The organism is Aeromonas sp. QDB63 (assembly GCF_027707425.1).
In the GTDB taxonomy this organism is placed as follows: domain Bacteria; phylum Pseudomonadota; class Gammaproteobacteria; order Enterobacterales; family Aeromonadaceae; genus Aeromonas; species Aeromonas caviae.
On the sequence record NZ_JAPCIS010000007.1, the window covers coordinates 57,672 to 112,206 of the forward strand.

Sequence of the window (54,535 nt, forward strand, 5' to 3'; positions counted from 1 at the left end):
GCACCACGTGATCGGCAACGCAGTGCTCGAGATAGGCCCAGGTGAGGTCGAAGAAATCCTGTTCGTGGATGAGCACGCTGGCACCGAGGTAGTAGAGATCGAGGAAGGATTGCAGGCCGTCGAACTCATAGGCGGCGCGCAGGCTGTCGACATCGGGCCAGGGCAGCGCCACCCCGTTGCGCTGACCGAGGGCGAACATCAGCTCGGGTTCGAGGGTCCCCTCGATATGCAGGTGCAGTTCCAGCTTGGGCAAGCCGGCAATAAAGTGCTCCATGATGACGGCTCCATCGTCAGACTCCGTGCGGGCACCACCGGGGCGGCGCCCTCCCTTCGCCTTCATTGTGCACCCATCTGGCCCACCGGAGGAGACTTGTCATCAAAGGGCCTTATAATGGCGGCACAAAAACCATAACCGATTGAAGAGACGAACAGAGGGATGCCCTGTCCCCGCTCTTGCGCCCTACAAGGAGAATTCATGAAGAAAAACGTCATCTGTGACATTGACGGCGTCATCCTGCACAACAACGATCTCATTCCCGGCGCCGACCGCTTCGTCCACCGCCTGCTGGAGCAGGGCAGCAAGCTCCTGTTCCTCACCAACTACCCGGCCCAGACCCAGAAAGATCTGCAAAACCGCTTCCGCTCCGCCGGAATAGAGGTGCCCGAGGAGTGCTTCTACACCTCCGCCATGGGCACCGCCGACTTTCTCAAGCGCCAGGATGGCAAGAAGGCCTATGTGATTGGCGAAGGGGCCCTGACCCACGAGCTCTATAAAGCCGGCTTCACCATCACCGACATCGACCCGGACTTCGTGGTGGTGGGAGAGACCCGCAACTACAACTGGACCATGATGCAGCAGGGCGCCAAGTTCGTGGATCAGGGGGCCCGCTTCATCGCCACCAACCCCGACACCCACGGCCCCCTGATGTACCCGGCCTGCGGCGCCCTGTGCGCTCCCATCGAGCGGATGACCGGCAAGAAGCCCTTCTATGTCGGCAAGCCGAGCGCCTGGATCATTCGCGCGGCCCTCAACCGGATGGAGGCCCACTCCGACGACACCATCATCATCGGCGACAACCTGCGCACCGACATCCTGGCTGGCTTCCAGGCCGGTCTCGAGACGGTGCTGGTGCTCTCCGGGGTGAGCAAGGTGGCGGACATCGACCGCATGCCGTTTCGACCGAACCACATCTTCGACTCCGTGGTGGACATCGACATCGTCTGATCCCGGGTGCCGCCCTTCCGGTAGCCTTCAGCCTGCACGGGCCCCCTTGGCAAAGGGGGCCCGTTTCGTTTAACGTAAGCGCAACATCGTTAAACAAACTAAACGGGAGCAGGATGCTCCTTCGCCACTCAAGGACGCACCATGAAGAGCCTGAACGACTGGATCCTGCTGGACAAGCACACTGTCTCCCCCACCCCGATGATGCCCGCCCCCGAGCGCATCAGGGCCGGAACGCCGAGCCAGACGGCATGGAACCACTACTCCGACCCGAGCCAGCAGTTTCACGTGGGCTTCTGGGCTTGCGAGCCGGGCTGCTGGGCCGTTCACTATACCGAACACGAATACTGCCAGATGCTGGAAGGGGAGGCGGTGATCCACGACGAGCAGGGCGGCCGGCTGCACCTCAAACCGGGGGATCAGTTCGTCATTCCCGCCGGTTTTGTCGGGCAGTGGGAGACCCTCACCCCTTGCCGCAAGCTCTATGTGATCTTCGAACCCGCCGCGACTTGACGCGCACGTCAACCCTGACCCTCTCTCTTCAGGCGGCCGAACGGCCGCCATCCCCTGCGCAACTTGACGCTTACGGCATGATTTTCTGCGGTTTTCCCGCTTGCAAAAGGGTTTTCCGCTAGGCATTGTGATTGGCGAGGAATGTAAATGGAATTTCGAGCCCAAACGTGGGGGGCTCATATAAAAATCAAGAGGATTACCGCCAATGTGTTCTATTTTCGGCATTCTGGACATCAAGACCGACGCCACTGCCCTGCGCAAATCGGCCCTGGAGATGTCCAAGCGACTGCGTCACCGCGGGCCTGACTGGTCCGGCGTCTACAGCTCCGACAAGGCCATCCTGGTGCACGAGCGCCTGGCCATCGTCGATCCGGGCAATGGCGCACAGCCTCTCTACAACCCCGAGCGCACGCACGTATTGGCCGTCAACGGCGAGATCTACAACCACAAGGAGCTGGAGAAGAACCTCAAGGTCGACTTCCAGTTCCAGACCCACTCCGACTGTGAAGTGCTGCTGGCCCTCTACAAGGAGAAAGGCCCGGCGTTCCTGGACGATCTGAACGGCATCTTCGCCTTCATCCTCTATGACGCCGAGCAGGATGCCTACCTGATTGGTCGCGACCACATGGGGATCATCCCCCTCTATACCGGCCGCGACGAACACGGCAACTTCTACGTCGCCTCCGAGATGAAGGCCCTGGTGCCGGTGTGCAAGAGCGTCGAGACCTTCCCGCCGGGACACTACCTGTGGAGCAAGGATGGCGAGCTTAAAACTTGGTACAAACGGGACTGGATGGAATACGCGCCGGTCGAGCACAACGTCAGCGACAAGGCCGAGCTCAAAGCGGCCCTGGAAGCGGCGGTCAAGCGCCAGCTGATGTGCGACGTGCCCTATGGCGTGCTGCTCTCCGGTGGTCTGGATTCGTCCGTCATCTCCGCCATCACCAAGCTCTATGCCGCCCGCCGGGTGGAAGACGATGGCAAGAGCGAAGCCTGGTGGCCCCAGCTGCACTCCTTCGCCGTCGGCCTGGAAGGGTCGCCGGATCTCGCCGCCGCCCGCAAGGTGGCCGATCACCTGGGCACCATCCACCACCAGATCCACTTCACCGTGCAGGAAGGGCTGGATGCCCTTCGGGACGTCATCTATCACCTCGAAACCTATGACGTCACCACCATCCGCGCCTCCACGCCCATGTATCTGATGGCCCGCTACATCAAGGCGATGGGGATCAAGATGGTGCTGTCGGGAGAGGGCTCCGACGAGCTGTTCGGCGGCTACCTCTACTTCCACAAGGCCCCCAACGCCCGTGAGTTCCACGAGGAGAACGTGCGCAAGCTCGCCTCCCTGCACCTCTATGACTGCCTGCGGGCCAACAAGTCCATGGCCGCCTGGGGCGTGGAAGGCCGCGTGCCCTTCCTCGACAAGGAGTTCATGGACGTGGCGATGCGCCTCAATCCCGCCGACAAGATGTGCGGCAAGGGCAAGATCGAGAAACACATCCTGCGGGAAGCCTTCGAGGATCTGCTGCCCCACGAAGTGGCGTGGCGCCAGAAGGAGCAGTTCTCAGACGGCGTAGGCTACTCCTGGATTGACAGCCTGAAAGCCATGGTCGAGGAAGAGGTGACGGATCAGATGTTCGAGGCCGCGGCCTTCCGCTTCCCCGTCAACACCCCGCTCACCAAGGAGGCGTACTACTACCGCGCCATCTTCGACGAGCACTTCCCGCTGGAGTCCGCCGCCCGCACCGTGCCCTACGGCAAGTCGGTCGCCTGCTCCACTCCCACCGCGCTCGAATGGGATGCCAAGTTCAAGGAGATGGCCGACCCGTCCGGTCGCGCCGTGATGGACGTCCACCAGCAGGGTTACTGATCGCCCCTGACCTGAATACAAAGCCCCTCTCGAGGGGCTTTGTTGTTTTCTGCCATTCCATTGCCGCTTTTTGCCTTCCCCTTCCCTGTTTGCGGCTTGGCGCAGGAAACGCCCCGTGTCACATTGTCTGCGCCTGGAAGCAAAGATAACGACACAAGGAAGAGACCATGAAACGACTGTTACTGCCCCTGATGCTGGGCACCCTCCTTTTCAATGGCGCCGCCTGCGCGGGCGACCACCTCTGGAGTCAGAGCCTGCCCGATTACAGCCAGGGTTATGACGAGACGCGGGATCCGGCCCGCGATCTCGCCGCCGCTACCGCCAAGGCCAGTGCCGAGGGCAAGAAAGTCCTGCTGCTGGTGGGGGGCGAATGGTGCAGCTGGTGCCAGGAGATGAACCGCTTTCTGGACCGGGAACCCGATCTCGCCGGCCAGCTCAACCGCACCTTCGTGGTGGTCAAGGTGAACGTCAGCGAGCAGAACAAGAATGAATCCTTCCTGAAAGACTATCCCGAGTATCTGGGGGTCCCCCACTTCTACGTGCTGGATGCCAAGGGCAGGCTGCTTGAGTCCTTCAACACCGGGCTGCTGGAGAAGGGGAAGAGTTACGACGGGGAGAAACTCGGCAAATTTATCGCCTATTTCCAGCCCAGAACCACCCACGGCTGACTCGCCAGTCAATAAAACAGGGCCCCGCACGGTCAGTGACAGTGCAGGGCACTGATGGCTACGCAAACAGGGAAGTGGCATGTCTGCGACAAACAGGCCATCCATCACCCCGGACAAGGACGAAAAAGATGTTGCGAATACTGGGCAAGGCGTCGTCAATCAATGTGCGCAAGGTACTGTGGACCTGCGCCGAACTGGCCCTCCCCTTCGAGCTGGAGGAGTGGGGATCCGGCTTCAAACCCACGGACACCCCGGCGTTTCTGGCGCTCAACCCCAATGCCATGGTGCCCGTCATTCAGGATGAGGATTTTACGCTGTGGGAGTCGAACACCATCATCCGCTACCTGGCGACGCGCCATGGTGCCAATGCACTCTATCCCGCCGAGGCGAGAGCCAGGGCCAGGGTCGATCAATGGATTGACTGGCAGGCATCGGACTTGAACACCGCCTGGCGCTACGCCTTCCTGTCGTTGGTGAGGCGCTCCCCCCAGCATCAAGACCATCAGGCCCTTCACGCAGCTTGCCTGCAGTGGTCTCACTGCATGAAGATCCTGGAGAGACAGCTTCAAACAACCGGAGGATATGTGGCCGGTCCGCACTTCTCGCTGGCAGACATTCCCATCGGGCTGTCAGTCAACCGCTGGCTGGAGACGCCCTATGATCGCCCGTCGCTACCCGCCGTGGACGACTACTACCAGCGACTGAAAGAGCGGCCGGGGTTTCGACGCTATGGGGCCAATGGCACGCCTTGAGGCGAGCAAGATAACCCGGGCAAGGAAAGAGACGGCAGACCGGGCCAACGCGCTGGCCCGGTCTGCACAGCTTCAGGGCTGGGCATCTGGCTGATTGGCGGGGGCAGCCTTGATAAAGGCCTGCAACTGCTCGCAGTTGGCGACGATGCGCGCAATGGTGGGGTAGTCATCCAGAGTCATGTCGAAGCGACGGGCGTTGTAGACCTGGGGCACCAGCATGCAGTCCGCCAGGGTGACCTCGTTGCCCACGCAATAGATGCCGGCGGTGGTCATGAGAAGCTGTTCCAGCGCGGTGAAGGTCTCGTCAATCCAGTGGCGATACCATGCATCCCGCGCCATCTTGCTCTGCCCCAACTCCTGCTCCAGGTAGTGCAGCACGCGCAGGTTGTTGAGGGGGTGGGTGTCACAGGCGATCATGTTGACTATCTGGCGCACCCGGGCACGTTCGATGGGGGCGGAGGGCATCAGGGGGTAGGCGGGATAGGTCTCGTCGAGGTACTCCATGATGGCCACCGACTGACCCAGATGCACGTCATCGTCCACGAGAAACGGCACCAGCCCCTGGGGATTGACCCGGCGGTAGGCCTTCTCCTTCTGCTCACCCTGCCGCAAGTTGACCGGGTGCTGCTCATAATCGAGCCCCTTGAGTTGCAGTACCAAACGCACGCGAAAGCTGGCCGATGAGCGCCAATATCCAAACAACTGCAGCATAGTGTGTCCCTGTGGTGGCAGGTGTCTGCCACCTGCCGTGTCGCCCGCCCCTCCCGGGGTCGGGCTCTCCTAGCTCGCCCGCTCGGCCGTTGCTTGCGTGACCCGCTGCAAAATGGTGCCAAACAGACTCATCCCGTTGCGATCCTGCATCGCGATGGACACTGTATCACCAAAGCGCAGAAAGGGTGTAGTGGCTTGACCTGACTCGATAATTTCCAGCATCCGCCGCTCGGCAAGGCAGGAGGATCCCCGGCTTCTGTCGTAGTTGGAGACGGTGCCCGAGCCGATGATGCAGCCCGCCCCAAGCGGCCTTGTCTTGGCGGCATGGGCAATCAGCTCATCAAAGTTGAAGGTCATGTCCACCCCGGCGTCGGGCTGCCCGAACAGGGCACCGTTGAGGTGGGTCACCAGGGGCAGGTGGACCTTGCCATCGCGCCAGTCATCCCCCAGCTCGTCCGGGGTGATGGCCACCGGCGAGAAGCTGCTGGAGGGCTTGGACTGGAAGAAGCCGAAGCCCTTGGCAAGCTCCCCGGGGATGAGGTTGCGCAGGCTCACGTCGTTGACCAGCATCAAGAGCTTGATGTGGCTCGCCGCCCCCTGCAAACAGGTGCCCATGGGCACGTCGTCGGTGATGACGGCGACTTCCGACTCAAAATCTATGCCCCACTCCTCGGAGCCCATCACGATGGGGCCACGGGGCGGCAGGAAGCTGTCAGAGCCTCCCTGATACATCAGGGGATCGTGCCAGAAGCTTTCTGGCATGTCGGCGCCGCGCGCCTTGCGCACCAGCTCCACGTGATTGACGTAGGCACTGCCGTCAATCCACTGGTAGGCGCGAGGCAGCGGGGAGAGGCACGCCTCCTCATCGAAGGGGAAGGCGTCGGGGCAGGCGCCCTCGTTGAGTCGCTGATAAACCTTCGCCAATTGCGGCGCCACTTCGCCCCACTGGTCGAGGGCCGACTGCAGGGTCGGGGCAATGGTCGTCACATGGACGGCGCGCGCCAGATCGCGGCTCACCACCACCAGGGCGCCGTCGCGCTTGCCATTGTTCAGGGTTGCCAATTTCATATCGAATTCCTTATTTGCCGAGCGTCTCTGGACGCTGCCAGCTGGTAACATAACCGGGGTGTTCGACCCCTTCGCAGATCGGGCCGACGACCAGGGCATCACGGGTGTCGAGCATCACCGCCACCTCGTCGGTGAAGGTCTTGGCATGGGCCAGCCCCGCCGCAAAGGCCTTGGGATGGGGACCATGGGTGAAGCCGGCAGGGTGGAAGGTGACCATGCCCCGCTTGATGTTGTCCCGGCTGAAGAAGTCCCCGGCGTGGTAGAAGAGCACCTCGTCGAAGTCGTCGTTGCTGTGGTAGAAGGGCACCCGCAGGGCACCTGGGTCGCTCTCGATGGGACGCGGCACGAAGGTGCAGATGACAAAACGGCTCGCCACGAAGGTGGTGTGGGCCGAGGGAGGCAGGTGGTAGCGGTGGCTCATCAGCGGGCGGATATCCCGCCAGTTGAGGCGCACCACGCACAAGTCCCCGTGCCACCCTTGTGCATCCAGCGGGTTGAACGGCCAGGTGACGACCGAGACCTGATCGTGGCGCTTGATCTGCAGCGACCAGGGGTTTTCATCCTGCTGGGCCAAGAAGCGCTCATTGATGGCGGGCACGTCCAGGGCCGCCGGATCGAAGATGGCGTGATTGCCCACCAGTCCCTTGTCCGGCAGCTGATAACTGTCTTCCGTCGCCTCGATCATCAGGATGAAGAGGGGCGCGGTGGGCTCGATGCGCCACATGGTGCCACGGGGGATCACCACATAGTCGCCATCTCTCAAGATGAGGTGCCCGTAGTCGCAGTAGAACTCGCCGCTCCCCTCGTGAATGAACAGGAGCTCGTCGCCATCGGCGTTTCGCACCAGAAACGGCATGGGCTCATGCAGGCGCCAGATGCGGTAGCGGCAGTGGGGGTTGCTGAGAATATCCGGCATCACCCAGGGGGAGAGGGAGCTCACCTCCTCCTGCAGATCGTTCAAGTCAAACGCCCGTGGCCGAAGCGGCCCCTCCCAGTGGCTCCAGTCGGTGGGAGCATGCTTGTGGTGCATGTGGGTGGCCGGACCGAAGAAGCCCAAGCGCCCCAGCTCGCGCTCATAGATGGCCTGCTCCGGCAGATCGGCATGGGCCTGGCGGGAGTGGGTTCCCTCCCGATGGGGGAAGCTTATCCAGTTACGCATCACTCGGTTCTCCGTTTTTCTGGCCCTGCGCGGCACTGTTCACCTCCCCTTGCGTGGATCCGTCCAGCACGCCACGGCGGATCTGATCCAGCTCGATGGATTCGAACAATGCCTGGAAGTTGCCCTCACCAAAGCCCTCGTTGCCCTTGCGCTGGATGATCTCGAAGAACACGGGACCGATGACGGTGTCCGTGAAGATCTGCAGCAGGATGCCGTCCTTCGTCGGCGAGCCGTCGATGAGGATGCGCAGCGCCTTCAGCGCCGCCAGATCCTCCTGATGACCAGCGACCCGGCTGTCCACCTTCTCGTAGTAGGTGTCCGGCGTCGGCATGAAGCCGGTTCCCCGCTCTCTGAGCATGCGGATGGTGTGATAGATGTCCGCAGAGGCGAGCGCGATGTGCTGGATCCCCTCCCCCTTGTACTGGCGCAGGTACTCCTCTATCTGGGACTTGTCATCCGCCGACTCGTTGATGGGAATGCGAATTTTGCCGCAAGGGGCCGTCATGGCGCGCGAGTGCAGTCCGGTCAGCTTGCCCTCGATGTCGAAGTAGCGGATTTCCCGGAAGTTGCCGATCCGCTCGTAGAAATTCGACCAGAGGTTCATGTTGCCGCGATGGACGTTGTGGGTCAGGTGGTCGATCTCATAGAGCCCCGCATCCACCTCGGCCATGCGGGCCTGCCAGTCGGGGTAGAAGATAAAGTCCACGTCATAGATGGAGCCCCGCTCACCATAGCGATCGACAAAGGAGAGGGTACTCTCGCCGATGCCGTAGATGGCGGGGATGTTGAGCTCCATGGGACCGATTTTGCCCACAAACGGCTTGGCCCCCTGGCCGATGGCGTACTGCTGGGCGCGGCCGGCATCGCTCACCCGAAACGCCATGCCGCACACGCTCGGACCATGGGCCCGGGCAAACTCCTCCGCCTGGGAGTGGGGCTCGGCATTGACCACGAAGTTGATGTCCCCCTGGCAATAGAGCCAGCACTGCTTGTGCCTGTGCTTGGCCACTTCGGCAAAGCCCAGTGAGACGAACAGCGCCTTGAGGGCCGCAATGCCCTTGAGATCCGGCGCCGTGTACTCGACAAACTCAAACCCGTCGGTGCCAAGGGGGTTGATGGTGTGAGTACGGGAAGAAGGGGTGGTCATGATGCGCTCCTTGCGATGAACTGATAACGAAACGGTTCACGCCGCAAGGGCTCGACAGGCAGCCCGCACGGCATTGTTAACAACTTGTTTCATTAGAGTGGCGAGCGCAGGGAATGAGAAGGGGCGGCGTTCAGATAGTTTGGCGGGGATCCGCGCCAAAAAATGTAAATGAAATGTGACACCACAGCCCCAACCTTGCACTGCGCTCGTTAGCGTCCCGCAAGGCTGTCAGCTTTGCCTTACAGCGACCAATAACGGGGTTCGATATGGGGCAGCACCGCCCTCGCCTTTAGCAATCGAGTCCTTTGCGGGTTGATGAGCCAGGCCTGCTCCCCCAACGCCAGCAGGGGCAGATCGTGCAGGCTGTCACTCAGGGTGAGTGCGGCCTCCAGGGTCAGGAGCTCGGGCAGCAGCTTGTGCCTGCCATGGCAATAGAAGCGCGGCACCAGGCCGCCGAAACGGTAACCCATCCGCGAGCCGATGATGCGGTGAGGGAGCCTTGGCAGTTGACGATGGAGCTGGGCACGGACCAGGGCGCGGGGACTGGCGGAGATGACCCAGCAGCGGTGCCCCTCCCCCGTCAGGAGGGCTCGCGCCTCCCGATACAGACCGGGCCGGGTCAGGCTGTACTGCCGTACCAGGGCGCGCCAGGCCAGGGGGGATAGCCCGAGGGTGATGGCCCACCAGATGAGTGCAATGCCGCGACTGCGCTGACCTGGCAGCAGATAGATCACGGCACCGAACGCCATCAGTGGCCACAGCAGCAGCGGCCAGATACGGCGGCGCAAGATGAAACGCAGCAACCCCGCATGGCTGTCATCCGGCGCCAGGGTGTCATCGAAGTCGGCCAGGATCCAGCCACGGGCTGGGACTCTCGCGGTTGCAGCGCTCATTCGGTGATCTCTGCGATGGCGGCATGCAACTCGGGCAGGAGGAACAGTGTCCCCTCATCGGGCGGACAAACGAGATCGAAGCTCTCACCTGCCAGGGTGAAGGCGAGGCGCCAGGCGTGCAGATAACCGCGATCCGTCGCCGTGCCGCCGTAACGCTCATCTCCGAGGATGGGGGCTCCCACGCTCTTCAAGGCCACCCGGATCTGGTGGGTCTTGCCGGTCCGGGGCTTGATGCGATAAAGGCGCAGCCCCTCGCGCACCGAAACGGAGTCGAACCAGCTGATGGCCGGGTTATCCTGGGTGCGGCTCAGCATCCAGCTGCCGCCTCGCCCTTTCTCCATGTCACCCTTCACCCAGCCCTGCTTCTTCTTCGGCTTGCGATCGGAGAGGGCCAGATACTGCTTGCTCACTTCCCGCGCCGCGAAAGCCATGCTGAGGGCGCGATTCGCTTCGGCGGTGCGGGCCAGCAGCACCAGCCCAGAGGTCATCTTGTCCAGTCGATGGACCGGATAGAGGTCAAGACCGGTATCCATTCTGACCCGATTGACGAGACCCGGCTCGCCGGCATCATTGTGCATGCCAATGCCCGGACGCTTGTTGATCACCATGAAATCTTTGTGCTGCAATTGTATCCGGTACATGTATAACCCTTTAGAATGTTACTTGTTAAGAACTTGAATGCAGGCCTGCAGGCCATCTTCATGGACCCTCAGCACAAGAATCGCGCGAATGAAAAAATGCCTGTTTTGGCTGTTGTTGCTTGGCATCACTTGCTTCTCACCCCTCCAGGCCAGTGAACGGACACGTGATCTGCCGGAGAAGGTGGTATTGCAGTTGCGCTGGCTGCATCAGCCCCAGTTTGTGGGCTATCACATGGCCAAGGCCAAGGGGTATTACGCCGACGCCGGTCTGGATGTCGAGATAAGGCCAGGTGGCAAGGGAATAAGTCCGGTTCAGGAGGTGCTGGCCGGACGCGCCGACTTTGGCGTCGGCAACACCGAGGTGCTGACCCACTACGCCCAGGGCAAGCCGCTGCTGGCGCTGGCCAGCGTCTACCAGCACTCTCCCTCCATCTTCCTGGCACGCCGCGACAGCAGCATTCTCACCGTTGCGGACATGCGTGGCAAACGGATCATGATGTTTCCGGGTCATCAGGATGCCGAACTGCTGGCCACCCTCTACTATCAGGGGCTTCACGAGCGCCAGCTCATCCCGGTACCCACTTCGGTCAACATCGACGATCTGATCGCTGGCCGGATAGACATCTTCAACGCCTATCTGAGCAATGAGCCCTTCTATCTGGAAGAGCGCGGCATCTCGGTGTCCGTCATCAACCCTCGCAACTACGGCATCGATTTCTACAGCGACATTCTCTTCACCACCCAGGCACAGGAGCGGCTCAATCCGGAGCGGGTGGCACGTTTTCGTGCAGCCAGCCTCAAGGGATGGCGCTATGCCCTCACCCACCCCGAGGAAGCCATCGCCCTGCTGCGCACGGAGTATGGCGTCAACCGCAGCCAGGCCCACATGGAATACGAGTTGCAGATGAGCAAGGAGATGATCCAGCCGCTCTATGTGGAGATCGGGTATATGAATCCGGATCGCTTCGCTCACATCATGCAGCAGCTGGTGGAGATAGGCCTCCTTGCCAAACCGGTCTCCCTGACCCGTTTTCTCTATCAGGTTCCCTCAGAACAGTGGATCTTCTGGCGTCCCTGGTTCCTGCTGAGCCTGGGTGTTGGTGGTCTCATCCTGCTGCTCTCCCTCTATCTTCTGATGAGCAACAAGCGGCTCAACCAGGAAGTGGCCCTGCGCAAGCAGCGAGAGCAGGAGATACTGCAACTGGCCCGCCTCGATCCCCTTACCGGGCTGCCCAATCGACTGAGCCTGATGGAGCAGTTGAAACACCAGGTACAAAGCGACAATCCGGGCTGCCTGCTGTTTTGCGATCTCAATGACTTCAAGCGCATCAACGACAACTTCGGCCACAGCCAGGGGGATGCCATCCTCTGCCAGCTGGCCAGACGGATCCACGACGCCATCGGCCACCAGTGCTATTTTGCCCGCTTGGCGGGGGACGAGTTCATCCTGCTGCTACCGGGCTACGATATCCGTCAGGCAGAGGAGGTCACCGCCGTGATCCGCCAGGCCATGCAGGCCCCCTTCGTGGTCAATGACCAGCCGATGCAGGTGGGCATCAGCATCGGCGTCAGCCACTACCAGCATGACTGGAGCCCGGAGCAGTGGCTCATCCAGGCCGACAGGGCCATGTATTGTGACAAGGGTGGCCGCGTCATCACGCTGGCGGAGCAGTCCGGCTGACTGGCTCATCTCCCGGTACACAGAGCCGATATCCCCGTGAAACCGATAAACAGGAAGGCCACCCCAGGGGTGGCCTTCCTGTATTGCATGAGTCTGACCGCTCTTACCCGAAGGTCTGCCCCAGGGATTTGAGCTGGCGAGCCTTGGTGAGCAGGATGTCGCTCGAGGCGTCCATGTCCTGCATCTTGTTGCTGTTGGTGTGGGAGTGCTGGGAGATGGCGTTGACGTTGCGGCTGATGTCCTCCACCACCGCCTGCTGCTCCTCTGCCGCCGTCGAGATCTGGGCCGAGAGGTCCACCACCCGTTCTATTTCCGCCAGCACCTGATGCAGGCTCTCTGATCCCTGGCGGGTCAGGGTCACGCAGGATTGGGTCTGTTGCAGGTTCTGCTGCATCATGCCCTTCCAGCCGTTCAGGGTACGCTGGATCTGGCCTATGCTGCTCTGGATCTGTTCGGTCGCCTTGTGGGTGCGCGTGGAGAGGGTTCGCACCTCGTCCGCCACCACCGCAAAGCCTCGCCCCTGCTCCCCTGCCCGCGCAGCCTCGATGGCGGCGTTGAGCGCCAGCAGATTGGTCTGATCCGCAATGCCCTGGATCTCGCTCATCAGCACACCGATGCGGTCCGACTCCTCCGCCAGTGCCACGGCGGCCGTGAAGGCATGCTCTGCCTGGGTGGCCAGCTCCGTCACCCTGTGCTGGGTATCTTCCAGCTGCTGATCGGTGTGTTGGCAGTGCGCCTTGGCCTGGGCTATCTGGTTGTCCGTCTCCAGGATATTGCGGGCAATCTCGTGGGCTGTCGCCGCCATTTCGGTGATGGCCGTCGCCACCTGCTGGGTCTGGACATCCTGTTCGGCGATGTCGGCGCTCGCCTCGCTGGAGGCTGTTTTCAGATGCACCGCGAGATCCTGCAGGGAGAGGGTCGCATCGTCCACTCGTCCAAGGACGGTGCGGATCCTGGCCTGCAACAGCTTGATGTGGAAGTCTGCAATGGCACTGGCATCCTCCCCCGAATAGATGAGCCGGGTCAGGCTGTCATATTCGTCCGCGAGCTGTCGCAGATAACGGGGGGTAGTGATGAGGGTGTCACGATAGATCAGGGCCAGCCACAAGAGAGGCAACAGGGTGAACAATGGCCCCCAGGGCCCCATCAGATAGGCCCCCCCTGCCAGCATCAGCAAGACACCGACGATGGCCAGCCCGTGGCGCATCGGGCGCAGGCTCAATCCGCCCTTTCGCTCCCCCCGCTCCACGCTCTTCAATCTGGCATAGGTGCGCCCGGCCACGGCTTTCATCTCCGGCGCGGCGCGACTGCGGACCGACTGGTAGCCATTGATCCGCCCCTGCTCGAAGATAGGGGTGACATAGGCATCCACCCAATAGTAACGCCCATCCTTGCAGCGGTTTTTCACCATGCCGCGCCAGGGTTTGCCCTGCTTGAGCTTGCCCCAGAGGTCAGCAAAGGCAGCCTTGGGCATGTCCGGGTGGCGAACCATGTTGTGGTGCTGGCCGATGAGCTCGGCCCGGCTGTACCCCGCTACCCGGCAGAAGTGATCATTGGCGTAGGTGATCACACCCTGCAGGTCCGTAGTGGAGACCAGCTGTTCATTGGCAGGAAAATCCACCTCTTCGTCGATGAGATGAACCTGGCTTTTCTTCATGGCGCACACCCCTTGTTTGATCACCCACTGAGCGTAGCCAAACGCCTACGGGCAAGCAACGCAGAGACCCAGTCGGGGAGGATGGCTGAGACACAATTTGCATCCTGTTTGACGCCGCGCAAGATTTTGACCCCAAAAGCCCCGATTTGGCCAAAAAACACTCGGCATTTTCCCAGGTTCACCGCTCTCCCACACGATGCATCACACCAAAAAATGGTTCCAACGAGTCTGTGGTGCTGGCGTTGCCAGGGGTCCGTCAGGGGAGAGCACACTTGATACGACCTTGGACCTAAGCATAATTGACGTTAACGTAAACGTAGTGTGAGATAATACCGTTCACCCTACACATCCAGCAGACACGCCCCCCATGAAAGGAGTCACCATGTCCAACCTCTCCCCCTCGGCCGGCAAGCGTTTTCGCACGGCCCTGGCCAACGAAAAGCCCCTGCAGATTGTCGGCACCATCAATGCCTACATGGCGCTGATGGCAGAGCGCAGCGGCTTCCAGGCCCTCTATCTCTCCGGCGCCGGGGTAGCGAACGCCTCCTATGGCCTGCCGGACCTCGGCATGACTTCCATGAATGACGTGCTCATCGATGCCGAACGCATCACGGCTGTCACCCAGGTGCCACTCCTGGTGGACATCGACACCGGCTGGGGGGGCGCCTTCAACATCGCCCGCACCATTCGCGCCTTCGAGCGTGGCGGTGTGGCCGCCGTCCACATGGAAGATCAGGTGGCCCAGAAGCGCTGCGGCCACAGGCCGAACAAGGCGGTGGTCACGGTCTCGGAGATGGTGGACAGGATCAAGGCCGCAGTGGATGCCCGCCAGGACGAGCACTTCGTCATCATGGCCCGCACCGACGCCCTGGCGGTGGAAGGACTGGGCTCGGCCCTGGAGCGGGCCGCCGCCTATGTGGAGGCCGGTGCCGACATGATCTTCGCCGAGGCGGTCACCGAGCTGGAACAGTACGATCGCTTCAAGCAGGCGGCCGGAGTGCCCATCCTCGCCAACATGACCGAGTTCGGCAAGACCGAGCTGTTTGACAAGGAGGCGCTCGCCTTGCATGGCGTCGACATGGTGCTCTACCCCCTGAGCGCCGCCCGCGCCGCCAACCAGGCCGCCCTCAACGTCTATCAGACGCTTCGCCGTGACGGCCACCAGCGCGCCGTGGTCGACACCATGCAGACCCGGGAGTCCCTCTACGATTTTCTCGGTTACCACCACTACGAGCAGACCCTGGACAGGCTGTTCACCCAGGATCTGTCGACCAAGGAATAAGACGGCGACCGGCCGCCTTATGCTGGCGGCTGGCGCATCAACGGACTGAATGAGGAAACATGTGATGAGCGCCCTGCCCGAAACCACCGGCTTCAAGCCCAAGAAATCCGTCGCCCTCTCCGGCAGCGCCGCCGGCAACACCGCCCTGTGCACCGTCGGCCTCTCCGGCAACGACCTGCACTACCGTGGCTACGACATCCTGGACGTGGCCACCAGCTGCGAGTTTGAAGAGATAGCCCATCTGCTGGTGCACGGCCATCTGCCCAATGTGGCGGAGCTTGGCGCCTACAAGGCCAAACTCAAGGCCCTGCGCGGCCTGCCCACCGGAGTGAGGACCGCCCTGGAACAGTTGCCTCCCTCCGCCCACCCCATGGACGTGATGCGCACCGCCGTCTCCGTGCTGGGGTGCCTGTCACCGGAGAAGGACGATCACAACCACCCGGGCGCCCGGGACATCGCCGACAAGCTGATGGCCTGTCTCGGCTCCGTGTTGCTCTACTGGTACCACTTCAGCCACAACGGCAAACGCATCCATGTGGAGACCGACGACGACTCCATCGGCGGCCACTTCCTGCACCTGCTGCACGGGCACAAGCCACGCGACTCCTGGGTTCGCGCCATGCACACCTCTCTCATCCTCTACGCCGAGCACGAGTTCAACGCCTCCACCTTCACCGGCCGCGTCATCGCCGGTACCGGCTCGGACATGTTCTCCTGCATCACGGGGGCCATCGGTGCCCTGCGCGGGCCCAAGCACGGAGGCGCCAACGAGGTGGCCTTCGAGATCCAGAAGCGCTACGAGAACCCGGACGAGGCGGAGGCCGACATTCGCGCTCGGGTCGAGAAAAAAGAAGTGGTCATCGGCTTCGGCCACCCGGTCTACACCGTCTCCGATCCCCGCAACAAGGTGATCAAGGAGGTGGCGCGCGAACTCAGCCAGGAGCAGCACAACACCAAGATGTTCGATATCGCCGAGCGGCTGGAATCCACCATGTGGGAGGTCAAGAAGATGTTCCCGAACCTCGACTGGTTCAGCGCCGTCAGCTACCACATGATGGGGGTGCCCACCGCCATGTTCACCCCGCTGTTCGTCATCGCCCGCACCTCAGGCTGGTCGGCCCACGTCATCGAGCAACGCATCGACGGCAAGATCATCCGCCCGAGCGCCAACTACGTCGGCCCGGAGGATCTCAGGTTCGTGCCGCTCAAGGAGCGCAAGTGATGATCAACACGCAATATCGCAAGCCCCTGCCCGGCACGGCGCTCGACTACTTCGACGCCAGGGAGGCGGTCGACGCCATCGCCCCGGGCGCCTGGGACAGGCTCTACTACACCGCCCGCGTGCACGCCGAGAAGAATCAGGAGCGCAAGTGATGATCAACACGCAATATCGCAAGCCCCTGCCCGGCACGGCGCTCGACTACTTCGATGCCAGGGAGGCGGTCAACGCCATCGCCCCCGGCGCCTGGGACAGGCTCTCCTACACCGCCCGCGTCCACGCCGAGAACCTGGTGCGTCGGTGCGATCCGACCATCCTCGGCGAGTGCCTCGGCCAGATAGTCCATGGCAAGCGCGATCGCGACTTTCCCTGGTTCCCGGCGCGGGTGGTGTGTCACGACATCCTGGGGCAGACCGCCCTGGTGGACCTCGCGGGCCTTCGCGACGCCATCGCCGAGCAGGGTGGCGATCCCGCCCAGGTGAACCCTGTGGTGCCGGTGCAGCTCATCGTCGACCATTCCCTCGCCGTTGAGTGCGGCGGCTTTGACCCCCAGGCGTTCGAGAAGAACCGCGCCATCGAGGATCGCCGCAACGAGGATCGTTTCCACTTCATCGACTGGACCAAGCAGGCGTTCAAGAACATCGAGGTGATCCCGCCGGGCAACGGCATCATGCACCAGATCAACCTGGAGAAGATGTCCCCTGTCATCCACGCCGATCGCGGCCTCGCCTACCCGGATACCTGCGTCGGCACCGACAGCCACACCCCCCACGTTGACGCTCTGGGCGTCATCGCGGTGGGGGTGGGTGGGTTAGAGGCCGAGAACGTCATGCTGGGGCGCGCCTCCTGGATGCGGCTGCCTTCGATCGTCGGCGTGGAGCTCTCCGGCAAGCCGCAACCCGGCATCACCGCCACGGACCTGGTGCTGTCGCTCACCGAATTCCTGCGCCAGCAGAAGGTAGTCGGGGCCTATCTGGAGTTTCGTGGCGAGGGCGCCGCCGCCCTCACCCTCGGCGATCGGGCCACCATCTCCAACATGGCACCGGAATACGGCGCTACCGCGGCCATGTTCTTCATCGACCAGCAGACCCTCGACTACCTCAAGCTCACCGGCCGTGACGACGAGCAGGTCAGGCTGGTGGAAACCTATGCCAGGGAGGCCGGCCTCTGGGCCGATGCCCTGGCGAGCGCCCAGTACGAGCGGGTGCTGCACTTTGACTTGTCGAGCGTGGTGCGCACCCTGGCGGGCCCCTCCAACCCCCATCGCCGCCTGCCGGTCTCCGCCCTGGCGGAGCGCGGTATCGCGGTGAATCTGGACAAGGCTCGCGCCCAGGAGGCGGACGGCCTCTTGCCCGATGGCGCCGTCATCATCGCCGCCATCACCAGTTGCACCAACACCAGCAACCCGCGCAACGTGATTGCCGCGGGCCTGTTGGCCCGCAACGCCAACCGGCTCGGTCTGGTGCGCAAGCCCTGGGTCAAGTCGTCCCTGGCCCCCGGATCCAAGACAGTCGCCCTCTACTTGAAAGAGGCGGGACTGGACGAGGAACTTGAGCGGCTCGGCTTCGGCGTCGTGGCCTTTGCCTGCACCACCTGCAACGGCATGTCCGGTGCCCTGGATCCCACCATTCAGCAGGAGATCATCGAGCGGGACCTCTATGCCACGGCGGTGCTGTCCGGCAACCGCAACTTCGACGGCCGCATCCATCCCTATGCCAAGCAGGCGTTTCTCGCCTCCCCGCCCCTGGTGGTGGCCTACGCCATCGCCGGCACCATCCGCTTCGACATTGAAAAAGATGTGCTGGGGGTGATGGACGGCAAGGAAATTCGCCTCAAAGACATCTGGCCGTCTGATGAAGAGATCGACGCCGTGGTCAAGGCGTCGGTCAAGCCGTCCCAGTTCCGCCAGGTCTATATCCCCATGTTCACCCAGGAAGAGGATCAGGGTCCCAAGGTGACGCCCCTGTACGACTGGCGTACGCAAAGCACCTATATCCGTCGCCCGCCTTACTGGGAGGGGGCACTGGCGGGCGAGCGCACCCTGCGCGGCATGCGGCCCCTGGCGCTGTTGCCGGACAACATCACCACAGACCACCTCTCCCCTTCCAACGCCATCCTGCCCGGCAGCGCGGCGGGGGAATACCTGGCGAAGATGGGCCTGCCGGAGGAGGACTTCAACTCCTACGCCACCCACCGCGGCGATCACCTGACCGCCCAGCGCGCCACCTTCGCCAACCCCCAGCTGGTCAACGAGATGGCGGTGGTGAACGGCGTGGTGCAGAAGGGGTCCCTCGCCCGCGTCGAGCCGGATGGCAAAGTGATGCGGATGTGGGAAGCCATCGAGACCTACATGGCACGCAAGCAGCCCCTCATCATCGTGGCCGGTGCCGACTACGGTCAGGGCTCGTCCCGGGACTGGGCGGCCAAGGGGGTGCGCCTTGCCGGGGTGGAGGTGATCGCGGCGGAAGGCTTCGAGCGTATTCACCGCACCAACCTCATCGGTATGGGGGTGCTGCCGCTCGAGTTCAAACCGGGCACCACCCGCCTCACGCTGGGCCTCGATGGCACCGAGACCTATGACGTGGTGGGGGAGCGCCAGCCGCGCACCGATCTCACTCTGGTGATCCGCCGTCGCAGCGGCGAAGTGATCCAGGTGCCCATGACCTGCCGCCTCGACACCGCCGAGGAGGTCTCGGTCTATGAGGCAGGTGGCGTGCTGCAACGCTTCGCCCAGGATTTCCTGGCGTCAGCTGCGCAAAAGGCCGCAAGCTAAATCGCAACCCCGCTCCGCCCCTTTGAAAAAGGGGAAGGCATAAAGCACCCTCTCCCTTTGAGAGAGGGTTGGGGTGAGGGGACATCCCCCTCATTCGCCCTTCGGGCACCTTCTCCCAGAGGGAGCAGGATCTATGACTCTTTTCAGGACACTCTCTATGGCCCACATACCACAAGTAAAAATCCCGGCCACCTACCTTCGTGGCGGCACCAGCAAGGGGGTCTTCTTTCGCTTATCTGACCTGCCCGAGCGCTGCCAGCAGCCGGGCCCGGCACGGGATGCCCTCTTCCTGCGGGTCATCGGCAGCCCCGACCCCTACGGCGCCCACATGGACGGCATGGGGGGGGCCACCTCCTCCACAGCCAAGTGCGTGATCCTCTCCAAAAGCCAGCAACCCGATCACGATGTGGACTACCTCTACGGCCAGGTCGCCATCGACAAGGCATTCGTGGACTGGAGCGGCAACTGCGGCAACCTCTCCACCGGCGCCGGGGCCTTCGCCATCCACGCCGGCCTGGTGGACCCGTCCCGCATCCCGGAGCACGGCACCTGTGAGGTGCGCATCTGGCAGGCCAATATCGGCAAAACCATCCTCGCCCACGTGCCGGTGACAAACGGCCAGGTGCAGGAGACAGGCGATTTCGAGCTGGACGGGGTGACCTTCCCCGCCGCCGAGATCGTGCTGGAGTTTCTCGACCCGTCCGACGAGGGTGAAGACGGCGGCGCCCTCTTCCCCACCGGCAATCTGGTGGACGATCTGGAGGTACCCGCGTCTGTTGTAAAGAGCGGCGTACTGAAAGCCACCCTGATCAGCGCCGGCATCCCCACGGTGTTCGTCAACGCCGAGGACATTGGTTATGAGGGCACCGAGCTGCGCGAGGCGATCAACACAGACCCGCAAGCGCTCGCCCGTTTCGAGGCGATCCGGGTTGCCGGTGCCCTGCGCATGGGGCTCATCAAGCGCCCCGAAGAGGCGGCCACTCGCCAGCACACCCCGAAAATTGCCTTCGTCGCACCCGCCAAGGATTACCGCACCGCCAGCGGCAAGGAGATTATTGCCGGCGAGATCGATCTGCTGGTGCGGGCCCTCTCCATGGGCAAGCTGCACCACGCCATGATGGGCACCTGCGCCGTGGCCATCGGCACGGCGGCGGCCATTCCCGGCACCCTCGTCAATCTGGCCGCCGGGGGCGGCGAGCGCGAAGCGGTGCGCTTCGGCCACCCCTCCGGCACCCTGAGAGTCGGAGCCCAGGCAGAGCAGGTAGCGGGACAGTGGACGGTCACCAAGGCGGTGATGTCCCGCTCCGCCCGCATCCTGATGGAAGGCTGGGTGCGGGTCCCTGGAAATGCCTTCTAGCCCGCTGCGGCATCACACCGACCAGGCCAGCCAGACGAAAAGAGCCCCAAGGCGACTGCCTCAGGGCTCTTTTTTGGATGTTTCAGGCTGTGAAAATCACATCATCATTGCGGTCTTGCCACACACTCAACCTTTCTTGGCACATTGTGCTTCGCGTCCCCGCCGATGAGCCGCTTGACCTGCCCTGGTGGGCAGCGACCGTCATCCACATAGGCGGTCTCCCCAAGGGGCAGCCTGCCTGGGGGTGGATCCTGACTCAGATAGGTGACGGGAATGGGCGCAGGCGCAAACCCACTGCACCCCGACATCAGGAGTGCGCCGCACCACAGAGCCAGCATGCCTCCCCTCTTTCCTGCAACCGCCATCGCTCACTCCCTGCCTCTGTCGGGGCACCGACCCGGCGCCCCTCGTTTCGGCAGTGTACCCAGGGATGGCGCCGGACCGACACCCGTCTCCGGCGCCGTTGTGACGATTCCAGACACAGACAAAAATATCGGCTTTTCACGGCTTCGACCCGTAGTAGTGGGTCAGCAGGGCATCGGCCTCGTCCACGGAGATCGCCATCTGCGGCCAGCGCGCGGCCTTCTCCCTGATGTCCCGCAGGCTCCCCAGCTCCGGGCGCAGTGCGCTGCCGAGGTGGCGGTTCAAGGCATCAAAGCGGGCGATCACCCCCTGTCGGCTGAAGTGCCCGGGCGCCAGATCCATCCGGTAGCCCTGAAACAGCCACTGGAGTCCCTGATAGACGGCGGGGTGGTAGACGCTGTGATGATCCTCCTCCTCGAAGTAGCGGCTGGTGACGTGCAGGTTTGCGCCGGGTGCCCCCACTACCTGCCGCGCAAACTGCTGCAGGCGATCCCGGTGAAACGCCGAGCGCCCGAATCCCGGGGTGAAGGGGTTGTTGGCCACCGCCATAAACAGCGAGGAGGCGTGCTTGAGCGGCCCGGTCAACTCCGACGCGATGCGCTCGTAATTGCGGGGGTAATCGAACCAGAGGCTGGCGTCGATGGCGATCACACCCTGGAACTGGCCGCCGTCTTGCGCCTGTGCATCGAGCGCCAGCAGGCCGCCGAGGGAGTGGCCCACCAGCAGGGCCGGCGCCCGGGTCCGAAACCTCTCCTCGATGAGGGGGCGCAGCTCCTCACTCAGATAGCGCAGGAACCGGGGCCCGCCCCCCGTCACGGCATAGCCGGGCCCCGCCGGTGCCCCATTTGGCAAGGTCATGGTGTGGCTCGGGGTGTAATCCCGCATCCGGTCGGTGTTGTGGACCGCGACGATGATGAGGGGGGGAATAGCCGGATTGAGCCCGGCCCGCAGGGCCCGGGTGATGCCGACAACCTCCAGCAGGCTCTTCTCCCCGTCGAGCAGATAGAGCACGGGGAACCGAGCCCCGGGCTCGCGTTCATATTCCTGGGGCAGGGAGACGCTGTATTGCCGCGTCTCCCCCAGCAGGGCCGAATGGTGGGTGAAGCGCTGTGCGTAGTGGAGCATGTCTGCCTGGGCAGAAGAGAGTGTGATCATGGTGAGCAGCAGGATGATGAGTCTTGTCATGGGATGAACCAGGATTGTGTCGCCAGCCTTGGGGATCCCCCGTAGGGCGGCGCACAGAGACGGTAGCAGGGCCCGCAGGCCCTGCTGTCGTCGGTCGTTACAGCTTGTAGGTGAAGCCTGCCATCAGGTTCGCCGGCTCGCCGTACATGTTGAAGGTGCTGGTGGAGCCGACCCGGTAGAAGTACTCCCGGTCGAGCAGGTTGTAGAGGTTCAGGGTCGCCTGCATTCTGTCGTTGATCTCGTAACGCACCGCCGCATCGAACAGGGCATAGCCCCCCTGGTGGGTCTCGACCCCCTTCTGGTTGAAGCCGTAGTCGCTCACCGCCGTCATCCCGGCCCCGAGGTGCAGCCCCTGCACCCAGTCGGCCAGGTGGTAGTCGGTCCAGAGGGAGAGGGCGTGACGGGGAATGGTGTCGAATTTCGGATTGTGATCCCCGGCCTTCTCCTCGATGTCGGTGAAGGTATAGCCGGCCATCACCATCCAGTTCTGGCTGAGATAGCCGCTCGCCTCCAGCTCCACCCCTTGCGTCTCCACCTTGCCGGTAGCCCAGTAGGTGTTGGTGATGGCGATGCCCTGATCGTCGTAGGCCTGGGCCGCGATGTTGTCGTCCTTCATCAGGAAGAGGGTCGCCCGGGTGTTGAGCAGGCCGTCACGCAGCGAGGACTTGATGCCGGTCTCCCACTGGCTGCCCTCCCGGGGCTTGAGCAGGTTGCCGCTCTCGTCCTGGCTGGTCTGGGGCTTGAACACCTTGGAGTAGCTGGCATACCAGGCGTGTTCGTCGCTCAGGTCATAGACGGCCCCCGCGTAGGGGGTGAGCTTGCCGTTGAACGTACCGGACTCGCCGCTCTGGGCTCCGGAACTCAGGGTCGTGCTGACGGCATCCAGATCGTACCAGGAGACGCGGGCCCCGGTGATCACCGCCAGCGGCTCCAGCAGACGCCAGGTCACCTTGCCATACAGACCGAGCTCCGACTGCTCCTCATGGTCATTCTTGGTGTAGCTGTAGTCCGGCTTGGCGACCCGGGTCGGGTCGAAATCGAACACATTGATCTTGCCGAGGTTGCGGTTGGTGTAGGTCTGAATGTCCGACTCGTAGCGCTTGTAGTCGGAGCCCAACACAAACTCGCTCTTGTGCCCCAACAGATCGAACATCTGACTGTAGTTGGCATCGAAGGCCATGTTCTTCTGCTGGTTTCCCTGGCCGTTGAACATCAGCCCGGTGTTGCCCGCCGCGTCCACGGGGCCGTTGGTGAAGGTCTGCTCCAGCCGCATGTCGTGATCCATGTAGCGGGCCGAGACCTGACCCACCCCGCCGTTGGCAAAGGCGTGTTGCAGCGAGGCCCCCACATCCGTGGTGTCGGCGTCGAAGAAGTCTTCAGCCGACCCCAGGTAGGTGCTGCGGCCGATGTCGAGCAGGGAGCCGTCCTTGTACGCCGGCAGGCCGTTGGTGGGCAGGATGTCCTTGGTCTGGTGCAGGGCGTAGACGGAGAGGCGGGTGCGATCCGAGAGATCGAACTCCAGGGTGCCGTAGTAGGTACCGTTGTTGTTGTTGTAGTCCACCTGGTTCTTGATGTCGGCGTTGGCCACCACGACGCGGCCGCGCAGGGAACCCTCGTCGTTGAGTGCGCCCCCCATGTCCGCCTCCAGGTAATGCCTGTCCCAGCTGCCATAGCGCGCCGTGACCGAGCCCTTGAAGGCGTCGGTCGGACGCTTGAGCACCATGTTGATCACGCCCCCCAGCTCGCTGGTGCTGTTGAAGAGGCCGGAGGGGCCCCGCATGATCTCCACCCGATCCACCGCCGCCAGCGATGGCAGGGTGCCGTACTTGCTCTGCATGGGCGATGGCAGGCCGTTGAGGTTCACTTCGTCGTACTCATAGCCGCGGGAGAAGATGGAGGAGCGGCCGCTGTCGTTGACCAGGGTGCGCAGACCCGGCGTGAACTTGGCCAGATCGTCCACCGCCACGAAGTTGCGCTCCTCGATGTAGTCGTTGGTCAACACGGTGATCGACTGGGGGATGTCTTTGAGGGCCGCCGGCGTCTTGGTGCCAACGGTGGCCGAGTCGACCCCATAGCCTCCCGTCTCCTCCGACGGCGACATCCCGTAGAGTGGATTGCCATAGACAACCAGGGTTTCGTCCGGCTTGATGTCCGGTGTGTGTGCCCCTGCCGGGGCGGCAACGGTGACGGCCAGAGCGGCAGAGATGGCCAGCGCCAGCGGGCTTCGCGCTTTATCCTTCAAGACAACCATAGTAAGAGTGACCCCAAGATAGAGATGATAATCATTTTCATTTAATTTTCCGGGGGCTAATATATCACTCCATCTTCCGCCGCAGTTTTGCGGTGTGGTCATTTCACTCTTCGACATGGTCAAATTGCACATGACTGACACAGTGGCAAGGGATACCAGCGCACGCCAGCGAGGCCGCTTCACCGGCAGGGTGGAGAACCTGGTGATCCAGGAGGGTCTTCGCTTTCACAACAAGGACATCGTTCACAAGGCAGACTTCGCCACCGAGCGGGAGTTGCCGCCGCAGTTGATCATCGCCATTCCTCTCGAGAGCCGTGCCCTGATGACCTATGGCGCCACTCACAGGCTCAAGGGGTGCCGCTTCCATGAGTCCGACCCCATAGTGGCAACCGCCATCCTCTATACCGAGCCCGACATCGTGCAGGGGGCGGCCAAAGCCCAGGTGCGCAGCCGCAGCATCGTCCTCTCCCTGGACCACACCTGGCTCGCCCACAACCTGGCACAGGCGCATCGCAAGGCTTTCGCACAGACCTTCAGCCGCCATCTGAGCCGCGTCGACTGGACCCTGCCCGCGGCGCTTGGACAGATTGCGGAAGCGCTCAATCTCACCAGCAGCCAGAACGCCTCCGAGATGCTGATGCGCAAGGCCTTTGCCCTCAGTGTCTGGGAGAGCCTGATGACCAACCTCCAGCAGGCCGCCTCCCCCTGTTGCCAGCGCCAGAACGAGCAACCGACGCGCCTCAAGATGCTGCTCAGGGATGAAAAAGTGGACGAGATGACCCTGACCGAGATCGCGGCCACCCTCGGCATGAGCGTCTCCACCTTGCAGCGGGCCGCAAAAAAAGAGCTGGGCATGAGCCTGCAGCGCTACCTTCGCCAGCGAAAGCTGCAAGAAGCGCGGGCCAGGCTGGAGGCGCGCAGCCTCTCTCTGCAAGGGGCCGCCGCCCACGCCGGCTATGACCATGTGGCCAATTTCATCACGGCGTTTAGAAAGCAGTTCGGCTTCTCGCCGACGCGGATCGCCAGACAGGGTAAAGAGCAGGAACAGGCGCCCTCTGCAACGCCTTGAGCCTCCTTGTTCATGCGCAATACATCTTTGCTCTGGGATAGTAGGCACCACGCAGGTGGGGTGGCGCTTGAAATCAGCGCTCGTCATCCACACATTCAGTGCATACAATGCGTTAACGAAGCACACTTGGTCGCTTCACCCCGGAAATCAAGAGGACATCAAGATGGATACCCGTTCTATCTACACTGGCACCCAGGGTGCCGTGCGCGACACCAACAAGGTGCTGCGCAACACCTACATGCTGCTCTCCCTCACTCTTGGCTTCTCAGCCGTGGTAGCCGGGGTAGCGACCGTCATGGACATGCCGCCCCTGCACTGGGCCGTGTTCCTCATCGGTGTCTACGGCCTGATGTTCCTGACCGAGAAGAACCGTGACAACGGCATGGGGCTGGTGTTCACCTTCGCCCTGACCGGCCTGCTGGGCTATAGCCTCGGCCCCATCATCAACATGTACATGAACAACGGCGGCGGCGAGATCGTGATGACGGCGCTGGGCGGTACTGCGCTCACCTTCTTCGGCCTGTCTGCCTATGCCCTGACCACCAAGCGGGACCTCTCCTTCCTCGGCGGCATGCTGTTCGTCGGGTTCTGGGTACTGCTGGTAGCCATGGTCGCCAACATCTTCCTGCAGATGAGCGCCCTGAGCCTGGCCCTGTCCGCCATGTTCATGCTCTTCTCCTCCGGCGCCATCCTGCTGACCACCCAGCAGATCGTGCGCGGCGGCGAGACCAACTACATCTCTGCCACCGTCACCCTGTATGTCTCCATCTACAACATCTTCCTGAGCCTGCTGAGCCTGCTTGGCGGCAACCGCAACTGATGGATGCTTAAGATGCACAAGACCCCGCTTCGGCGGGGTTTTTATTGGCGCCCATTTCTGTCAGGATAAGTTGCAAATCAAGGATATGAAGCGAAGTGGCCCTGATCCAAATCAGGGCCGTTTCGTTATCGACGGGTTATGCTGTCGCTTTCGTTTCGCTCAAGGGTTGCCTTCATCCCATGCCCATGGACTTCTCAGGTTTATTGCGCCGTCTGCTGACCGACTGCCACATCGATTTCACCTCGTTCAAGGGTGGTGCCTAGCATGCCGATGGATTTCTCCGGCCTGCTGCGCCGGCTGCTGACAGACAGCCACATCTATTTCGCCCTCAAGGTCCTGCTCGCCATCGCGGGGCTGCTCGCCTTCGCGCTGGCTACCGGTGACATCCAGCTCACCGTGCTGCTCTCCCTCGGGGTGGTGGCCGGCGCCATCGCCGAGACCGACGACAGCCTCTGGGGCCGGGTCAAGAACCTCGCCATGACCCTGCTCTGCTTCCTGTTTGCCTCATTGTGCGTGCAGTATCTCTTCCCCACTCCCTGGCTCTTTGCCATCGGACTCGCGGGCTCCACCTTTATCTTCGTCATGGTGGGCGCCCTCGGCCAACGCTACGCCACCATCAGCTTCGGTTCCCTGCTGATTGCCATCTACACCATGCTGGGGGCCGCCAAGGCGCCGGATCTCTTCTATCAGCCGCTGGCCCTGTGCGCCGGGGCCCTCTGGTACGGCCTGGTGTCCCTGGTCTGGCTCTGGCTGCTGCCCTACAAGACCCTGCACGAGCAACTGGCCCAGAGCTACTTCGCCCTCGCCCGCTACTTGCAGGAGAAATCCCGCTTCTTCCCGGCCGACGAACACGGCGCCCAGGCCATCCGCCACAATCTGGCCCAGCTCAACATCAACCTGGTCAATGCCCTGAACCAGGCCAAGACGGCGCTCAATGCCCGTCTTCATGCCCCCGGCCGCCACGGGGTTGCCCCCGAGCTCGCGGGCCTGCTGCGCCTCTACCTGCTTGCCCTGGAGATCCAGGAGCGGGCCACCTCCAGCCACTACCCCTACAGCAAGCTGGAAGCAGAGCTCAAGCAGGGTATCGTCCTCGACGGCTTCCAGGAGGTGCTGTCACAGCTTGCCGACGCCTGTCAGCAGCTCGGCTACGCCATCCTGGTGCACAAGCCCTACACCCACCACAAACGCATTCACTGGACCCTGGAGGCCCTCGGCGATCAGCTGGAGTTCACCCACCTCAAGCAGCACTACCCCAAGACCCTGCTGACACCGATGAAGTTCCTGCGTCGCAACCTGGCCAGCATCAACCAGTTGCTGCAAAGCGCCGAAGAGCTGCAAAACCCCGCCGCGCCGCCCACCAGCCTGCCTCCCCTGGCACAGCCGGTCGCCCTGCCCCTGCTGGCATTGCTCAGGCAGCACCTGACCCCGAACTCCATGGTGTTTCGCCATGCCCTGCGGCTCTCCCTCGGGCTGGTAGTGGGCTATGGCATTCTGCAGGCGTTTCACCTGGACAAGGGGTACTGGATCCTGCTCACCGTATTGTTCGTCTGCCAGCCGAGCTACAGCGCCACCCGCCGTCGTCTGGTGCAGCGGATGCTCGGCACCTTCGCCGGTATCCTCATCGGCGTGCCCGTACTCTGGTTCTTCCCCGAGCTGCACCTGCAACTGGGGATCATGGGGCTGGCCGCCTTCCTGTTTTTCACCCAGGTGCGCAGCAACTACAGCGCCGCCGTCTGCTTCATCACCCTCTACGTGCTGATGGCGTTCAACCTGCTGGATGGCATCGGCTTCGCCATCCTCGGACCCCGCCTGCTCGATACCCTGCTCGGCTGCCTGCTCTCCTACGCCCTGGTGGCCTGGCTCTGGCCCGACTGGCAATACAAGCGGTTGCCAACCCTTATCGCCAACTCCCTGTCCGCCAATGCGAAGTACCTCTCGGCGGTACTCGCCAGCCTGCATCGCCAACGGGATGAATCCCTGGACTACCGGGTGGCCCGCAAGTGTGCCCACCTCGCCGACAGCGAGCTGGCCATGGCCTGGCAGAGCATGCTGGTGGAGCCGAGCAAGCGCCGCCGCTTCCTGGATCTCTGTTTCACTCTCACCTGGCGCAACCATGCCCTGCTCTCCTATATCTCGGCACTCGGGGCTCATCGCGACAAACTCGAGCCCATCGAGGGGCTGGAGGAGATAAGCCGCCACATCAGCCAGACCCTGGAGCAGGCCGCCGGTCACCTGGCGGGGGAGATGCCGACGCCGCTCGCGGGAGCCTGTCCGGCCATCGCTCCGGAGAGCAGCGAGGAGCAACTGATGCTGAGCCAGCAGCTCACCCTCATCAGCCAGTTGGCAGACGAACTGCTGATGCTCGCCAACGATGGCCAGTTGCTGACAGGTCAGGGCCGGACCTAGCCAGCCATAGCCGCCGGGCCAGTCCCGCCCGAGGCAGGCGCCAAGCGCCGCCCCGGTTGCCGGACGGGACGCAAGGCGCTACCATGCCCGCCCCATTGAGATAGCCTTTTCGAGGAAGCGTCATGTCCGAGCCACACCATTTGCAGTTCAACGGCCAACTCATCGAGACCGATGCCCAGGGCTATCTGCGCCACAGCGAGCAATGGAGCGAGGCGCTGGCCCTGATGCTGGCCGAGAAAGAGGGGATTGTGCTGGAGGATCCGCACTGGGAAGTGGTGCGTTTCGTACGGGCCTTCTATCTGGAGTTCAACACCTCCCCCGCCATCCGCGCCCTGGTCAAGGCGATGGAAAAGCAGTACGGCCCAGAGAAGGGCAACAGCCGCTACCTCTACAAGTTGTTCCCGGAAGGCCCCGCCAAGCAAGCCACCAAGATCGCAGGCCTCCCCAAGCCGGTGAAGTGCATCTAGGCCTTCTCTGCAGCCCGATAGCCACACGGCCTCCCCCGTGTTGGACACAAAAAAAGACCGCGCCCATGTTGCCATGAGGCGCGGTCTTTTCATTTCATCATGCTGTCAGGGGTTGTAGGCCACCACGGAGCCGCTCAAGCCCGTCATCTGGCTGATCCGGCTCTGCATGCCCTGCAACTTGGCCTTGGAGACATCCGGCCCGATGAAGACCCGGTTGATCTGCCCCTGCACCGGAGTTCTCGGCGACGTCTGGGCCGAGTAGCCCGCCGCCCTCAGCTTGCTCACCAGGGCATTGACGCTGTCTGCATTCTTGAAGGCGCCAAGCTGCAGGATCCAGCTCCCCTGAGCCGGGGCTGCTGCCGGTGCCGTAGTCGGCTGGGCCATCTTGCTCGCGATGAGATCATCCATGGTCTTGATCTGGCCCGCCTGTGGCTTGGCCTCCACCGGTTTTTGCACCTCTACCGGCTTGGTTGGCACCGGCTTGGGTTTGGGCTGCTCCACCGGTTTCTTGGCGATCACTTCCGGCTTGGGCTCGGGTTTGGGCTGGGGCTTGGGTTGCGCCACGGCCTGTACCGGCTGCTGCTGGGTGATGGGAGCCTGACTGGCTCCCGCTGGATTGGCTCCCCCCTGATTGGCCAGGGTCACGGTATCGCCAATCTCCTCTACCTGCCACTGGGTCGCGGCAGAGGCCTGCTGCTGACTCGCCAGATGCTCGGCCGGCAGGGTGCTCGCCGCCGAGACCTGAAGCGCAGGTTTGGCGGGCTCGAGCTCCGGACGCAGGGGGATCTTGGCGAAGGCCTCGTCCTTCTGCTCCAGCTTGTTGCCGTCCATCAGGTCCGGCAGAAAGATGACCACCAGGGCGACCAGGATGACGGTCCCCACCAATCTGTTTTGAAACTTCGAAGCCAAGTTAATTTCCACCCATGTTACTTAGGATCCATTGCAATCTTGCACACTTCGCAAAGAACGCCTCCCCTCACGCCGGCTGGCGAAGCCGGGTCCCTCGCCACCCACTTGGCCTGAAAGGGGATTATCCAGTGCAAAACCCGGCCCGTCGTCACGATGACGGAGCCAGGGGAGCGAACGGCTCAGACCGCGCCCAGAGCCAGCACGTCGGCGACAGTGTAAAACGAGCCGAACACAATGACCATATCGTCAGGACTCGATGCGGCCAAGGCGGCGCCGTAGGCATCCCCCACGCAGGCAAAGGTGAGCGCCGCGCCCCGGCCGCTGCCAAGGGCCGTCGCCAACTGGTCGGCCGTGGCCGCGCGCGGGCCGTGGAGGCTTGCCAGGAACCACTTGTCAATCAGACCGTCAAGCTCGGCCAGCGACCCCGCCATGTCCTTGTCCTTGAGCATGCCAACCACGGCGCGGCGCTTGCCCTTGCCGGGGAGCTGGCGCAACTGGCTGGCGAGATAGGCGGCAGAGTGGGGATTGTGGGCCACGTCGACGATGACCAGCGGCGAGGTTTGCAACTGCTGCATCCGGCCAGCCAGGCGGACATTGGCCAGGCCGTCGCGGATGGCGGACTCCGACAATGGCAAACCGAGGGACTCCAGGGCCGCCAGCACGGTGACCGCATTCATCAGCGGCAGGGCCGGTTTGGGCAATCCCGACCAGTGGTGCAGGCCGTGATAATCCCAGTCGACGCCATGCTCATCACCACGAAAATCGATGCCGACCTGACGCAGGCAGGCGCCAAGGCGCGCCGCTTCGCTTGCGATGGTCGATGGCGGATTGGGCTCCCCGCTGATGGCGGGTTTACCTTTGCGATAGACGCCAGCCTTCTCCACCGCCACCGCCTCCCGGGTATCTCCGAGCCAGTCGCAGTGATCCAGGGCAATGGAGGTGATCAGGGCGACGTCCGATTCCACCACATTGGTGGCATCAAGCCGCCCCCCCAGCCCCACTTCCAGCAAGAGCACATCGGGCGCGGCGCGGCGAAACAGCCACAGACCCGCCAGGGTGGCGAACTCGAAGAAGGTGAGGGCGATGTCGCCCCGGGCGGCTTCTACCTCGGCAAAGGCCGCGCAGTGATCGCCATCGGCCAGCTCCTGGCCATTGACGCGCACGCGCTCGGTAAAGCGCAGCAGATGGGGGGAGGAGTAGACACCGACCCGGTAGCCGGCGGCCATCAGGATGCTGGCCGCCATGGCGCAGGAGGAGCCCTTGCCGTTGGTGCCCGCCACCGTGATCACCTTGAACGGCAGTTCGGTGAGGCCCATGCGGCGGGCAACCGTGCCGACCCGCTCCAGCCCCATGTCGATGTTGGCTGGGTGGATCTGCTCCAAATAAGAAAGCCAGTCGACCAGCGACCGGCTTTGGGATTGTTGCATGTGTGAACTCATCTTCAGTCTTCGATAACCTGAGTGTTCATCAGCTTGGCCAGCAGACCGGCCAGACGGTTGCGCATTTCGCGCCTGTCGATGATGAGATCGATGGCGCCCTTCTCCAGCAGGAACTCGGAGCGCTGGAAGCCTTCCGGCAGTTTCTCGCGCACGGTCTGCTCGATGACGCGGGGGCCGGCAAAGCCGATCAACGCCTTGGGTTCGCCTACGTTGATGTCACCCAGCATGGCCAGACTCGCGGAGACGCCACCCATGGTGGGGTCGGTCAGCACGGAGATGAAGGGCAGGCCCGCCTTGGTGAGGCGATCTAGGGCCGCACTGGTCTTCGCCATCTGCATCAGGGAGAACAGGGCTTCCTGCATCCGCGCACCACCGGAGGTGGAGAAGCAGACCAGACCGCGGCCCTCCTTGATGCTCTCCTCGACGGCGCGCACGAAGCGGGCACCGACCACGGAGGACATGGAGCCCCCGATGAAGGAGAACTCGAATGAACAGGCGACGACCGGTACCCCCTTGAGGGTCCCCTTCATCACCACCAGCGCATCCTTCTCGCCCGTCTCTTTCTGGGCGGCAGACAAACGATCCTTGTAGCGCTTGGAATCCTTGAATTTCAGGATGTCTTGCGGCTCCAGCTCGGCCGCGACTTCGCTGCGTCCCTCGGCGTCGAGGAAGCTCTCGAGACGGGCACGTGCGCTGATGCGCATATGATGGTCACACTTGGGGCACACTTCGAGATTGCGCTCCAGCTCTGCCCGGTAGAGCACCTGTTCGCAAGCAGTACACTTGGTCCACACCCCTTCCGGAATGTTGTGACGACGCGGTGTGGTGATCTTGCTCTTGGGAAGGATCTTCTCAAGCCAGCTCATGGAATTCCTTAATGCATTTGTGCCTGACAAAACACATCGAGCCTTGATTGTTCAATGACTTAACGGCTCGATGGCAATAAACGACGGATCATTAAACCACAAATTTTCGGGCCCAGTTACTAAAAACTGGTCGTACCCGGTGCCGAGTCCGGCAGCCACAGCGGACCGAGAGGCGGCCGGGGCAACCCGAATTCGGCCGGGTAATCCACATCCACCAGATAGAGGCCGCCCGCCTTGGCGGTCGGGCCCGCCAGGTTGCGATCCTTCGCCGCCAGCACCTCGGCAATCCACTCCACCGGTTGAAGCCCCTGCCCCACCAGCAGCAGGGAGCCGGTGATGTTGCGCACCATGTGATGCAGGAAGGCGTTGGCCTTGATGTCGAGCACGATGTAGGGGCCGGAACGGCTGACACACAGGTGGGTCACATTGCGCCAGGGGGTGTTGGACTGACAGGCGACAGCCCGGAAGGTGCTGAAGTCGTGCTCCCCCAGCAGGCTCTGACCGGCCTGATGCATCAGCGTCGCATCGATGGCTTCGTGGTAGTGGCTGACGCCTTGGCCCAGGATCGCCGGGCGGTAGTTGTGGTTGTAGATGACGTAACGGTAGCGACGGGCGGTGGCGCTGAAGCGGGCATGGAAATGCTCGTCCACCTCCCTGACCCAGCGCACGGCGATGTCAGGGGGCAGGTTGGAGTTGAGCCCCAGGGTCCAGGCGCCTTCTGCGCGGTTCGACTCGGTATCGAAGTGGATCACCTGGCCAGTGGCATGCACCCCCGCATCGGTGCGACCGGCACACTGGATGGAGACGGGGTGGTTGGCGATGCGGCTGAGGGCTTTTTCCAGCTCCTCCTGGACGCTGATCACTTCGCGCTGGCGCTGCCAGCCGAAGTACCGGCTGCCGTCATATTCAATACCAAGGGCAATTCGCATGGGTAACGGTGTCTTCTGATGAAAGGATGCAGTGAAAGAAACGGGGCGGATTATACGCGCTTGGGCTCAAAAGTCCCAGACCGGGCGAGGCCGCGGTGCGTGGCCCCCAAAGAGAGAGGGCAGCCCGTGGGCTGCCCTCTCTGGTGCATGGATGACAAGCGCCTGCCTAGCCCAGGCGTTTGAGCAGCTTCTGCGCCTCGCTGCGCTGGTGCTCGCTGCCCTGGGCCACCGCCTCTTCCAGCAGCTCGCGGGCGCTCTCCTTGTCGTCGATCTCGAGGTAAGCCCGGGCCAGATCCAGCTTGGCCCCCACCCCGCCGTCATCGGCATCCACATCAAAGCCGTTGGACTCCGGCAGCACCTCGGGGAAACCGTCCAGCCCCACATCCAGGGAGAAGCCCTGATAGGGTTCCTGCTCCGTGCTGCTGGCATCGGCATCGGCCAGCAGCTTGTCGATTTCAACGAAGTCGCTGTCTTGCACCTGCTCGCGGGGTTTCACCTCCCCCTGATGGGACTCCACCTCGGCGAAGGCATCCTCGAAGTCAGCCAGGGCCAGCTCGCTGGGATCCCACTCGGACGCCGCCGGCTTGGTGGGCTCCAGCCCGAGCTCGGCCAGCATGTCGTCCACATCGTCCTTGCCAAACCCCGTCTCGTCGATGTGCGGCGCCTTGGCGGCAAGCTCATCGTCGGTCGGCTCGCCAAACCCGGTCTCTAGATCGCTCAGATCGAAGTTGGCCAGTGTCTCGTCACGCTGGCTGCGGCTCTCCTCCTGGGCCTGGGCCAGATCCGCTTCCAGATCCGCGTCCAGCTCGGCAAACAGGGCGGCCTGCAGCTCTTCCTCGGTCATGATCTCGTCATGACCACGAGCAGAGGAGGTGGGCTCGTCGGAGAGATCGAGTTCCGGCACCACGGGCAGATCGAAGTCCCCCTCGTGGGCCAGATCCAGCTCGGGCACCAGATCCGGATCCCGGTTCGCCGTCGTCACCGCAGGCTCCACATCAAAAGCGGAGAGCGCCGTCTCGTCATCCCGGAAGATGACATCGGCGGCAGCACTGGCACCATCTTGCTTCCTGCTCACTTCCGGCTCGTTGAGATCCGGCATGCCATGGAGGGGCTCGTCATCCGCGATGCCCACCGTCATCAACTGATCAAACTCGCTGTTCTCGTCTCCCATGACCATGGAGGTCGACTCGGAGAGGCTCTTCTCCTGCTCTTCCAGCTCGCGGCGGGCACGAGCACGCAGCCAGAGCGTGACCAGGGCAAGCACCAGGAGTACCGGCAGCAGGATGATCATGGCGAGATTGAGCGGCGAAGAGAGCAGCTCCATCAGCCAGCTCTGTTTGGGCACCGGCGCCACCATGGGAGGCGTCGGATTGGCCTTGAGTTCCGCCACCTCTTTTTGCAGGGCGGTCTGATCCTGCAACTGGGCCTTGAGGGTCTCCACCTCTTCGGTCAGGGCTTGCAGGCGCAGCTTGAGCCTGTGGTTCATCTCGGTGACCTGGCCGAGCTGGGCGTTGGCATCTTCCAGGGCCAGCGCCATCTCGGTAGAGGGTTTGCCCACCGCAGTGGCGGGCAGGGGCGCCGGCGCCGTGCTGGCGGCGCTGCTCGCAGCAGCGCTCACCACCACGGGGGTGGAGACAGCCGCCTTGGCGGTCTCCTTCACCTCGGGGGCTGGAGCCGTTGCCTTGGGTGCCGCCGGGATCGGCGCCGCCTTGGGCGGTGTATTCTTGGCCACCACAGCCGGCTTGGCCGGAGCAGGCTTGCTCACCACCGGCTGGGCGACGTGGGATTGCTTGTTGGCCAGGTATTTGGGGCTCAGCCCCTTCCAGCTCGCGTTGTCGCTGTTGAAGCGACGGCGTGCTTCGGCATCTGTGATGCGCCCCGCCTCTGCGGCGGTGGGCAGCAGGATGTGGGAACCCACCAGAATATGGTTGATGTTGCCGTCTGCGAAGCTTCGGGGGTTCTTGTCATAGATGGCTACCATGGTCTGGTAGACGCTTACCCGGTTGGACGGGCGATGCTTGCTCGCCAGACTCCAGAGGGTATCGGTGGGACGCACGGGACCATAACTGCCAGCCGACGCAGCAGGCACCTGACGCACGATGGGCTGGGCTCTGGGCAGGGTGACGGGCGCCACGGGCTGGGCTCGGGGCTCTGGTTGCACCGCGGGGGGCGGTGAGCCATCCGGTCCCTTGAGTTCGACAAAGAAGGGTTCTCGCGCCCCCTCTTCGGCCTGAACCGTGCCCAGAAGCCCCAATGCGAGTAGCGTTGCCAGCGTTATGCGGGAATGTCCCATATTCGTTCCTTCGTATGACGGCCCTATCACATTGAAAAATCTGGATAGTTACCCCAAAACAATCGGCTCAATATAAATCAGGCGCCGGTCTCAAGCCAGCGATCCGACATATTTCGCGCCCGGCGGCGACCAGAAAGCAGCCCCAGACGCGAACCAGAGTGTAGAAAAAAACCTAGTCCACTGATATCACACGGTATTCCAAAAACCGGAGAGTGGGTTCCCGGTCACATCCCGGGGCCAGGGCGCCCACATCAAGGCGGGGTTCCCTCCCCGCCCGGGGCCGACATCCGGCCTCAGAGGTAGTCGCGTACCAGCAGTTCGGCAATCTGCACGCTGTTGGTCGCCGCGCCCTTACGAACGTTATCGGCCACGATCCACATATTGATACCACTCGGATGAGAAATATCCTGGCGCACCCGCCCGACCATCACATCATCCTGGCCGGTGGCATCGCGCACCGGGGTCGGGTAGTCCCCTTCATCATCAAACAGGGTGACGCCCGGGGCATTGCGCAGCAGCTCCTTGACCTGCTCGGCGTCCAGCGGCTGGTGCAGCTCCACATGAACCGCCTCAGCGTGACCATAGAAGACCGGTACCCGCACGCAGGTGGGGTTCACGGCGATGCTGGCATCCCCCAGGATCTTCTGGGTCTCCCACACCATCTTCATCTCTTCCCGGGTGTAGCCGTTGTCGGTGAAGGCATCGATCTGCGGGATCAGGTTGAAGGCGATCTGCTGCGGATAGAGGGTCGGCTCCACCGGACGGCCGTTGAGCAGGTGGGCGGTCTGGCCCGCCAGCTCGCTCACCCCTTCCTTGCCGGAGCCGGAGACGGATTGGTAGGTCGCCACGTTGATGCGACTGATGCCCACCTCGTCGTGCAGGGGCTTGAGGGCCACCAGCATCTGGATGGTGGAGCAGTTGGGGTTGGCGATGATGTTGCGGTTGCGAAAATCGGCCAGCGCGTCCGGGTTCACTTCCGGAATGACCAGGGGAATGTCCTCGTCGTAGCGGAAGCAGGAGGTGTTGTCGATGACGATGCAGCCGTGCTCGGCGGCGATGGGCGCCCATTTGGCCGAGACCTCGGCACCGGCGGAGAAGAGTGCAATCTCCACCTGGCTCCAGTCAAAGGCCTCCACGTCAAGGATGTCGACGTTCTTGCCACCAAAACGCACCGTGTCCCCAGCGCTGCGACTGGAGGCGAGCGGATAGAGGGTCGCTACCGGGAAGGCGCGCTCCTCCAGGATCTCGATCATGGCCTGACCCACGGCGCCGCTGGCACCCAATACCGCTACGTTGAATTGCTGACTCACTGATCTGTTCTCCTGTGATGCGGCCCGTCGGGGCCGGGCATGAGGGCCCGGCTGGCACGCGTATCGGTTTGATGACAGGCCCGCCATGATGCCGGGCCGGGGGGAAGCGCCGCCTGGGCAAGCCCTTCCCCTTGTTGAAATCGGGTTTATTGCTCCGAGACGGCAAAGCCCAGTCGGGCCAATCTGTCGTCGGCGAAGGGCCCTTTCAGTTGCAGGGCGCCCAATTCGCGCCGCTCGGGGTAGCGCTTGCGCTGCTCATCGAAGCTGCCGGGCAGCCCGATCCGGTTGCGAAAACGGGCGTCGTCACGGCGCACGTCATAAACAAGGTGGACAAGCTGCTTGATGAGCGCCTGATCCGCTGGCTGCCCCGGCGTCAGCTCGCGCACCTCTGGGGCAGGCAGCAGGGATTGCAGATCCTGGCGCGGGGTGCGCCCCAGTTGCCGGCACAGCGCCTCATAGAGCATCCAGGTGCCACGGGCCTTGCCTTCCAGGCTATAACCGGCGATGTGCGGGGTGGCCAGCTCGGTATGGGGCACCAGTTCATTGAGGGGCTCCGGCTCTCCTTCCCACACGTCCATCACCAGTCGCAGGGGATGGGGTCCCTGCTGGCGGACAAGCAGGGCACGGTTGTCCCACACCTCGCCGCGGGAGGCGTTGATGAGGATCTGCCCGGCCGGACGCTCGGCGATCTCCTCGGCTCCCAGCAGGTGGAAGGTGGCCTCATCCCCTTCACGAAGATAGGGGACATGGAAGCTGACGATGTCGGCATCCAGGGCAGTGCGGTAATCCACGAAGTCGCCAGCGGCGCCGCTACGGGCCAGGGGCGGGTCGCAGCGCAGCACCTTCATCCCGAGCGCCTCGGCCTTGCCGGCCACGCTCTCGCCGGTGTTGCCGGCACCGATGACGGCGAGGCTCATCTCGCTCAAGGTCAGCTCATGGCGTTCCGCCAGAACCAGCAGGGCGGAGAGCACGTAGTCCCCCACCGACACCTTGTTGCAGCCGGGGGCGCTGAAGAAGGGGATGCCCCGCGCCGCCAGCAGCCCCTGATCGATGTGATCCGTGCCGATGGTGGCCGTGCCGACAAACCCCAGCCTGGGGCAACTCGCCAGGAGCGCTTCGTTGACCCGGGTCACGGAGCGCACCAGCAGCACATCCGCCTCTTGCAGATCCGCGGCCTTTATTTCTCGTCCCGGCAGGGGAACCACTTCACCAAATTCCGCAAACAGCTCCACCGCATGGGGCATATTTTCATCAACGACGATCTTCATCGGCACGCATCTCGTCCACCAGGGCCACAGGCGCGCCATTCTAGCCCAAACGCGACGGATTTTCAGAGGCTTGTTGGCAGACCGCTCTGCGGCCATCTTTCCGCCTTCCGGCCTCAGGTGCGGGCACGATGCCCGGCAGCATCATATGTAACAGCCTGTTGCCCTCGCCCCCTTCGCCTTGACCAGAGCAACCTGACTGGCACAATGACGCCTCTTTTTAGCCGCTCGCGCCACCGAACCGGACCCCTTGATGCCGACTCACTGCTCTTCGTTGCCACGCCGCAAGGTGCTTCATTTCAATGCCCTCCTGCTCCTCCCCCTGCTGCTGCTCGTCTGCCTGCCCTGGCAGCCGTTCATGACCCAGGCCCTGCAATCGGGCTGGCTATGGTGGCCCTACGCCCTCACCCGCATGGTGGACTTGCCGGGGCTGGTCTTCACCATCGCCGCCCTGCTGCTGCTCACAAGACACAAGCTGACGCTGGACGGTCGCGCCCTGCTGGCGCTGGCTGGCGCCCTCTTTGCCGTACTGGCGAGCGACTGGGTCATCAAGAGCCTCATCAAGCTGCTGACCGAGGAGCCCAGGCCCTACCTCATCTGGCTGGAGAGCCAGGAGCTGATCCCCGCCATCCGCCAGTTCTATGGAGGAAGCCAGGCCCTTCGCAGTGAACAGGTCCACGCCGCGACCCAGTTGCTTGCGCTGCCCGCCTGGCTCGGCCAGCACTGGCAGGCAGAGGTCAACTACGCCTTTCCCTCCGGTCACAGCATCGCCGCCATGAGCCTCGCCCAGTTCTTCGGCCTGATCTGGCTGGCCCGGGCACCCGCCGGGGCCTGGCTGCTGCCGCTCTGGGCCATCGGGATCGGCCTCTCGCGCACCCTTATCGGCATGCACTGGCCCCTGGATGTGCTGGCAAGCGCCCTGCTTGGCAGCCTCACCGCCCTCCTGGCCGCCCGCTGGTGGTTGCGCCACTACTGACCTCCAATAAAAAACGGGCACCTGGGTGCCCGTTTTTATCGCTTGTACGCCACTCACCCCTTCTGCTGCCAGCCCTCGGGATACTTGTAGCCGACGAAGCGCTTGGCGGCATAAGCCTTGAATTCGGGGGAGTTGTAGGCGGCCGCCACGTCCTTGGCGAACGGCTTGCCCGCATCGGCGCTCTTTACCACCACCCAGTTGATGAAGTCATAGCTGCGCTCGAGGAAGAGGCCGGAGCTGAACGGGATCCCGCTTGAGGCGGCAAAGTTGCCGTTGATGACGGAGAAGTCCACATCCTCACGGGAGCGCGGCAGCTGCGCCGCCTCCAGCAGCACCAGCTTGAGGTTGTGGGGGTTCTTCACCACGTCGAACTCGCTCGCCTTGAGGGGATTGATCCCCTCCTTGAGGCTCAGCCAGCCCAGATCCTGCAACATCAGCAGTGCCCGCGCCTGGTTGGTGGGATCGTTCGGGATGGCGACCGTGCTTCCCTCTTTCACCGCCTTCAGATCCCCCAGCTTGCCGGCGTAGAGGCCCATGGGACCGGTCGGCACCTGGGTGATGGGCGCCAGAGAGAGACCCCGGTCTTTGGCGAAGCTCTCCAGATAGGGCTTGTGCTGGAAGCAGTTGACGTCAAGCGACCCGTCCGCCAGGGCGATATTGGGGGTCACGTAATCGGTGAACTCCACCAGTTTGACCTTGTAGCCCTTAGCTTCGAGCTGCGGCTTGATGGCGTCGGTGACCATATCGGCAAAGTCGCCAACCGTGGTGCCGATGACGATCTCTTTCTTCGCCTCATCGATGGCAAAGGCGGACAGCGGCAGGCTGCTGGCGAGCAACGCCAGGGCGGAAAGGGTGAAGAAGGAACGACGTTGCATAAAAAACTCCCTGTCAACATGATCATCAAAACGGTGAGCGGTCGGGGGCGCGAACATGCAGTCAGCGCACAACCATCTAGCCATCCAAACGGCTAACTGAGCATACCATAACAGAGCTCGTAGCCTTCGCCAAGCAACAAAACCGGGCAAGCTTGGCCAGCACGATGTAAAGCGCATCCCGCAACTGGATGAAAAATCTTTGACGGAGCACTCAGTTATGTGCCTTGCCCTCTCCCTGCCTGGCGTCAAACTGACTTATTGTGGTCATTCGATACCCATTTCAACGGGTTCCTATGAGGGCCTGATGGGCTGCTCTACACCCAGACAACACAAGGAGTCACCGTGTTCGATCATGTTGAAATCAAGGTGGTGCGTTTTGACTCCTGTCAGCACTTCTACGCCACCGTACTGGCTCCTCTTTTGATAGAACTCAAATGGTCTGATGAGACGGCTGCCGGTTTTGGCCTGATGGGCCGCGATCACGTGGGCTTCCTGATTGAGCGGGGGCAGCAGGGCGCCTCCTGCCATCTCGCATTCAGGGCCGACGACGCGACACAGGTGGATGCGTTCCATCACGCGGGGATCAAGGCAGGCTTTGCCTGCAATGGGTTGCCGGGACTGCGTCCCCACTATGCCCCCAATTACTACGCCGCCTTCCTGGGCGATCCCGATGGCAGCAACATCGAGGCGATGACCTACATTGAGTCCTCACACGCCGCAAACACATCGCAGCACTGTGCCACCCAGCAAAAGGCCCTGCATTCGGTGAATCCAGGGCCTGAGAAGTACACGTAATGAGTCGGGTTAGATTATTTGACCGCCTTGCTGGCGTTCTCCAAGGCCTGCTTCTCGGCGGCGTTCATGATGGACGCCTGGCGGTTTTGCTCGGCCTGGTAGCAGGCGTCCTTGCTGATCCCTTGCGCCTGGCATTCCGCCATGCGTTGTGCCGGGCTGGCGCAACCGGCCAAAAGGCCAGCTAGGGAGACGAACAGGATTATCTTCTTCATGGTACTTCTCATCGTTAATGGAAAATCGTCCAACTACGCAGTAGCGGGTTGATGCGTCGCCCCTTGTCATGCACACCACAACTGAGAAAACGGGCTCCATGACGCGCATCCTAGTGCCCGCCACGCCGTCGGTCAGCTCACAATTTGTATCAAGATGTACGCGAGAATGGCTCCCAGGATGGCGCTGTATCTCATCCGCAACGGAGAAAGGAGACAAAAAATGCACAAACACCATCACCCAGGCCTGCTGGTGGTCGATATTCAGGGCAAGCTGGCCCGCCTGGTCGAGGAGAGCGACGCCCTGATTGCCAATACCGCCAGGCTGGTGCAAGGGGCCAGGGTGCTGGGGCTGCCGGTTGTCTGGCTGGAGCAGAACCCGGACAAGCTCGGTGCCACCGTGCCCGAATTGCAATCGCTGCAGGCAGGCGATCTTGTGCTGCCCAAATACAGCTTCGGCGCCCTGGGGGAGCCCACTGTGGCGACCGCGCTGGCCGAAAGCGGGATCGAGCATTGGCTGGTATGTGGCATCGAGACCCATATCTGCGTCTACCAGAGCGTGTTGGGACTTCTGGCCAGCGGCACCCGGGTCTCGCTGGTGGTGGATGCGGTGTCGTCTCGCTCCGCTGCCAACCGGGATCTCGCCATAGGCCAGCTTGCGGCCAGGGGAGCTGCGCTGACGTCGGTGGAGATGTGCCTCTATGAGCTGATGGGGGACTGCCGCCATCCGGCATTTCGCCAGATCCTCTCCCTGGTGAAATGACCGCCATGATGGACAACATGGCGCCCTTTCTGTTCGCCCTCATCGCCTTCGGGGCGGCACTCATGGTGACGGTGACGGGGATGGCCGCCACCCGTCACTATCTGGCCTGGCTCTGGCTGGGGATCATGCTCTTCTTCGGGCTGTGGTGGACGCTGCTGGGGATGCCGCCGCTCCTCGCCGAACCAGCCCCTCTCTGACCATGCCGCCCGGGCGGCTCAGCTCCCCAGACGCTCCTGCAGATAGTCGTATCCTCCCTCCTCCCTTGGCACGAAGCTCAGCCTGTGGGTCAGACCGGGGGGCGCATCATCGGCATGATGGGAAACGAACAATAGCTGGGTTCCCTCGCCCACGAGGCGCGCTACCATCTCCCGCACCAGGTGACGGTTGAGGGGATCCAGTCCCTGCAGGGGTTCGTCCAGGATGAGCAGCGGCGGATGCTTGACCAGGGCACGGGCGATCAGCACCAGTCGCTGCTGACCGAAAGAGAGAGAGTGGAAAGGCTGCGCCCCCTGATCGGCCAGCCCCAGCAGGGCCAGCCACTGGTTGGCCAGCGCCAGCTGACGATCCCCCGGCCGGGTATAAAGCCCGATGGAGTCGTAGAAACCGGAGAGGATCACTGTCTGCACCGGGCAGCTGACACGATAGTCCAGATGCAGCGCCGGGCTCACGAGCCCGATGTGGCGCTTGATCTCCCAGATGCTCTCGCCGCTGCCCCGCCGCCGTCCGAACAGATGGAGCTCATTGTTGTAACCTTGCGGGTGATCTCCGGTGATGAGGGAGAGCAGGGTCGACTTGCCAGCGCCATTCGATCCCACCAGTTGCCAGTGCTCCCCCTCGTCAATGGTCCAGTCGAGCCCATCGATGATCACCTGATCCCCGTAAGCGATACGCATGGCTTTCATGACGACCCGAGGGCCGGGAGGCAGGGGCTCGGGGGTCGTCAGCGTTGGCGGCAAACGGGGGGAAGTGGTTTCGGCGCGTGCCAGCTGGGCAACCTCCTGGCTGCCGAGCACCGCCTCGCGCTCCCCCGCCAGCAGCAGACGACACTCGCCGAGCAGGCCGAGGTGAGTGGCAAAGGGGGGGATCTCGTCAAAACGGTTGACGATCACCACCAGGCGCAGCCCCTCTGACACCAGGTCGGCCAGCAACATCATCAAAGAAGCCCTGGCCCCCTGATCCAGACCATCGAAGGGTTCGTCCAACACCAGCAGTTCGGGTCGCCCCAGCAGGGCCCGGGCCAGCAGCAGCTTGCGCCCCTCCCCGCTCGAGAGGTAGCGATAGGGGCGCTCCCACAGGGATTCAATGCCAAAACGGGCCAGCAGCGCGCGGGCCTCATGCTCCTCACCCCCTGCCTCCAGCATCAGGGTCGATACCCGATACCCCGCCTCCTCCTCTTCCCCCAGCATGTCGGTATTGCGCCGCTGCCAGTCCAGCTCCCCCAGCTGTTGCTGCGACTCGAACGAGAGTCGCTCGGCCCGGACTCGACCCGATACCGCTCCGGCACGCACGACCAGCTCGCCGCACAGGGCCGACGCCAGCGCCGTCTTGCCGCTGCCGTTGCTGCCGACGAAGGCCCAGCAGGCCTGCGGGGTGAGACAGAGTTCGGGAATAACCAGGGTGTGGTGGCCACGCAGGGCCAGGGTGGCGGATTGCCACTGCAATGAGGTCATGGGATCGTCCTGTGATGGGTGCGGAGCGCCTTGCGCATTCCCCTTGTAACAGAAAAAGGGGGGCGCAGACAAAAACGGCGCCATTGCGGCGCCGTGTCATCAAAAAGCGGGGACGGGTTTAGCCGGCCTTGTGCTGCTCGGCCAGATAGAGCCAGGTGTCGACCACGGTATCCGGGTTGAGCGACACGGAATCGATCCCCTGCTCGACCAGCCAGGCGGCGAAGTCCGGGTGATCGGACGGCCCCTGGCCGCAGATCCCCACGTACTTGCCCGCCTTGAGGGCGGCGGCGATGGCCATGGCCAGCAGTGCCTTGACCGCCTCGTTGCGCTCGTCGAACAGGTGGGCGATGAGCCCGGAGTCCCGATCCAGCCCCAGGGTCAACTGGGTCATGTCATTGGAGCCGATGGAGAAGCCGTCGAAGTGCTCGAGGAATTTGTCCGCTAGCAGCGCATTGGAGGGCAGCTCGCACATCATGATGACTTTCAGGCCGCGCTCGCCACGGCGCAAGCCGTTCTCAGCCAGTATCTCCACCACCTGCTCCGCCTCACCCAGGGTACGCACGAAGGGGATCATCACCTCGACGTTGGTCAACCCCATGACATCCCGCACCCGTTTCATCGCCTCGCACTCGAGGGCGAAGCAGGGGCGGAAGCTGTCGGCGATGTAGCGCGACGCACCACGGAAACCGATCATGGGGTTCTCTTCATGGGGTTCGTAACCACGGCCCCCCACCAGGTTGGCGTACTCATTGGACTTGAAGTCCGACATCCGCACGATGACCCGCTCAGGCCAGAAGGCGGCCGCCAGGGTAGCGATCCCTTCCGTCAGCTTGGCTACGTAGAACTCACGTGGGCTCTCGTAGCCCGCGATCATCCTGGTGATGGTGGCCTGGAGTTCCGGGGTCTGCTGATCGAACTCCAGCAGCGCCTTGGGGTGCACCCCGATCATGCGGTTGATGATGAACTCGAGGCGGGCCAGGCCCACGCCGGCATTCGGCAACTGGGCAAAATCGAAGGCGCGGTCCGGATTGCCGACGTTCATCATGATCTTGATGGGCAGGCGCGGCATGTTGCCTACCTCGGTCACCGCCACGTCAAAGTCGAGCTCGCCGTCATAGATGAAGCCGGTATCCCCTTCCGCACAGGAGACGGTGATGAGCTGACCATCCTGGATGTGGTCGGTGGCGTTGCCGCAACCCACCACTGCCGGAATGCCGAGCTCCCGGGCGATGATGGCGGCGTGACAGGTGCGTCCACCCCGGTTGGTGACGATGGCGGAAGCGCGCTTCATGATGGGCTCCCAGTCCGGGTCGGTCATGTCGGTGACCAGCACATCGCCGGGCTGCACTTCATCCATCTGGCTGATGGAGGAGATGACACGGGCCGGACCCGCGCCAATCTTGTGGCCGATGGCACGCCCCTCGATCAGCACCTTGCCGGTTTGCTTGAGGGCAAAGCGCTCGAGGGTATTGGCTTCCTGGCGGCTACGCACGGTTTCCGGACGGGCCTGAACGATGTAGAGCTTGCCATCCTGACCATCCTTGGCCCACTCGATGTCCATCGGGCGGCCGTAGTGCTGCTCGATGATGAGGGCCTGCTTTGCCAGGGCCATCACTTCCTCGTCCGTGATGCAGAAGCGGTTGCGCTCGGCATCGGTGGTGTCGACCACCTTCACCTGACGGCCATGACCGGCATCCCCGGAGTAGGTCATCTTGATGAGCTTGGACCCCAGCGTCTTGCGCACCACGGCAGGGCGCCCGGCCTTGAGGGTCGGCTTGTGCACATAGAACTCGTCCGGGTTGACGGCCCCCTGCACCACCATCTCGCCCAAACCCTGGGCGCCGGTGATGAAGACCACGTCGTTGAAGCCGGATTCGGTATCCAGGGTAAACATGACGCCTGAGGCAGCGAGATCCGAGCGCACCATGCGCTGCACCCCGGCGGAGAGAGCGACCCCCTTGTGGTCATAGCCCTGATGGACCCGGTAGGAGATGGCGCGATCGTTGAACAGCGAGGCAAACACATGCTTGATGGCCGTCATGACGGCATCGATACCGCGCACGTTGAGGAAGGTCTCCTGCTGACCGGCAAACGACGCATCCGGCATGTCTTCCGCAGTGGCGGAGGAGCGCACGGCAAAGGATGCCTCGAGCCCCGCGCTCAGCTTGTCATAGGCCTCGCGCACCGCCTGCTCCAGAGCGGGCTGGAAGGGCGCTTCCACCACCCAGTCGCGGATCTGCTGACCGGCCCGGTTGAGGGCGGCGATGTCATCCACATCCAGACTGTCGAGCAGGTCATGGATCTTGCCGTTGAGGCCGCTTAACTCCAGAAACTCGTTAAACGCAAAGGCCGTGGTCGCAAACCCGCCCGGCACGGACACGCCGACCCCCGAGAGGTTGCTGATCATCTCGCCAAGGGATGCATTCTTGCCGCCGACGCGTTCAACGTCCTGCATACCGAGCTGTTCGTACCAGAGTACGTACTGTTGCATTTGCATGTCTCCAGGTTGGGGGGCCAGGGTGACAATTCACCTGCTGTGCCAAGTCGTGTGTTTTTGTTAGTGTCTGTTGCCAACGACCATGAAAACGTTTTCTATTTATTGTCAAAAAAATCCCCGAGCAAGAGTTGGGGATGGTCGTTTGACACAGGCATTCTACAATAGCGACACAAAAAGGTAACGACTCAGGTTTGCAAGCGAGTTCACAACTTGGGCATGGCAGATCTGTTGACAAAAACGATATGGTTTCGAGAGATACTTATTTCTCGCCGCCCCCTGGAGCGCACCACAGGAGTCCGCAGTGCACACCGTATTCTATGTATCCGACGGCACCGCCATCACCGCCGAAGTCTTCGGCCACGCCGTGTTGAGCCAGTTTCCCCTGGCCTTCGAGCAGGTCACCATCCCCTTTGTCGAGACCCAGGAGAAAGCGCGCCAGGTACGGGCACGCATTGACGAGCAGTTTCGCCAGACCGGGGTGCGCCCCATCCTGTTTCACACCATCGTCGACCCCATGGTACGTGAAGAGGTGCTCAAGGCCCAGGCCAGCAGCCACGATTTTCTCAACACCTTCGTGAGCCCTCTCGAACAGGAGCTCGGTATCAAGGCCGAACCCAGGTTGCATCGCACCCATGGCATGGAAAACCGCAAGCTTTACGACGATCGCATCGAAGCGGTCAACTTTGCGCTGGCCAACGACGATGGCATCACCACCAGGGAGTATGACGAGGCAGACATCATCCTCATCGGGGTCTCCCGTTGCGGCAAGACACCGACCAGCCTCTATCTGGCACTGCAATTTGGCATTCGCGCCGCCAACTATCCCTTTATCGAGCAGGACATGGGATCGCTGGAGCTGCCCGCCGCCCTCAAGGCCAATCGCCACAAATTGTTCGGCCTCACCATCATGCCGCAGCGGCTGCACGAGATCCGCAACCAGCGCCGCGCCAACAGCCGCTACTCCTCGCTTGATCAATGCAAACAGGAGCTGGCCAGCGTCGAGAGGCTGTTCCGCCAGGAGGCGATCCGCTTCCTCGATACCAGCTCCCACTCGGTCGAGGAGATCAGCGCCAAGATCCTGGAAGCAACCGGCCTTCGCCGCCAGCTCTGCTAACCTGCAAGGCTGTGACAGCACAACGCACCATGAAATAGATGAGTGGCAAGATAACGAAACAGAGAAACAGGATGAAAAAATGATGCCAGCATCATCGCTGGCATCCCATCACTCGCGGGGCAAGCAGGCTCAGGGCTTGTTGAGTTCCTTGTTGTTCATCAACATGCCGTGAAAATTAATGAGTCCCCTGCCCTTGCGGACTCGCTCGCTCAGCCAGCAAGCTGGCACCAGCCCCATCCCGGCAGCAAGGATGAGCACCATGGCGATGTGGTTCACCAGGTAATCCGCTCCCAACCAGCCCCAGACAACAAGGCTGCTCATCGCCATCGTCAGCAACATGGGGGATAGCCAGATCCCGAGCCAGAGCACGGCCATCACCAGGCCACCGACAATACGCTCCATCATATGAGTCCCTTTTCATCAAAGGGCAAAGGCATCATAAAAACCAATTCGCGTCAACAGGCGAAAATCCATCCGAACACAAAACCAGCGACCACTCTCAAAACCCCTTTCCAGATCATTAAAAACCTGCATGTCGCACAAAATAGCAGCCAATGATGAGGAAAACAGGTGCATGAATGGTCGATTATCACTATTCTGCTCGGGTTGGTAGCCGCTACAAAAAACAGCCAGCGGCAAACCGTAACGATATAAATACGGATTTCGTCACGTTTTCGGCACAAGATGCCGCGCCAGGCAGAGGACGTGCTGTGGCTGACGGGACGCGAGCCGAGTGATTTCAGCGACGTAAGGAAGGAAGCATGGATCTTCAACAACACGGCGAGGAGCTCAAGCGCGGTCTGAAAAACCGCCATATCCAGCTTATCGCACTGGGCGGTGCCATCGGTACAGGCCTGTTCCTCGGCATTGCCGACACCATCAAGATGGCGGGCCCTGCGGTGCTGCTGGGCTATGCCATCGGCGGCTTCATCGCCTTCCTCATCATGCGCCAGCTGGGCGAGATGGTGGTGGAAGAGCCGGTTGCCGGCTCATTCAGCCATTTTGCCTACAAGTACTGGGGTGACTTCGCCGGCTTCGCCTCCGGCTGGAACTACTGGGTGCTCTATGTACTGGTGAGCATGGCCGAGCTGACGGCAGTCGGTATCTATGTCCAGTACTGGTGGCCCGAGATCCCGACCTGGATGTCGGCGGCCTTCTTCTTCGTGCTGATCAACGCCATCAACCTCTCCAACGTCAAGGCGTTCGGCGAGATGGAGTTCTGGTTCGCCATCATCAAGGTGGTCGCCATTCTCGGCATGATCGGATTCGGCGGCTGGATGCTGTTCTCCGGCAGCGGTGGCCCCGAGGCCACGGTCAGCAACCTCTGGGCCCAGGGTGGCTTCTTCCCCAACGGCGTCGGCGGGCTGGTGATGGCAATGGCCTTCATCATGTTCTCCTTCGGCGGTTTGGAGCTGGTCGGCATCACGGCAGCGGAAGCGGACAATCCCGAGAAGAGCATCCCAAAGGCCACCAACCAGGTGATCTACCGCATCCTCATCTTCTACATCGGTGCCCTCACCGTACTGCTCTCCCTCTATCCCTGGGGCAAGGTAGTGGAAGGCGGCAGCCCGTTCGTGATGATCTTCCATGCGCTCGACAGCAACCTGGTAGCCAACGTACTTAACCTGGTGGTGCTGACCGCCGCGCTGTCGGTGTACAACAGCTGCGTCTACTGCAACAGCCGCATGCTGTTTGGCCTGGCCAAGCAGGGCAACGGCCCCAAGGCCCTGCTCAAGACCAACAAGAGCGGCGTGCCCCTGACCGCCATCACCATCTCGGCCGCGGCCACCCTGCTGTGCGTGCTCATCAACTACCTGATCCCGGGCAAGGCCTTTGGTCTGCTGATGTCTCTGGTGGTCTCCGCCCTGGTCATCAACTGGGCCATGATCAGCCTGGCGCACCTCAAGTTCCGCAAGGTGAAGGCCGCAGAAGGGGTCACCACCAAGTTCAAGGCACTGTGGAGCCCGTTTGGCAACTATCTCTGCCTCGCCTTCATGGCCGCCATCCTGGTGATCATGTACATGAACGACGGCACCCGCATCTCGGTCGAGCTGATCCCGGCCTGGGTCCTGGTACTCGGTATCGGCTATCTGCTCAAACAGAAGAGCCAACGCAAGCTGGCGACCAACCTGGGCTAGGCATCGAGCCTCCTCCAACAAAAATGCCGGTCAGTGACCGGCATTTTTTATTCCATTCCCGTTTCACCTGACCCAATTCGCGGCTCACTTGTCCTGCCAGCCCCTGCAATGACAAACCCGAGGGGTTGCCTCGGGTTTGAGTGATGGACAAAGGGGCTGTGTTATTCCAGCAGGAAGACGGCTTCTACATTGTCAGTGATGCTGATCTGCTGCTGTTGATAGCTGTTTTCCATCATGTCGGCGGCAGGGGCTGCCGCAGCCTTCATGGCACGGGTATAGACCGGCATGGGGGAACTGTTGCGGTATTCAACGCTATATACCTTGCCAAGCTTCATGCCGAAAGCCTTGGCCAGGGATTCCGCCTTGCTCGTGGCATCAGCAACAGCACCAAGCCGGGCCTGCTCCTTGATGACCTGTGGTGACTTCAGGCCGTACTCTATCTGGGTCACGGACTCCAGACCCGCCTTGAGGGCGGTATCCATCAACTGGCTGAGTTTGTCGAGTTGATAGAGTTTGACGGCCAGTTGGCGCTGGGCACGGTAACCCACCATTTCAGGCTGCTTGTTCTGGGGGTACTGGTACTCGGGGGAGATCACCAGATTGCCAGCCTCCACGTCGCTGCGCTTGATGCCCAGGCTCTCCAGCTGGCCAAAGAAGGCTGCTACCTTGGTATCTACCTGCTGTTTGGCCTTGATGCCCTGCTTCTCCAGTGCCGTGACGGCGACATTGAGCGTCAGCATGTCTGGTTCAGCCTTCTGCTCCGCATAGCCACTGACGACCAGATGGGGGGCCTGAGGAACCTCGATGGCAAGCAACGGAGCACTGACAACCAGCGCGGACAGGGTAAGAAGGGGACGCCACATAAAAAAACCTCCATCATTTAGATGGAGGTCATTATGCATGTCGTCGATTGGGATTCATATATCGTGTGTCGGCGGGATCTGGTCCAGCACCTGATTGGTCATGTCGATATTGATGCTGATCTCCCCTCCTCCTGAATTGCCATGGCTTGTCATCACGGGAGCAGGCGCCTGGCTGCCAAACAGCGATTCATCCTCAAAGTGGAACGAATCCCACGACAGAACATGACCTTGTGATGGCAGATTCGGCTCGGACGTCGTCACGACGGCCAGCGCACCCCAGTCAAGCTCCTCGCCGTGGCTGAGCAGCCCCTGCAAGGAGCTATCGCTCAGGCTCTGCAACGAATACTCCTGCTGCCCCCACTCATGGCCGACCAGCACCATCATATGGGGCAGGGGCGCATCCTCTGCCGGCGTGAAGCTGATACGAGAAGCGGCAAAGTCCACATTCAGCAACCCCGCCACCTCACCATCTTCGCTCTCCAGCTCCAGACCGTTGAGCGTGTCACCCGTCATCGTGGCCTGATAGCCAAAGCGGCCGGTGCAGACGATATTGTCCTGCCCGTTCCAGCTATAGCGAATGCCGTCGATGTCGACCCAGTTGAATGACTGCATGGTGACCCTCTCCTGATACTGCAGCTATCTTATCTGCCCACTCCATCAAATAACAGGGGCCGGGCACACCCGGCCCCCATACCCTGCTTACGGATCGACCTTGAGGTTGCCCTGATCCAGCAGATCCTGAATGATCTGCAGATTGGATTTGCCAGCCGTCAGATCCACGTTGTCAAAGAGGATGGTATGAGTCGTGGTGCCACTTCCCGCTCCATCCAGATCAATGGTCAGTGTCGACTTGCCACTGCCCGGACCAGGAGCAAAGGTAAGATAGTGATCCAGTGTGCTCGCATCGGCATGCTCACCACTGAGCAGTTCACTCAGGTCCAGAACATCTCCATTGGCCCCCGTGGTGAAGTCTTTGATGGTATCCGTGCCTCCTGCATCACCTGCCATCCATTTGAAGGTATCCTTGCCAGCCCCACCAGTCAGGGTATCACTGCCGGTACCCCCAATCAGCAGGTCGTCGCCCCCACCACCACTCAAGATGTCGTTACCTGCCAGTCCGCTCAGGACGTTGGCATTGCCATCGCCGGTCAGGCTGTCGTTGAACATGGACCCTACCAGATTTTCCATGTTGCTCAGGCTGTCTGTCCCCGCCCCTCCGGTATTCTGATTGGCGCCATTGACTGTGACCGTGACCCCAGCAGCGCTGTCGAAGTAACTGGCCGTATCATTGCCGTTGCCGCCGTTCAGGGTATCGTTATCAGCACCACCAATCAGGAGATCATTGCCCTCACCACCATTCAAGGTGTCGTTACCGAGTCCTCCAAGCAGGATGTCGTTCCCGGCATTGCCGTTGAGCGTATCGTTTCCAGATCCCCCAATAAGGATCTCGTCGAGATAGCTCCCGGTGAGTGTCAAACCGCTCTGCACATCTACATACACCTTGGCCGTATCTGTGGTCGTGCTATTGGTGTAGTTGAACGAACCCTCGTAAGAGTTGGGGGTCGCATTGCCGGAGGTATCATCAAATGTTACCGAGCCTGCATTGTCTGTGACGGTCCCTCCCACAGCTCCCGAGACGCCCGTGATCATCTGGGTCGCAGCCAGAGGCCCGGTGTCATTGGCAAGCAGAGCCCAATCCGGAATGGTCGCCGGGTCCTGGTTGGTGATGATAAAGTCATCACGAACCACGGTAGGACCGACCGCCGGGTTGATAACGATGGACAAGGTGCTGGACGCAGTATCCCCATCGTTGTCTATCACACTGTAACCCACGACCTGGTTTATCCCCCCGACCGGAATGGATGTCGGCGGAGTATAGGTGTACGCGCCGTTGTCCATATCCACCTTGAGGATGCCGCCTGCAAGTGTAATGGTCCATTCATTGGTCGCTGTATTGAAAGTCCCGACTGATGTTCCTCCCGAGACGCCAGCGGAGTCCGTCTTCTGGTTGTAGGTATAAGTCACCCCTCCCACGGTAATGGCATTGAGCCAGCCACCATCGGCCCCGGCACTCGCCGCTACACCGTTGATAAGTTGTCCTGCCAGGGGCGGAGCTACCACGGTGCTCAAAAGGGTCGCGGTCAGTTGGCTGAAGTCAGTCACCACCACTGCGGTGGTATTTGCCGGGCTGGCACCACTGACCCCGTTGTAGGCAATAGGATCCAGTGCAGACTGGGTCGCTCCCGAGCCCATCCCGAGCGCGTACGAATTGATGTTGTTCGCCGTCAGGAAATCGGCCCAGTCCTTGGTTTCACCGCTCAGTGTCGTGCCGTCACCATCGATCCCGTTCCCACCGCCAAGCGAGTTGTTGCCATCAGGAACTGTGGCGGGGGTACCGCTCAACGAGCTGGCATTTGGCAGACCATCCGACATGAAGTAAGAGACATTTTGCGCATTAGCGAGTTTACCTGTATCGCCAAAGGCTTTGATTGCCTCGTTCAGTGCATCATCGTAGTTGGTCGAGTTCGTGGGGGTAAGGCCAAGGATGATGGCCTTGGCTACATCGACCGAGACCCACACCCCGGTCGGATTGGCGGCTGAAGTGGAGAAGGTCACGATATTGACCATGACGCTGCCGTAGGCGCTGTATTTGTCCAGCAGCTCCAACGCGGACTTCTGCATCACCTGCATCCGAGTCATGCCTTGATAGCCCGATGGGTCACCCATACTGCCGGAGATATCGAGGATCAACATCAGATTCGTGTTCTGCACCTGAGTCGCCTGGCCTGCATTGGTAACAGCATTGGCAATGGGGGCATCATCGCTGATCACAACCTGCAGGTTACCCGTGCCACTGTCGCCACTGGCATCCGTAGCCGACACGACGAAACTCGGACCATTCGCTGTATCACTGTTGCCCTGAACGTTGTGAGTCAGCACATTGTCTTTGAGCGTGTAGGTATAGTTCACCGTGTAGACACCGGCTGTGGGGCCGCTGACACCGGTTACCGTCAGCATTCCTTCCGTATTGTTGATCAAGGTCTGACTGCCGCCACTGGTCAAATTGTAAGCCTGCCCACCGATGGTCAAGGTAGTCAGATTTTCCCCCTGGGTGTTGATGGTGAAGCTGCCATTGAATATCTCCGAATTACCACTGGCAGCGGTCCCCTCAGGCAGTCCCTCCTCATCAACCGTCGCATTGCCGATGGTCAATACAGGGACACGGGTATCCTGAGCAATATTGATTGTCAGTGTTGCCGGATCCGTATCACCATCGCCATCTTTGAGCGTGTAGGTAAATACCTCCGAGGCCCCCACGGGAACCGATGCCGCCGTGAGCGTATAACTGTATTCGCCATCCAGCCCCATGGTCAGCGTCCCATACAGCCCGGTCACGGTGAATCCACCGGCAGGATTACTGTCTGAATTGCCGTTCGAGCTCACGACCTGGCTGATTGCTGCACCATCAGCCCCCATGACGTCCACCCCAGCACCGGCTGTACCGCCGATGGTACCCGCCCCGGTAATCACATTCCCCGTCACCGGAGTGAACACACCTTCAGTAGCACTGTCAGCATCATCGTTGGCCGTCGGCACGTCATCGACAATCTGCACGCTCAGGGTGTTCGAGGCCGAGTCCCCGTCGCTGTCCACCAGGCTCACCGCGAAGTCTTCGAACAGGCTGTTGTTGCCGTTCGCCGTCGGGTGCGCCTCGTTGTCGTTCAGGGTGTAGCTGTAGCTCACCAGCCCGGTCGCCGGGTTGTACCCGGTGATGGTCAGGGTGTTGCCCAGCGGCGTGGTCACCCCGCTCAGCGGGAAGCCCGCCACCACCCCGTTCACCACGATGTTGATGCCACCCACGCTCAGGGTCTTCACCCCGTCCGGCGCGCTGATGGTGAAGTCCCCCGTCACCGTGGTCGACTCCTTGCTGCTGTCCGACCCCGCCGACTCGTTCGCGCCGCGGGTCGCCAGCAGGTCGTCCTCGTACACCTTCGCATCCCCGCCCTCGCCCTTGGGCGTCAGGTTGGTGATGGTCACCCCGTCATCGTCGTTCTTGATGGTCAGGGTCAGGGTCGCCGTGCTCACGTCTCCGTCCGCATCCGTCAGGGTGTAGGTGAACACTTCGCTGCCCACCCCGCCCCCGGTCAGCGCCTTGAAGTCACCGTCGTTCGGGTTGAGGGTGTAGGTGTAGGTGCCGTTGGCATTGAGCACCAGGCTGCCGTAGGTCCCGCTCAGGGTGCCCGCGGTCACCGCCGCGCCATCCGCCCCCTGCACGTCGTTGGTGATGACGTTGCCATTGAGGACCAGGTTGTTCTCGCTCGCCACCGTCGGGTTGACGTCGCTCACCGCCGTCGGCACGTCATCGACAATCTGCACGCTCAGGGTGTTCGAGGCCGAGTCCCCGTCGCTGTCCACCAGGCTCACCGCGAAGTCTTCGAACAGGCTGTTG

The 54,535-nt window shown here is 62.2% G+C and carries 47 protein-coding genes (1 of these 47 running past the window's edge); 21 read left to right on the plus strand and 26 right to left on the minus strand.

Annotated features, from left to right (window positions below; translation table 11 throughout):
- A protein-coding gene (locus PG879_RS07095; protein ID WP_270829954.1) for an adenosine deaminase crosses the window boundary here: on the minus strand, window positions 1-274 show its beginning. The gene continues 746 nt to the left of window position 1, outside the view; 274 of the gene's 1,020 nt are visible here — the first part of the coding sequence; the start codon lies at window positions 272-274; its stop codon lies off the left edge, out of view.
- 201 nt (window positions 275-475) lie between these two features.
- On the opposite strand from PG879_RS07095, the gene PG879_RS07100 reads away from it, so the two are divergent.
- The 5 genes from PG879_RS07100 (at window position 476) to PG879_RS07120 (ending at window position 5,025) form a co-directional block, all read left to right on the plus strand.
- Window positions 476-1,225: an HAD-IIA family hydrolase gene (locus PG879_RS07100; protein WP_010675115.1), complete on the plus strand. Its 750-nt coding sequence runs from the start codon at window positions 476-478 to the stop codon at window positions 1,223-1,225.
- 141 nt (window positions 1,226-1,366) lie between these two features.
- Window positions 1,367-1,735: a cupin domain-containing protein gene (locus PG879_RS07105; RefSeq protein WP_039038770.1), complete on the plus strand. Its 369-nt coding sequence runs from the start codon at window positions 1,367-1,369 to the stop codon at window positions 1,733-1,735.
- Between the two features lie 205 nt (window positions 1,736-1,940).
- Window positions 1,941-3,605 carry an asparagine synthase B gene (asnB, locus tag PG879_RS07110; RefSeq protein ID WP_041213050.1) on the plus strand — a complete coding sequence of 555 codons (1,665 nt, stop codon included), beginning with the start codon at window positions 1,941-1,943 and terminating at the stop codon, window positions 3,603-3,605.
- A gap of 167 nt (window positions 3,606-3,772) precedes the next feature.
- Window positions 3,773-4,273 carry a thioredoxin family protein gene (locus PG879_RS07115; protein WP_134997388.1) on the plus strand — a complete coding sequence of 167 codons (501 nt, stop codon included), beginning with the start codon at window positions 3,773-3,775 and terminating at the stop codon, window positions 4,271-4,273.
- 128 nt (window positions 4,274-4,401) lie between these two features.
- A complete protein-coding gene (locus tag PG879_RS07120) occupies window positions 4,402-5,025 on the plus strand; it encodes a glutathione S-transferase family protein (protein ID WP_270829955.1) in 624 nt (207 codons plus the stop codon).
- A 72-nt stretch (window positions 5,026-5,097) separates the two neighbouring features.
- Here PG879_RS07120 and maiA read toward each other — a convergent pair whose 3' ends face one another.
- The 6 genes from maiA to PG879_RS07150 form a co-directional block, all read right to left on the minus strand.
- Window positions 5,098-5,736 carry a maleylacetoacetate isomerase gene (gene maiA / locus PG879_RS07125; protein ID WP_010675120.1) on the minus strand — a complete coding sequence of 213 codons (639 nt, stop codon included), beginning with the start codon at window positions 5,734-5,736 and terminating at the stop codon, window positions 5,098-5,100.
- 69 nt (window positions 5,737-5,805) lie between these two features.
- Window positions 5,806-6,804 (minus strand): fumarylacetoacetate hydrolase family protein, encoded by a 999-nt coding sequence (locus PG879_RS07130; protein ID WP_270829956.1) that lies wholly within the window; start codon window positions 6,802-6,804, stop codon window positions 5,806-5,808.
- Between the two features lie 10 nt (window positions 6,805-6,814).
- Window positions 6,815-7,963 carry a homogentisate 1,2-dioxygenase gene (locus PG879_RS07135; RefSeq protein ID WP_270829957.1) on the minus strand — a complete coding sequence of 383 codons (1,149 nt, stop codon included), beginning with the start codon at window positions 7,961-7,963 and terminating at the stop codon, window positions 6,815-6,817.
- Window positions 7,956-9,110, minus strand: a complete 1,155-nt coding sequence (gene hppD, locus PG879_RS07140) for a 4-hydroxyphenylpyruvate dioxygenase (protein ID WP_270829959.1) — start codon at window positions 9,108-9,110, stop codon at window positions 7,956-7,958. Before hppD ends, PG879_RS07135 begins: the two co-directional genes overlap by 8 nt.
- A 239-nt stretch (window positions 9,111-9,349) precedes the next feature.
- Entirely contained in the window at window positions 9,350-10,003 is a 654-nt protein-coding gene (locus PG879_RS07145; protein ID WP_049635979.1) for an HAD family hydrolase, read from the minus strand.
- Window positions 10,000-10,644 (minus strand): TIGR01621 family pseudouridine synthase, encoded by a 645-nt coding sequence (locus PG879_RS07150; RefSeq protein WP_270829960.1) that lies wholly within the window; start codon window positions 10,642-10,644, stop codon window positions 10,000-10,002. The genes PG879_RS07145 and PG879_RS07150 overlap by 4 nt, the downstream gene beginning before the upstream one ends.
- An 88-nt stretch (window positions 10,645-10,732) precedes the next feature.
- On the opposite strand from PG879_RS07150, the gene PG879_RS07155 reads away from it, so the two are divergent.
- Window positions 10,733-12,325: a GGDEF domain-containing protein gene (locus tag PG879_RS07155; protein ID WP_270829961.1), complete on the plus strand. Its 1,593-nt coding sequence runs from the start codon at window positions 10,733-10,735 to the stop codon at window positions 12,323-12,325.
- A gap of 103 nt (window positions 12,326-12,428) precedes the next feature.
- On the opposite strand, the gene PG879_RS07160 is transcribed toward PG879_RS07155, so the two are convergent.
- Window positions 12,429-13,982, minus strand: coding sequence for a methyl-accepting chemotaxis protein (locus PG879_RS07160; protein WP_042882811.1), 1,554 nt, complete (start codon window positions 13,980-13,982; stop codon window positions 12,429-12,431).
- A 382-nt stretch (window positions 13,983-14,364) separates the two neighbouring features.
- Between PG879_RS07160 and prpB the strand changes: the two genes are divergently transcribed.
- The 5 genes from prpB (at window position 14,365) to prpF (ending at window position 20,613) form a co-directional block, all read left to right on the plus strand.
- Window positions 14,365-15,264, plus strand: coding sequence for a methylisocitrate lyase (prpB, locus tag PG879_RS07165; RefSeq protein ID WP_180906931.1), 900 nt, complete (start codon window positions 14,365-14,367; stop codon window positions 15,262-15,264).
- 64 nt (window positions 15,265-15,328) lie between these two features.
- Window positions 15,329-16,486, plus strand: coding sequence for a bifunctional 2-methylcitrate synthase/citrate synthase (gene prpC / locus PG879_RS07170; protein ID WP_104454332.1), 1,158 nt, complete (start codon window positions 15,329-15,331; stop codon window positions 16,484-16,486).
- Window positions 16,486-16,638, plus strand: a complete 153-nt coding sequence (locus PG879_RS07175) for a hypothetical protein (RefSeq protein ID WP_158656061.1) — start codon at window positions 16,486-16,488, stop codon at window positions 16,636-16,638. The genes prpC and PG879_RS07175 overlap by 1 nt, the downstream gene beginning before the upstream one ends.
- Window positions 16,638-19,256, plus strand: a complete 2,619-nt coding sequence (gene acnD / locus PG879_RS07180; RefSeq protein ID WP_270829963.1) for a Fe/S-dependent 2-methylisocitrate dehydratase AcnD — start codon at window positions 16,638-16,640, stop codon at window positions 19,254-19,256. Before PG879_RS07175 ends, acnD begins: the two co-directional genes overlap by 1 nt.
- 157 nt (window positions 19,257-19,413) lie before the next feature.
- Window positions 19,414-20,613, plus strand: a complete 1,200-nt coding sequence (gene prpF / locus PG879_RS07185) for a 2-methylaconitate cis-trans isomerase PrpF (RefSeq protein WP_270829964.1) — start codon at window positions 19,414-19,416, stop codon at window positions 20,611-20,613.
- A 104-nt stretch (window positions 20,614-20,717) separates the two neighbouring features.
- On the opposite strand, the gene PG879_RS20575 is transcribed toward prpF, so the two are convergent.
- The 3 genes from PG879_RS20575 to PG879_RS07195 all read right to left on the minus strand — a co-directional run bounded on the left by PG879_RS20575 (window position 20,718) and on the right by PG879_RS07195 (window position 24,412).
- Window positions 20,718-20,978 carry a DUF6719 family protein gene (locus tag PG879_RS20575; protein ID WP_039038793.1) on the minus strand — a complete coding sequence of 87 codons (261 nt, stop codon included), beginning with the start codon at window positions 20,976-20,978 and terminating at the stop codon, window positions 20,718-20,720.
- 136 nt (window positions 20,979-21,114) lie between these two features.
- A complete protein-coding gene (locus PG879_RS07190; protein WP_043155111.1) occupies window positions 21,115-22,161 on the minus strand; it encodes an alpha/beta hydrolase in 1,047 nt (348 codons plus the stop codon).
- A 97-nt stretch (window positions 22,162-22,258) separates the two neighbouring features.
- Entirely contained in the window at window positions 22,259-24,412 is a 2,154-nt protein-coding gene (locus PG879_RS07195) for a TonB-dependent siderophore receptor (RefSeq protein WP_270829966.1), read from the minus strand.
- Between the two features lie 130 nt (window positions 24,413-24,542).
- Between PG879_RS07195 and PG879_RS07200 the strand changes: the two genes are divergently transcribed.
- The 4 genes from PG879_RS07200 (at window position 24,543) to PG879_RS07215 (ending at window position 29,174) form a co-directional block, all read left to right on the plus strand.
- The gene (locus PG879_RS07200) at window positions 24,543-25,481 is read left to right on the plus strand and encodes a helix-turn-helix transcriptional regulator (RefSeq protein WP_202395052.1); all 939 of its coding nucleotides are present in this window, start codon (window positions 24,543-24,545) and stop codon (window positions 25,479-25,481) included.
- A gap of 163 nt (window positions 25,482-25,644) precedes the next feature.
- Window positions 25,645-26,301, plus strand: a complete 657-nt coding sequence (locus PG879_RS07205; RefSeq protein ID WP_128344764.1) for a Bax inhibitor-1/YccA family protein — start codon at window positions 25,645-25,647, stop codon at window positions 26,299-26,301.
- A 264-nt stretch (window positions 26,302-26,565) separates the two neighbouring features.
- Window positions 26,566-28,707, plus strand: a complete 2,142-nt coding sequence (yccS, locus tag PG879_RS07210; protein WP_270829967.1) for a YccS family putative transporter — start codon at window positions 26,566-26,568, stop codon at window positions 28,705-28,707.
- A 122-nt stretch (window positions 28,708-28,829) separates the two neighbouring features.
- Window positions 28,830-29,174 (plus strand): TusE/DsrC/DsvC family sulfur relay protein, encoded by a 345-nt coding sequence (locus tag PG879_RS07215; RefSeq protein WP_052814563.1) that lies wholly within the window; start codon window positions 28,830-28,832, stop codon window positions 29,172-29,174.
- A 105-nt stretch (window positions 29,175-29,279) separates the two neighbouring features.
- On the opposite strand, the gene dedD is transcribed toward PG879_RS07215, so the two are convergent.
- The 7 genes from dedD to PG879_RS07250 all read right to left on the minus strand — a co-directional run bounded on the left by dedD (window position 29,280) and on the right by PG879_RS07250 (window position 38,188).
- Entirely contained in the window at window positions 29,280-30,083 is an 804-nt protein-coding gene (dedD, locus tag PG879_RS07220; protein WP_029314728.1) for a cell division protein DedD, read from the minus strand.
- 179 nt (window positions 30,084-30,262) lie between these two features.
- Window positions 30,263-31,522: a bifunctional tetrahydrofolate synthase/dihydrofolate synthase gene (folC, locus tag PG879_RS07225; RefSeq protein WP_052814565.1), complete on the minus strand. Its 1,260-nt coding sequence runs from the start codon at window positions 31,520-31,522 to the stop codon at window positions 30,263-30,265.
- Window positions 31,523-31,524: 2 nt separating this feature from the next.
- A complete protein-coding gene (gene accD, locus PG879_RS07230) occupies window positions 31,525-32,388 on the minus strand; it encodes an acetyl-CoA carboxylase, carboxyltransferase subunit beta (RefSeq protein WP_010675139.1) in 864 nt (287 codons plus the stop codon).
- 119 nt (window positions 32,389-32,507) lie between these two features.
- The gene (gene truA / locus PG879_RS07235) at window positions 32,508-33,317 is read right to left on the minus strand and encodes a tRNA pseudouridine(38-40) synthase TruA (protein ID WP_041214976.1); all 810 of its coding nucleotides are present in this window, start codon (window positions 33,315-33,317) and stop codon (window positions 32,508-32,510) included.
- 166 nt (window positions 33,318-33,483) lie between these two features.
- Window positions 33,484-35,610: a FimV/HubP family polar landmark protein gene (locus PG879_RS07240; RefSeq protein WP_270829968.1), complete on the minus strand. Its 2,127-nt coding sequence runs from the start codon at window positions 35,608-35,610 to the stop codon at window positions 33,484-33,486.
- 293 nt (window positions 35,611-35,903) lie between these two features.
- A complete protein-coding gene (locus tag PG879_RS07245; protein ID WP_041214974.1) occupies window positions 35,904-36,920 on the minus strand; it encodes an aspartate-semialdehyde dehydrogenase in 1,017 nt (338 codons plus the stop codon).
- 146 nt (window positions 36,921-37,066) lie between these two features.
- A complete protein-coding gene (locus tag PG879_RS07250; protein WP_103858298.1) occupies window positions 37,067-38,188 on the minus strand; it encodes a 4-phosphoerythronate dehydrogenase in 1,122 nt (373 codons plus the stop codon).
- Between the two features lie 250 nt (window positions 38,189-38,438).
- Here PG879_RS07250 and PG879_RS07255 point away from each other — a divergent pair, with 250 nt between their 5' ends.
- The gene (locus PG879_RS07255; protein WP_103858297.1) at window positions 38,439-39,161 is read left to right on the plus strand and encodes a phosphatase PAP2 family protein; all 723 of its coding nucleotides are present in this window, start codon (window positions 38,439-38,441) and stop codon (window positions 39,159-39,161) included.
- Between the two features lie 53 nt (window positions 39,162-39,214).
- Here PG879_RS07255 and PG879_RS07260 read toward each other — a convergent pair whose 3' ends face one another.
- Complete coding sequence (locus PG879_RS07260) at window positions 39,215-40,036, minus strand: MetQ/NlpA family ABC transporter substrate-binding protein (protein ID WP_010675145.1); 822 nt, start codon at window positions 40,034-40,036, stop codon at window positions 39,215-39,217.
- A 342-nt stretch (window positions 40,037-40,378) separates the two neighbouring features.
- Between PG879_RS07260 and PG879_RS07265 the strand changes: the two genes are divergently transcribed.
- Window positions 40,379-40,831: a VOC family protein gene (locus PG879_RS07265; protein ID WP_102948550.1), complete on the plus strand. Its 453-nt coding sequence runs from the start codon at window positions 40,379-40,381 to the stop codon at window positions 40,829-40,831.
- 14 nt (window positions 40,832-40,845) lie between these two features.
- On the opposite strand, the gene PG879_RS07270 is transcribed toward PG879_RS07265, so the two are convergent.
- Window positions 40,846-41,043, minus strand: a complete 198-nt coding sequence (locus PG879_RS07270; protein ID WP_010675148.1) for a hypothetical protein — start codon at window positions 41,041-41,043, stop codon at window positions 40,846-40,848.
- A 220-nt stretch (window positions 41,044-41,263) separates the two neighbouring features.
- Between PG879_RS07270 and PG879_RS07275 the strand changes: the two genes are divergently transcribed.
- A complete protein-coding gene (locus PG879_RS07275; RefSeq protein WP_210556075.1) occupies window positions 41,264-41,803 on the plus strand; it encodes a hydrolase in 540 nt (179 codons plus the stop codon).
- Window positions 41,804-41,820: 17 nt separating this feature from the next.
- Window positions 41,821-42,000, plus strand: a complete 180-nt coding sequence (locus PG879_RS07280; RefSeq protein WP_223918067.1) for a hypothetical protein — start codon at window positions 41,821-41,823, stop codon at window positions 41,998-42,000.
- An 18-nt stretch (window positions 42,001-42,018) separates the two neighbouring features.
- Here the strand turns inward: PG879_RS07280 and modF are convergent, their stop codons facing one another.
- Together modF and ppsA are read right to left on the minus strand one after the other, a co-directional pair.
- Window positions 42,019-43,473 carry a molybdate ABC transporter ATP-binding protein ModF gene (gene modF / locus PG879_RS07285; RefSeq protein ID WP_270829969.1) on the minus strand — a complete coding sequence of 485 codons (1,455 nt, stop codon included), beginning with the start codon at window positions 43,471-43,473 and terminating at the stop codon, window positions 42,019-42,021.
- Between the two features lie 118 nt (window positions 43,474-43,591).
- A complete protein-coding gene (ppsA, locus tag PG879_RS07290; RefSeq protein ID WP_210556077.1) occupies window positions 43,592-45,964 on the minus strand; it encodes a phosphoenolpyruvate synthase in 2,373 nt (790 codons plus the stop codon).
- Between the two features lie 307 nt (window positions 45,965-46,271).
- Between ppsA and ppsR the strand changes: the two genes are divergently transcribed.
- A complete protein-coding gene (ppsR, locus tag PG879_RS07295; RefSeq protein WP_010675153.1) occupies window positions 46,272-47,084 on the plus strand; it encodes a posphoenolpyruvate synthetase regulatory kinase/phosphorylase PpsR in 813 nt (270 codons plus the stop codon).
- Window positions 47,085-47,213: 129 nt separating this feature from the next.
- Here ppsR and PG879_RS07300 read toward each other — a convergent pair whose 3' ends face one another.
- Complete coding sequence (locus PG879_RS07300; protein ID WP_080989835.1) at window positions 47,214-47,489, minus strand: hypothetical protein; 276 nt, start codon at window positions 47,487-47,489, stop codon at window positions 47,214-47,216.
- A 356-nt stretch (window positions 47,490-47,845) separates the two neighbouring features.
- Between PG879_RS07300 and PG879_RS07305 the strand changes: the two genes are divergently transcribed.
- Window positions 47,846-49,222 (plus strand): amino acid permease, encoded by a 1,377-nt coding sequence (locus PG879_RS07305; protein ID WP_010675155.1) that lies wholly within the window; start codon window positions 47,846-47,848, stop codon window positions 49,220-49,222.
- 161 nt (window positions 49,223-49,383) lie between these two features.
- Here the strand turns inward: PG879_RS07305 and PG879_RS07310 are convergent, their stop codons facing one another.
- From PG879_RS07310 to PG879_RS07320, 3 genes are all read right to left on the minus strand, one after another.
- Window positions 49,384-50,085, minus strand: a complete 702-nt coding sequence (locus PG879_RS07310) for an SIMPL domain-containing protein (protein ID WP_010675156.1) — start codon at window positions 50,083-50,085, stop codon at window positions 49,384-49,386.
- 54 nt (window positions 50,086-50,139) lie between these two features.
- Window positions 50,140-50,697 carry a hypothetical protein gene (locus PG879_RS07315; RefSeq protein WP_210556078.1) on the minus strand — a complete coding sequence of 186 codons (558 nt, stop codon included), beginning with the start codon at window positions 50,695-50,697 and terminating at the stop codon, window positions 50,140-50,142.
- Window positions 50,698-50,784: 87 nt separating this feature from the next.
- The gene (locus tag PG879_RS07320; RefSeq protein ID WP_270829970.1) at window positions 50,785-54,510 is read right to left on the minus strand and encodes a beta strand repeat-containing protein; all 3,726 of its coding nucleotides are present in this window, start codon (window positions 54,508-54,510) and stop codon (window positions 50,785-50,787) included.
- Window positions 54,511-54,535: the final 25 nt, after the last annotated feature.

What these genes read in the sequence shown, in the direction of transcription:
- PG879_RS07300 (WP_080989835.1), bottom strand. Translation starts at nt 47,489, where the DNA reads ATGATGGAGCGTATTGTCGGTGGCCTGGTGATGGCCGTGCTCTGGCTC.
- maiA (WP_010675120.1), bottom strand. Translation starts at nt 5,736, where the DNA reads ATGCTGCAGTTGTTTGGATATTGGCGCTCATCGGCCAGCTTTCGCGTG.
- prpC (WP_104454332.1), top strand. Translation starts at nt 15,329, where the DNA reads ATGAGCGCCCTGCCCGAAACCACCGGCTTCAAGCCCAAGAAATCCGTC.
- PG879_RS07130 (WP_270829956.1), bottom strand. Translation starts at nt 6,804, where the DNA reads ATGAAATTGGCAACCCTGAACAATGGCAAGCGCGACGGCGCCCTGGTG.
- PG879_RS07215 (WP_052814563.1), top strand. Translation starts at nt 28,830, where the DNA reads ATGTCCGAGCCACACCATTTGCAGTTCAACGGCCAACTCATCGAGACC.
- PG879_RS07100 (WP_010675115.1), top strand. Translation starts at nt 476, where the DNA reads ATGAAGAAAAACGTCATCTGTGACATTGACGGCGTCATCCTGCACAAC.
- truA (WP_041214976.1), bottom strand. Translation starts at nt 33,317, where the DNA reads ATGCGAATTGCCCTTGGTATTGAATATGACGGCAGCCGGTACTTCGGC.
- PG879_RS07255 (WP_103858297.1), top strand. Translation starts at nt 38,439, where the DNA reads ATGCCGACTCACTGCTCTTCGTTGCCACGCCGCAAGGTGCTTCATTTC.
- PG879_RS07145 (WP_049635979.1), bottom strand. Translation starts at nt 10,003, where the DNA reads ATGAGCGCTGCAACCGCGAGAGTCCCAGCCCGTGGCTGGATCCTGGCC.
- PG879_RS07105 (WP_039038770.1), top strand. Translation starts at nt 1,367, where the DNA reads ATGAAGAGCCTGAACGACTGGATCCTGCTGGACAAGCACACTGTCTCC.
- prpB (WP_180906931.1), top strand. Translation starts at nt 14,365, where the DNA reads ATGTCCAACCTCTCCCCCTCGGCCGGCAAGCGTTTTCGCACGGCCCTG.
- yccS (WP_270829967.1), top strand. Translation starts at nt 26,566, where the DNA reads ATGCCGATGGATTTCTCCGGCCTGCTGCGCCGGCTGCTGACAGACAGC.
- PG879_RS07135 (WP_270829957.1), bottom strand. Translation starts at nt 7,963, where the DNA reads ATGCGTAACTGGATAAGCTTCCCCCATCGGGAGGGAACCCACTCCCGC.
- PG879_RS20575 (WP_039038793.1), bottom strand. Translation starts at nt 20,978, where the DNA reads ATGGCGGTTGCAGGAAAGAGGGGAGGCATGCTGGCTCTGTGGTGCGGC.
- folC (WP_052814565.1), bottom strand. Translation starts at nt 31,522, where the DNA reads ATGAGTTCACACATGCAACAATCCCAAAGCCGGTCGCTGGTCGACTGG.
- modF (WP_270829969.1), bottom strand. Translation starts at nt 43,473, where the DNA reads ATGACCTCATTGCAGTGGCAATCCGCCACCCTGGCCCTGCGTGGCCAC.
- PG879_RS07260 (WP_010675145.1), bottom strand. Translation starts at nt 40,036, where the DNA reads ATGCAACGTCGTTCCTTCTTCACCCTTTCCGCCCTGGCGTTGCTCGCC.
- PG879_RS07270 (WP_010675148.1), bottom strand. Translation starts at nt 41,043, where the DNA reads ATGAAGAAGATAATCCTGTTCGTCTCCCTAGCTGGCCTTTTGGCCGGT.
- prpF (WP_270829964.1), top strand. Translation starts at nt 19,414, where the DNA reads ATGGCCCACATACCACAAGTAAAAATCCCGGCCACCTACCTTCGTGGC.
- PG879_RS07195 (WP_270829966.1), bottom strand. Translation starts at nt 24,412, where the DNA reads ATGGTTGTCTTGAAGGATAAAGCGCGAAGCCCGCTGGCGCTGGCCATC.
- PG879_RS07120 (WP_270829955.1), top strand. Translation starts at nt 4,402, where the DNA reads ATGTTGCGAATACTGGGCAAGGCGTCGTCAATCAATGTGCGCAAGGTA.
- PG879_RS07150 (WP_270829960.1), bottom strand. Translation starts at nt 10,644, where the DNA reads ATGTACCGGATACAATTGCAGCACAAAGATTTCATGGTGATCAACAAG.
- PG879_RS07115 (WP_134997388.1), top strand. Translation starts at nt 3,773, where the DNA reads ATGAAACGACTGTTACTGCCCCTGATGCTGGGCACCCTCCTTTTCAAT.
- PG879_RS07315 (WP_210556078.1), bottom strand. Translation starts at nt 50,697, where the DNA reads ATGCAGTCATTCAACTGGGTCGACATCGACGGCATTCGCTATAGCTGG.
- PG879_RS07240 (WP_270829968.1), bottom strand. Translation starts at nt 35,610, where the DNA reads ATGGGACATTCCCGCATAACGCTGGCAACGCTACTCGCATTGGGGCTT.
- hppD (WP_270829959.1), bottom strand. Translation starts at nt 9,110, where the DNA reads ATGACCACCCCTTCTTCCCGTACTCACACCATCAACCCCCTTGGCACC.
- ppsA (WP_210556077.1), bottom strand. Translation starts at nt 45,964, where the DNA reads ATGCAACAGTACGTACTCTGGTACGAACAGCTCGGTATGCAGGACGTT.
- PG879_RS07155 (WP_270829961.1), top strand. Translation starts at nt 10,733, where the DNA reads ATGAAAAAATGCCTGTTTTGGCTGTTGTTGCTTGGCATCACTTGCTTC.
- PG879_RS07275 (WP_210556075.1), top strand. Translation starts at nt 41,264, where the DNA reads ATGCACAAACACCATCACCCAGGCCTGCTGGTGGTCGATATTCAGGGC.
- accD (WP_010675139.1), bottom strand. Translation starts at nt 32,388, where the DNA reads ATGAGCTGGCTTGAGAAGATCCTTCCCAAGAGCAAGATCACCACACCG.
- PG879_RS07205 (WP_128344764.1), top strand. Translation starts at nt 25,645, where the DNA reads ATGGATACCCGTTCTATCTACACTGGCACCCAGGGTGCCGTGCGCGAC.
- PG879_RS07310 (WP_010675156.1), bottom strand. Translation starts at nt 50,085, where the DNA reads ATGTGGCGTCCCCTTCTTACCCTGTCCGCGCTGGTTGTCAGTGCTCCG.
- PG879_RS07280 (WP_223918067.1), top strand. Translation starts at nt 41,821, where the DNA reads ATGGCGCCCTTTCTGTTCGCCCTCATCGCCTTCGGGGCGGCACTCATG.
- PG879_RS07160 (WP_042882811.1), bottom strand. Translation starts at nt 13,982, where the DNA reads ATGAAGAAAAGCCAGGTTCATCTCATCGACGAAGAGGTGGATTTTCCT.
- acnD (WP_270829963.1), top strand. Translation starts at nt 16,638, where the DNA reads ATGATCAACACGCAATATCGCAAGCCCCTGCCCGGCACGGCGCTCGAC.
- PG879_RS07190 (WP_043155111.1), bottom strand. Translation starts at nt 22,161, where the DNA reads ATGACAAGACTCATCATCCTGCTGCTCACCATGATCACACTCTCTTCT.
- PG879_RS07175 (WP_158656061.1), top strand. Translation starts at nt 16,486, where the DNA reads ATGATCAACACGCAATATCGCAAGCCCCTGCCCGGCACGGCGCTCGAC.
- PG879_RS07305 (WP_010675155.1), top strand. Translation starts at nt 47,846, where the DNA reads ATGGATCTTCAACAACACGGCGAGGAGCTCAAGCGCGGTCTGAAAAAC.
- asnB (WP_041213050.1), top strand. Translation starts at nt 1,941, where the DNA reads ATGTGTTCTATTTTCGGCATTCTGGACATCAAGACCGACGCCACTGCC.
- PG879_RS07200 (WP_202395052.1), top strand. Translation starts at nt 24,543, where the DNA reads ATGACTGACACAGTGGCAAGGGATACCAGCGCACGCCAGCGAGGCCGC.
- PG879_RS07250 (WP_103858298.1), bottom strand. Translation starts at nt 38,188, where the DNA reads ATGAAGATCGTCGTTGATGAAAATATGCCCCATGCGGTGGAGCTGTTT.